This is a genomic window from Hydrogenophaga sp. (assembly GCF_031426985.1).
Lineage (GTDB): Bacteria > Pseudomonadota > Gammaproteobacteria > Burkholderiales > Burkholderiaceae_C > Hydrogenophaga.
The window spans coordinates 1-42,859 of the sequence record NZ_JASJOY010000010.1; the positions used below are offsets into that span (position 1 = coordinate 1).

The 42,859-nt window shown below is 69.3% G+C and carries 35 protein-coding genes and 1 pseudogene; 16 read left to right on the forward strand and 20 right to left on the reverse strand.

What is annotated here, in order from left to right:
* A partial coding sequence (locus RMP09_RS01550) for an SDR family oxidoreductase (RefSeq protein WP_310564253.1) occupies positions 1-1,068 on the reverse strand: 1,068 nt, incomplete at its 3' end.
* Between the two features lie 198 nt (positions 1,069-1,266).
* Between RMP09_RS01550 and RMP09_RS01555 the strand changes: the two genes are divergently transcribed.
* The 4 genes from RMP09_RS01555 (at position 1,267) to RMP09_RS01570 (ending at position 4,644) form a co-directional block, all read left to right on the forward strand.
* Complete coding sequence (locus tag RMP09_RS01555; protein ID WP_310564254.1) at positions 1,267-1,821, forward strand: phasin family protein; 555 nt, start codon at positions 1,267-1,269, stop codon at positions 1,819-1,821.
* A 124-nt stretch (positions 1,822-1,945) separates the two neighbouring features.
* Entirely contained in the window at positions 1,946-3,184 is a 1,239-nt protein-coding gene (locus tag RMP09_RS01560) for a patatin-like phospholipase family protein (RefSeq protein ID WP_310564255.1), read from the forward strand.
* Between the two features lie 15 nt (positions 3,185-3,199).
* Positions 3,200-3,859 carry a TetR/AcrR family transcriptional regulator gene (locus RMP09_RS01565; protein ID WP_310564256.1) on the forward strand — a complete coding sequence of 220 codons (660 nt, stop codon included), beginning with the start codon at positions 3,200-3,202 and terminating at the stop codon, positions 3,857-3,859.
* Between the two features lie 5 nt (positions 3,860-3,864).
* Entirely contained in the window at positions 3,865-4,644 is a 780-nt protein-coding gene (locus RMP09_RS01570; protein ID WP_310564257.1) for a hypothetical protein, read from the forward strand.
* Positions 4,645-4,672: 28 nt separating this feature from the next.
* Here the strand turns inward: RMP09_RS01570 and RMP09_RS01575 are convergent, their stop codons facing one another.
* The 3 genes from RMP09_RS01575 to RMP09_RS01585 all read right to left on the reverse strand — a co-directional run bounded on the left by RMP09_RS01575 (position 4,673) and on the right by RMP09_RS01585 (position 8,275).
* Positions 4,673-5,770 carry a M14 family metallopeptidase gene (locus RMP09_RS01575; RefSeq protein WP_310564258.1) on the reverse strand — a complete coding sequence of 366 codons (1,098 nt, stop codon included), beginning with the start codon at positions 5,768-5,770 and terminating at the stop codon, positions 4,673-4,675.
* Positions 5,767-6,999 (reverse strand): M20 aminoacylase family protein, encoded by a 1,233-nt coding sequence (locus tag RMP09_RS01580; RefSeq protein WP_310564259.1) that lies wholly within the window; start codon positions 6,997-6,999, stop codon positions 5,767-5,769. The genes RMP09_RS01575 and RMP09_RS01580 overlap by 4 nt, the downstream gene beginning before the upstream one ends.
* Positions 7,000-7,123: 124 nt before the next feature.
* Positions 7,124-8,275, reverse strand: a complete 1,152-nt coding sequence (locus RMP09_RS01585) for an ABC transporter substrate-binding protein (protein WP_310564260.1) — start codon at positions 8,273-8,275, stop codon at positions 7,124-7,126.
* A gap of 130 nt (positions 8,276-8,405) precedes the next feature.
* On the opposite strand from RMP09_RS01585, the gene RMP09_RS01590 reads away from it, so the two are divergent.
* From RMP09_RS01590 to RMP09_RS01600, 3 genes are all read left to right on the forward strand, one after another.
* On the forward strand, positions 8,406-10,469 hold the full coding sequence (locus tag RMP09_RS01590; RefSeq protein WP_310564261.1) for a molybdopterin oxidoreductase family protein: 2,064 nt from the start codon (positions 8,406-8,408) through the stop codon (positions 10,467-10,469).
* A gap of 77 nt (positions 10,470-10,546) precedes the next feature.
* Positions 10,547-11,629, forward strand: coding sequence for an aminopeptidase (locus RMP09_RS01595; protein ID WP_409559668.1), 1,083 nt, complete (start codon positions 10,547-10,549; stop codon positions 11,627-11,629).
* Positions 11,630-11,656: 27 nt separating this feature from the next.
* Positions 11,657-11,977 (forward strand): polyhydroxyalkanoic acid system family protein, encoded by a 321-nt coding sequence (locus RMP09_RS01600; protein WP_310564262.1) that lies wholly within the window; start codon positions 11,657-11,659, stop codon positions 11,975-11,977.
* Between the two features lie 137 nt (positions 11,978-12,114).
* Here the strand turns inward: RMP09_RS01600 and RMP09_RS01605 are convergent, their stop codons facing one another.
* Complete coding sequence (locus tag RMP09_RS01605) at positions 12,115-12,369, reverse strand: acyl-CoA-binding protein (RefSeq protein ID WP_310564263.1); 255 nt, start codon at positions 12,367-12,369, stop codon at positions 12,115-12,117.
* A gap of 144 nt (positions 12,370-12,513) precedes the next feature.
* Here RMP09_RS01605 and RMP09_RS01610 point away from each other — a divergent pair, with 144 nt between their 5' ends.
* Entirely contained in the window at positions 12,514-14,028 is a 1,515-nt protein-coding gene (locus RMP09_RS01610; protein ID WP_409559667.1) for a wax ester/triacylglycerol synthase family O-acyltransferase, read from the forward strand.
* A gap of 185 nt (positions 14,029-14,213) precedes the next feature.
* Here the strand turns inward: RMP09_RS01610 and RMP09_RS01615 are convergent, their stop codons facing one another.
* Both RMP09_RS01615 and RMP09_RS01620 read right to left on the reverse strand, forming a co-directional pair.
* A complete protein-coding gene (locus RMP09_RS01615) occupies positions 14,214-14,990 on the reverse strand; it encodes a type III pantothenate kinase (RefSeq protein WP_310564264.1) in 777 nt (258 codons plus the stop codon).
* 61 nt (positions 14,991-15,051) lie between these two features.
* The gene (locus RMP09_RS01620) at positions 15,052-15,723 is read right to left on the reverse strand and encodes a helix-turn-helix transcriptional regulator (RefSeq protein ID WP_310564265.1); all 672 of its coding nucleotides are present in this window, start codon (positions 15,721-15,723) and stop codon (positions 15,052-15,054) included.
* 183 nt (positions 15,724-15,906) lie between these two features.
* Between RMP09_RS01620 and RMP09_RS01625 the strand changes: the two genes are divergently transcribed.
* Positions 15,907-17,118: a HAMP domain-containing sensor histidine kinase gene (locus RMP09_RS01625; protein ID WP_310564266.1), complete on the forward strand. Its 1,212-nt coding sequence runs from the start codon at positions 15,907-15,909 to the stop codon at positions 17,116-17,118.
* Between the two features lie 30 nt (positions 17,119-17,148).
* Positions 17,149-18,129, forward strand: a complete 981-nt coding sequence (locus RMP09_RS01630) for a response regulator (RefSeq protein WP_310564267.1) — start codon at positions 17,149-17,151, stop codon at positions 18,127-18,129.
* 75 nt (positions 18,130-18,204) lie between these two features.
* Here RMP09_RS01630 and cqsA read toward each other — a convergent pair whose 3' ends face one another.
* From cqsA to RMP09_RS01650, 4 genes and pseudogenes are all read right to left on the reverse strand, one after another.
* The gene (gene cqsA / locus RMP09_RS01635) at positions 18,205-19,452 is read right to left on the reverse strand and encodes an alpha-hydroxyketone-type quorum-sensing autoinducer synthase (RefSeq protein WP_310564268.1); all 1,248 of its coding nucleotides are present in this window, start codon (positions 19,450-19,452) and stop codon (positions 18,205-18,207) included.
* Positions 19,453-19,658: 206 nt separating this feature from the next.
* The gene (locus RMP09_RS01640; protein WP_310564287.1) at positions 19,659-20,099 is read right to left on the reverse strand and encodes a rhodanese-like domain-containing protein; all 441 of its coding nucleotides are present in this window, start codon (positions 20,097-20,099) and stop codon (positions 19,659-19,661) included.
* Positions 20,100-20,273: 174 nt separating this feature from the next.
* Positions 20,274-20,774, reverse strand: a pseudogene (locus tag RMP09_RS01645) (MBL fold metallo-hydrolase); the annotation flags it as partial.
* 20 nt (positions 20,775-20,794) lie between these two features.
* A complete protein-coding gene (locus RMP09_RS01650; RefSeq protein WP_310564269.1) occupies positions 20,795-21,040 on the reverse strand; it encodes a metal-sensitive transcriptional regulator in 246 nt (81 codons plus the stop codon).
* Between the two features lie 251 nt (positions 21,041-21,291).
* On the opposite strand from RMP09_RS01650, the gene RMP09_RS01655 reads away from it, so the two are divergent.
* Positions 21,292-22,176, forward strand: a complete 885-nt coding sequence (locus RMP09_RS01655; protein WP_310564270.1) for a PPK2 family polyphosphate kinase — start codon at positions 21,292-21,294, stop codon at positions 22,174-22,176.
* Positions 22,177-22,192: 16 nt separating this feature from the next.
* Here RMP09_RS01655 and RMP09_RS01660 read toward each other — a convergent pair whose 3' ends face one another.
* The 6 genes from RMP09_RS01660 to RMP09_RS01685 form a co-directional block, all read right to left on the reverse strand.
* Entirely contained in the window at positions 22,193-23,377 is a 1,185-nt protein-coding gene (locus RMP09_RS01660; RefSeq protein WP_310564271.1) for a Gfo/Idh/MocA family oxidoreductase, read from the reverse strand.
* Positions 23,374-24,387 carry a sugar phosphate isomerase/epimerase gene (locus tag RMP09_RS01665; RefSeq protein ID WP_310564272.1) on the reverse strand — a complete coding sequence of 338 codons (1,014 nt, stop codon included), beginning with the start codon at positions 24,385-24,387 and terminating at the stop codon, positions 23,374-23,376. The genes RMP09_RS01660 and RMP09_RS01665 overlap by 4 nt, the downstream gene beginning before the upstream one ends.
* Positions 24,388-24,504: 117 nt before the next feature.
* The gene (locus tag RMP09_RS01670; RefSeq protein WP_310564273.1) at positions 24,505-25,467 is read right to left on the reverse strand and encodes a substrate-binding domain-containing protein; all 963 of its coding nucleotides are present in this window, start codon (positions 25,465-25,467) and stop codon (positions 24,505-24,507) included.
* Positions 25,468-25,551: 84 nt separating this feature from the next.
* Entirely contained in the window at positions 25,552-26,541 is a 990-nt protein-coding gene (locus RMP09_RS01675; RefSeq protein WP_310564274.1) for an ABC transporter permease, read from the reverse strand.
* Positions 26,522-28,051, reverse strand: coding sequence for a sugar ABC transporter ATP-binding protein (locus tag RMP09_RS01680; protein ID WP_310564275.1), 1,530 nt, complete (start codon positions 28,049-28,051; stop codon positions 26,522-26,524). Before RMP09_RS01680 ends, RMP09_RS01675 begins: the two co-directional genes overlap by 20 nt.
* Positions 28,048-29,250: an ROK family protein gene (locus RMP09_RS01685; protein ID WP_310564276.1), complete on the reverse strand. Its 1,203-nt coding sequence runs from the start codon at positions 29,248-29,250 to the stop codon at positions 28,048-28,050. Before RMP09_RS01685 ends, RMP09_RS01680 begins: the two co-directional genes overlap by 4 nt.
* Before the next feature lie 228 nt (positions 29,251-29,478).
* Here RMP09_RS01685 and icmF point away from each other — a divergent pair, with 228 nt between their 5' ends.
* Positions 29,479-32,772, forward strand: coding sequence for a fused isobutyryl-CoA mutase/GTPase IcmF (icmF, locus tag RMP09_RS01690; protein ID WP_310564277.1), 3,294 nt, complete (start codon positions 29,479-29,481; stop codon positions 32,770-32,772).
* Between the two features lie 148 nt (positions 32,773-32,920).
* Entirely contained in the window at positions 32,921-36,979 is a 4,059-nt protein-coding gene (locus tag RMP09_RS01695; protein WP_310564278.1) for a PAS domain S-box protein, read from the forward strand.
* Between the two features lie 18 nt (positions 36,980-36,997).
* Here RMP09_RS01695 and RMP09_RS01700 read toward each other — a convergent pair whose 3' ends face one another.
* The gene (locus RMP09_RS01700) at positions 36,998-38,308 is read right to left on the reverse strand and encodes a hypothetical protein (RefSeq protein ID WP_310564279.1); all 1,311 of its coding nucleotides are present in this window, start codon (positions 38,306-38,308) and stop codon (positions 36,998-37,000) included.
* A gap of 189 nt (positions 38,309-38,497) precedes the next feature.
* Here RMP09_RS01700 and rocF point away from each other — a divergent pair, with 189 nt between their 5' ends.
* On the forward strand, positions 38,498-39,427 hold the full coding sequence (gene rocF / locus RMP09_RS01705; RefSeq protein WP_310564280.1) for an arginase: 930 nt from the start codon (positions 38,498-38,500) through the stop codon (positions 39,425-39,427).
* A 4-nt stretch (positions 39,428-39,431) separates the two neighbouring features.
* Positions 39,432-40,061, forward strand: coding sequence for a LysE family translocator (locus RMP09_RS01710; protein WP_310564281.1), 630 nt, complete (start codon positions 39,432-39,434; stop codon positions 40,059-40,061).
* Positions 40,062-40,161: 100 nt separating this feature from the next.
* Here the strand turns inward: RMP09_RS01710 and RMP09_RS01715 are convergent, their stop codons facing one another.
* Both RMP09_RS01715 and RMP09_RS01720 read right to left on the reverse strand, forming a co-directional pair.
* A complete protein-coding gene (locus tag RMP09_RS01715) occupies positions 40,162-40,461 on the reverse strand; it encodes an antibiotic biosynthesis monooxygenase family protein (RefSeq protein ID WP_310564282.1) in 300 nt (99 codons plus the stop codon).
* Positions 40,462-40,610: 149 nt separating this feature from the next.
* Positions 40,611-42,251, reverse strand: a complete 1,641-nt coding sequence (locus tag RMP09_RS01720) for a choline dehydrogenase (RefSeq protein ID WP_310564283.1) — start codon at positions 42,249-42,251, stop codon at positions 40,611-40,613.
* A gap of 234 nt (positions 42,252-42,485) precedes the next feature.
* On the opposite strand from RMP09_RS01720, the gene RMP09_RS01725 reads away from it, so the two are divergent.
* A partial coding sequence (locus RMP09_RS01725) for a 3-hydroxyacyl-CoA dehydrogenase NAD-binding domain-containing protein (protein ID WP_310564284.1) occupies positions 42,486-42,859 on the forward strand: 374 nt, incomplete at its 3' end.

Sequence of the window (42,859 nt, forward strand, 5' to 3'; positions counted from 1 at the left end):
CCAGGCGTAGTCCTTGAGGTTGGGGCATTCGATGCCGCTGCCCTTGAGCGCGGCCTGGGTGTCGCGGCAGTCAAAACGCGTCGGGTAGTTGACGAAATTCATCATGTCCTCGGGCAGCCCGAGGTCCTGCATCACCGCGCGGTAGACCCGGCGCACCGGCGCCAGCGCCATCAGGCCCTTCTTCACGCTTTTGGGGATGAAGCCCATGAGCGCCGCGTTGATGAACAGGTTCATCTTGGGCGCATGCGCCGCCTTGCTCAGGATGTCGAGCACGTCACCAACGCGGTAGCCCATCGGGTCCACCAGGTGGAAGCACTGGCCGCTGGCGCGCTTCTGGTGGCTGATGTGGTCCAGCGAGGCCACCACAAAGTCCACCGGCACGATGTTGATGCGCCCGCCCTCCAGCCCCACGCTGGGCATCCACGGCGGCAGGATCTGGCGCATGCGCTGGATCAGCTTGAAGAAGTAGTAGGGGCCGTCGATCTTGTCCATCTCGCCGGTGCGGCTGTCGCCCACCACCAGCGCGGGCCGGTACACGCTCCACGGCAGCTTGCATTCGGTGCGCACGATCTTCTCGCTCTCGTGCTTGGTCATGAAGTACGGGTGGTCGATGTTCTCGGCCTCCTCGAACATGTCTTCGCGGAACACCCCTTCGTACAGGCCCGCAGCGGCGATGGACGAGACGTGGTGGAAGTGCCCCGCGCCGATGGCCTTGGCAAATTCCACGGTGTTGCGCGTGCCTTCGATGTTGACGGCGATCTGGCTGTCTTCGTCGGCCCCCAGGTCGTACACCGCGGCCAGGTGGTAGAAGTGGTCGATCTGCCCCTTCAGCGCCTTGGTGGCCTCGGCGCTCACGCCCAGTTTCTTGGCAGTGAGGTCGCCAAACACCGGCACCGCGCGCGCTTCGGCGGTGCGCCCGCTCAGTCCCCAGTACTCGCGCAGCGCCGCCACCTTGCCCTCACTTTCGGGGCGGATCAGGAAGTGCACCACCGCGCCCTTGCGCGTCAGCAGTTGTTGGACAAGCCGTTTGCCGATGAAGCCGGTGGCGCCGGTGACGAAGTAGTGCATTGCGTTTCTCCTGAGGTCGTTGTGGCGGTGTGCAGCCCGCCATTCTTGCGCAGCCGCCAGAGGCCCCGTTTCCGCACAAACCCGCGACCCGATTAGTCGCAGGCCCCTACACAGGGCCGCCTGCCGCGCCGTACAGTCTTCGCATGGCACGGTCACGGTCGTCGCCAACATCCCTGTCCCCATCAAAGGAGTCCGACCATGGTCAAGAAAGTTCAGAAATCCACCGCTTCCGCCGCAGCCGCCGGCGCGTCCCCACTGTCGGGCGCCATCAAGGATTCGGCCCAGCAAATCTGGCTGGCCGGCCTGGGCGCGTTCTCCAAGGCGCAGGCCGAAGGCGGCAAGGCGTTTGACACCCTGGTCAAGGAAGGCCTGTCCATCCAGCGCAAGACCCAGGCCGTGGCCGAAGAGCGCATCAACGAAGCCACCAGCCGCATGAGCAGCATGGCCAACGACATCGGCAGCAAAGCCGCCGGCCAGTGGGACAAGCTGGAAAACATCTTTGAAGATCGCGTGGCCAAGGCCCTGGGCAAGCTGGGCGTGCCTTCGGCGCGCGACATCGAAACGCTGATGGAGCGCATCGACGCCCTGACCCAGCAGGTGCACCAGCTGCACCCCGGCATGGCGGCCCCCAAGCCGGTCAAAACGGTCAAGGCGGCCACCAAGCCCGCGGCGCGCAAAGCCCCGGTCAAGGCGGCTCCCGCCGCCAAGAAACCGGCGGCCCGCAAGGCCACCAGCCGCAGCAAGGCGGCCTGACACCCGGCCGGCCTGAACGGCCCACCCACCAACACAACGGGGCGCACGACGCCCCGTTGTGCCGTCTGGCCCCCGTGCTGCGATGCAGCAGATTCGGCCCCACCCGAGGTCTACACTCAAAACCATGACGACCCGCCGCCACCGCCCTCCGTCACGATCGAAGCCGCGCACCGCGCTGGCACTGGCCGGCGGTGGTCCGCTGGGCGCCATCTACGAAATCGGGGCGCTGTGCGCGCTCGACGAAACGCTGCAAGGTCTGGACTTCAACGGTTTCGACCACTACGTGGGCGTCTCGGCGGGCGGCTTCATCGTCGCCGGCCTGGCCAACGGCCTGACCCCGCGCCAGCTGTGCGAGGCCTTCATCGAGGACCGCGCCACCGAACACCGGTTCGACCCCGCCTGGCTGATGACCCCGGCCTGGGCCGAGTTCGGCGCGCGCCTGCAGCGCCTGCCCGGCCTGCTGGGCGCCGCCTTGTGGGACTGGGGCGTGCAGGGCAAGTCGGCCACGCAAGCCTTTGAACGGCTGGGCGCGGCCCTGCCCACCGGCGTGCTCGACAACGAGGGCATCCACCGCCAGATCGAGGCCTTGTTCAGCGGACCCGGCCGCAGCAACGACTTCCGCCAGCTGCGCGCGCGCCTGACCCTGGTGGCCACCGAGCTGGACACCGGCGAGGCCGCGCCGTTTGGCCGTCCGGGCTGGGACCACGTGCCGATCTCGCGCGCCATCCAGGCCAGCGCAGCCCTGCCCGGCCTGTTCCCGCCCGTGGCCATCGACGGCAAGCACTACGTGGATGGGGCGCTGAAAAAAACCCTGCACGCCAGCGTGGCCCTGGACGAGGGCGTGGACCTGCTGCTGTGCCTGAACCCGCTGGTGCCCTTCCATGCCGAGCCTCCTGCGCAGCCGCATGCCGCGCCGGCCGACAGCGGCCCGCAACGCATCCCCTCGCTGGTCGAAGGCGGTCTGCCCGCGGTCATGAGCCAGACCTTCCGCTCCATGATCCATTCGCGGCTGGCGCTGGGCTTCAAGCAGTACGAGCGCAGCTACCCGGACACCGACATCGTGCTGATCGAACCCGACCAGCGCGACGCCGAGCTGTTCTTTGCCAACACCTTCAGCTACCGCCAGCGCCGCGAGCTGGCCGAACACGCCTACCAGCAGACGCGGCAGATGCTGCGCACACGTCGGGCGCAGCTGGCACCGAAGCTGGCACGGCACGGCGTGCGCATCGACACCGCCGCGCTGGACGACGCCGGGCGCCAGCTGTTGCGCCCCCTGCGCAGCGCCAACGCCGCCGCGCAACGCCTGCACACCACGCTGGACGAGCTGCAGGCCCGCCTGCAGGCCCTGCAGCCCACCGCCTGACCAGAACCGGAACCCATGGCCAAAAAAGCCCCGCGCCGCACCGCCGAACGCATCCTGGAAGTGACGCTGGACCTGTTCAACCGCTTCGGTGAACCCAACGTCTCGACCACGCTGATCTCGGCCGAGCTGGGCATCAGCCCCGGCAACCTGTACTACCACTACCCGGCCAAGGACGAGCTGATCAACTCGCTGTTCGAGCGATACGAAAAAGCGCTGAGCGATTTGCTGGGCGCGGCCGACGGTGTGCGCAACGTGGAGGACGCCTGGTTCTTCCTGCACTCGCTGTTCGAGATCATCTGGGAATACCGCTTCCTCTACCGCGACCTCAACGACCTGCTGTCCAAGAACCGCCTGCTGGAAACGCGCTTCCAGGCCGTGCTGAAAAACAAGACCCGCGCCATCCGCGCCCTGCTCTCGGGCATGAGCCGCAGCGGGGCACTGGACATCGACACCCGCGAGGTCGAGGCCACCGCCAACTGCATGGTGGTGGTGCTGACCTACTGGCTGAGCTACGAGTACGTGCGCGACCCGCGCCGCGCGCTGGAGCCCGACAACGCGCAGCAGGCCCTGCTGCGCGGCGCGCAACATGTGCTCAACCTGCTGGCCCCCTATCTGGAAGCGGGCCAGCGCCAGCACCTGCTGCGCCTGGCCGGCGTCTACCAGACCCCCACCTGAGCACCATGACCGGGACCCGCCCCTGGACACCCTGCCCCCACGCCGGCCCGCACCTGCAGGCCGACAGCCTGCGGGCGCACTGGAGCCGCCTGCACCGCGGCGACGCCGAACCCCTGCCCGACGACCCGCGCCTGCTCGACGGCTGGCTGCTGTTCCACAACGGTGACTTCCAGGCCGCAGCCGAACACGGCCTGCATCTGGGCGGCGACGGCCTGACCCTGGCCAACAAGGCCGCCTGCGTCCACGCCAGTTACGTCGAAGCCCACGAATCCGCGCGCCTGCAGCGCTGGCTGGCGGCGGCGGACCAGGCGCGCCAGCAGCAGGCCAGTGCCCCCGACAACCCCAACGCCTGGTACTGGCAGGCTTACGCGCTGGGGCGCTACAGCCAGGGCATCAGCGTCACCAAGGCGCTGGCGCAAGGGCTGGGCGGGCAGATCCGCCAGGCGCTGGACCGCGCGCTGGCGCTGGCGCCCGCGCACGCCGAAGCCCACCTGGCCGTGGGCAGCTTTCACGCCGAGATCATCGACAAGGTGGGCGAGCTGATCGGGGGCATGACCTACGGCGCCCGCAAGGACGTGGGGCTGGCCCACTACGCGCGCGCCCTGGCATTGAACCCGGATTCGGCCATCACCCAGGCCGAGGTCGCACAGGGCTGGTTGCTGCTCGAAGGCGACGCCGCCATGGACCGGTCCACCGCCCTGCTCGAACGCGCCGCGGCCTTTGAGCCGCTGGACGCGATGGAGCGCCTGTACGTGGACTCGGCGCGCATGGCCCTGCAGGGCTGAGCGGCCGGGTCCGCCGCGCGTCGGCCGCTCAGGCCGACAAACCGTCGACCGCCTGGAACAGCGCCTGCCGCGCCTGCACCACCACCTGGGCGCGCCAGGGGTCGGTGTCCACATAAAACGCGTCGCGCATCTGCTGGCGGATGGCCCGCGCCTGCGCCTCGGGCGCCTGCGGGTGCCGGTGCAGCCAGTGGTCGGCGCGCAGGGCCTTCAACACCTCGGGAAACGGCTTCGTGCCGTATTCCAGCGCAATGCCGGTGTACTCGGCCTGCGGGCACTCTTCGTAGGCGGCGTTCCACATCAGGCCCGTGAGCCGGGCCGATGTGGACGAGCCGTCGTAGATCGAGGTCACCGGGGTCTGCCCGCCGCTGTCCCACCAATCGCGCGCACGCCGCAGCGCGGCCGCATCGTCGCGGCAGGCGCAGATGCGTTCGCCCACGCCGCTGGGGCCCAGGCCGGTGTGCAGGTCGATCCAGCCCAGGCTCCGCGTGCGCTGCGCGTGCTGGCGCAGCACGGTGCGCAGGGTCTGCTGGCTCCAGGTGGGCGCCTGGCCGCCGTAGAACAGACCGTCGGCGTGCCGGTACTGGCCTTGCGAGACGACCGCCTGCAAGGCGGCCGCCCCATGCTGCGCCTCCCAGTGTTCGATGGCCGAGGCGACCGCGGCCGACGGCGGCCAGGTCTCGGGCAGCAGCCAGGGCTGCAGCTCGGTGTAGACCGGGTTGTCGGGCAGGGGCTGGCTGAAGTCTTGGAAGTTGCGGTTGAGGTCCACGTTCTCGTGCGTCACGCGCCGCTGATACGAGAACCCGTGCGGGTTGAGCGCGTGGATGTAGAGCACCGCCACGCCGGCCGCGCGCGCGTGGGCGCGCCAGGCTTCGTCGTGTGTGGCGAACACCTGCACACCCGAGCCGCAGAACCCCTCCACCCCGTGGCAGGCGCTGCTGACGACGAGCAGGCGCTCGGCGTCGGCCGGGCCGTCCAGCGCCACGTCCATGGCCAGGGTTTCCCCCACCAACCCCGGCAGGGGGTGGTTGTGGCTGCGGATGGCCATGCCGGCCGCCGCCGCCCCTTCGAGGAACAGCACCCGCGCGCGGGCGTAGCTGGGCGCAAACGCGGCGTTGGGCTCGATCATGCGGCGGCCCTGTCGGCACGCGGCTGGGCCAGCCACTGCTCGGCCAGGCGCACCCAGAAGGTGGCGCCCAGGGGGATGAGGTCGTCGTTGAAGTCGTAGTGCGGGTTGTGCAGCATGCAGGGGCCCGCGTCGTGACCGCCGCCCGCGTAGCCCGCGCGGTGGGCGCCGTCGCCGTTGCCGATGAACAGGTAACAGCCCGGCTTGGTCTGCAGCATGTAGGCGAAGTCTTCGGCCCCCATGGTGGGCTCCTGCGCCAGCACCCCCTCGGCCCCCACGATGTCGGCCAGCACGCGCTGGGCGAACGCCGTTTCGGCCGGGTGGTTCACGGTGGGCGGGTAGTTGCGTTTGAACTGGAACGACACCGTGGCACCGAAGGCGGCCGCCGTGTGTTCGGCGATCTCGCGCATGCGCCGCTCGATCAGGTCCAGCACCTCGAAGGTGAAGGTGCGCACCGTGCCCTGGATCTCGCAGCTGTCGGGCACCACGTTGGTGGCCTCGCCGGTGTGGATCATGGTGACGCTGATCACGCCGGCGTCCACCGGCTTCTTGTTGCGCGTGATGATGGTCTGGAAGGCCTGCACCATCTGGCAGGCGACCGGCACCGGGTCGATGCCGTTGTGCGGCATGGCCGCGTGCGCGCCCTTGCCCCGGATGGTGATGCGGAACTCGTTGCTCGACGCCATGACCGGACCGGTGCTGGCCGCGAAGCGGCCCACCGGGATGCCCGGCCAGTTGTGCATGCCGTACACCGCGTCCATGGGGAAGCGTTCGAACAGGCCGTCCTTGATCATCTCGCGGGCGCCGCCGCCGCCCTCTTCGGCGGGCTGGAAGATCAGGTAGACCGTGCCGTCGAAGTCCCGGTGCTGTGCCAGGTGCTGCCCGGCCGCCAGCAGCATGGCGGTGTGGCCGTCGTGGCCGCAGGCGTGCATCTTGCCGGCGTGCTGGCTGGTGTGTTCGAAGGTGTTGAGCTCGGTCATGGGCAGCGCGTCCATGTCGGCCCGCAGGCCGATGGCGCGCCCACAGGCCCCACCGTCACGCCCGTGCACGATGCCCACCACGCCGGTGGTGCCCAGGCCGCGGTGCACCGCAATGCCCCACTCGGTGAGCTTGGTGGCCACCAGTTCGGCGGTGCGCAGCTCCTGGAAGCACAGCTCGGGGTGGGCGTGGATGTCGCGCCGCAGCGTGGACAGGCTGGCCGCCTGGGTGAGGATGGAGTCGATCAGTTGCATGGGGGCCTCTCGCGCCGATGCCGCCGCACCGGCTGTCCAGACAAAAGCCCATGTTACCCAAGCACGGCACCGGCCGGCTGTCCCGCCCGCTCGCCCTTCACCTCGGCTGGGGTAAGCCCGTCGGTCAGCGGCGCACGCGCCCGTCTTCGGTCAGCAGGGTCAGCTCCACAAAGCGCGAGCCGGTGTGTTTCTTGGGGCCGAATTCCACCGGGAAGCCGCCCAGGTTCAGGCTTTGCAGCGCCTCCACCGCGTTGAGGAAGCCCTCGCGCGTGAGGTTGCGGCCGGCGCGCGTGAGCGCTTCGGTGAAGACCCGGGCCGCGACAAAGCCTTCCATGCCCGAATAGTTGGGCGCCACCCCGCGCTGGTCCTTGAGCGCGGCGAGGTAGTCGCCCGACAGCGGCATCACCGGCGCGTACGGGAACGGCATCACCTGGCTGACCACCACGCCCTTGGCCATGGCGCCCAGTTCGTCCGACAGCGCCTGCGTTCCCACCAGGGACACGTTGTAGAAATTGCCCAGATAACCCTGCTGGCGCGCCAGACGGATGAAGGTCGCGCAGGCCTTGTACGCGCCGATCTGCACGATCGCTTCGGGCCGGGCCGCCAGGATGTCCTTGAGCGCGGCCGCCACCTCGGTGCCGTTGCGCTCCACCGTGCCCACCGCCACCGGCGCCAGGTTCTGCGCCTGCAGCGCGCGCTGCACGCCCTCCAGACCGGCCTTGCCATGGGCGTCGTTCTGGTGGAACACCGCCACCTTGCGGATGCCCACCGAGGTGACCTGGCGCACGATGGCCGCGGTTTCGTCGAAGTTCGAGGCCCGCACATGGACGGCGTAGCGGTTGAAGGGTTCACGCAAGGCCTGGGCCCCGCTGCACGGCGCGAAGAACGGGATCTTTGCCTCGGTCGCCAGGGGCAACGCCTCCAGGCAGGTGGACGTGCCCACGTAGCCGAACAGGGCAAACACGTTCTGCCCCAGGAACTGCCGGGTGTTGGCCACGCAGCGCTCGGGCTCGTAGCCGTCGTCCAGGCGCTGCAGTTCGATGCGCCGACCCTGGATGCCGCCTTTGGCGTTGACCGCCTCGAAATGCAGCTGCGCCCCCAGGTTGAACTGCAGGCCCAGCTGGGCGGACGGTCCGCTGAAGGGTGCCGACTGCCCCAGCACGATGCGGTCGTCGGCCACGCCCGCACTCTGCGCGCGGGCCTGGGGCGCCCAGGCACCCAGCGCCGCAGCGCCCACAAAAGAACCCAGGGAAGAGATGGCCAGGCGACGTCGCATGTGGGAGGTCCTGCTATGCTGTTTTTTGAGTATCCGGCCACCTCGGAGGGCCGGACTGTTGCAGGGCTGGGAGCCTACCGCAGAACCCAACCCTTCGCCCCACCCGCCGACCTCTGGTCATGCCCCGCCGATGAACGCCAACCCCACCACAGCCCCCAGCCCCGATGCCCTGACCGTGCGCGGTGCCTGCCCGCACGACTGCCCCGACACCTGCGCCCTGCTCACCACGGTCGAGAACGGCGTGGCCGTGCGGGTGCACGGCAACCCCGAGCACCGCCACACCGACGGCGCGCTGTGCACCAAGGTCTCGCGCTACACCGAACGCACCTACCACCCCGAGCGCATCCTCACGCCGCTCAAGCGCGTGGGCCCCAAGGGCAGCGGACAGTTCGCCCCGATCGGCTGGGACGAAGCGCTCGACGAGATCGCCACCCGCCTGAAGGCCATCGCCGCACGCGACCCACAGGCCATCCTGCCCTACAGCTACGCCGGCACCATGGGCCAGGTGCAGAGCGAAGGCATGGCGGCGCGCTTCTTCCACCGGCTGGGCGCCTCGCACCTGGAACGCACCATCTGCGCCGCGGCGGGCGGCGAAGGCCTGGTGCACACGCTGGGCGGCAAGCTGGGCATGAAGCTGGAGTTTTTTGCCGAGGCGAAGCTCATCCTGATCTGGGGCAGCAACTCCATCGCCAGCAACCTGCATTTCTGGCGCCTGGCCCAGCAGGCCAAACGCAACGGCGCGCGCCTGGTCTGCATCGACCCGCGCCGCAGCGAAACCGCCGAGAAGTGCCACGAACACGTCCAGCTGCGCCCCGGCACCGACGCGGCCCTGGCGCTGGCCCTGATGCACGAACTCATCGTGCACGACTGGCTCGACCACGACTACATCGCCCAGCACACCCTGGGTTGGGACGCCCTGCGCGAGCGCGCCCTGCAATGGCCGCCCGAGCGCGCGGCCGAGGTGTGCGGCGTGCCGGTGCAGCAGATCCGGGACCTGGCGCGCGCCTACGGCACCACACAGCCCGCCGCCATCCGCCTGAACTACGGCATGCAGCGCGTGCGCGGCGGCGGCAACGCGGTGCGCGCCGTGGCCTGTCTGCCGGCCCTGGTGGGCGCCTGGCGCCACCGCGCGGGCGGCCTGCTGCTGTCGGCCTCGGGCCATTTCCCGGTCCAACGCGCGGCGCTGCACCGGCCCGACCTGCTGGCCGGCCGCAACCCGCGCACGATCAACATGGTCACCATCGGCGACGACCTGCTGCGCGAGGCCTCGCCCGACTTCGGGCCCAAGATCGAGGCGCTGATCGTCTACAACAGCAACCCGGTGGCGGTGGCGCCCGAGTCAGGCAAGGTGGTGCAGGGCTTCGCGCGCGAGGATCTGTTCACCGTGGTGCTGGAGCATTTCCAGACCGACACCGCCGACCACGCCGACCTCATCCTGCCCGCCACCACGCAGCTGGAGCACTGGGACATCCACACCAGCTACGGCCACACCGACGTGCTGCTCAACCGCCCGGCGGTGGCGCCGCTGGGCCAGGCGAGGCCCAACAGCGCGGTGTTCCGGGCGCTGGCACAGCGCATGGGTTTTGACGAGCCCTGCTTCGCCGACGACGATGAAACCCTGTGCCGCACCGCCTTTGGCGACACGGTGGATTTCCAGCTGCTGCTGGACCAGGGGTACGCCACCCTGCCGGTGCCCGAGGCGCCGTTCGCCGACGGCGGCTTTCCCACCCCATCGGGCCGGTGCGAGTTCTTCAGCGCCCGCCTGGTGGCCCAGGGGCTGGACGGCCTGCCCGACCACCTGCCCAACTTCGAGACCGCCGGCAGCGACCCGCGCCACCCGCTGGCCATGATCTCGCCGCCGGCGCGCAACTTCCTCAACTCCAGCTTCGTCAACGTGAAAAGCCTGCGCGACATCGAAGGCGAGCCGCTGCTGGAAATGCACACCGACGACGCCGCCGCGCGCGGCATCGGCAGCGGGCAGATGGTGCGGGTGTTCAACGACCGCGGCGAATACCGCTGCAAGGCCAAGGTGTCCCAACGCGCCCGCCCCGGCGTGGTCAACGGTCTGGGCATCTGGTGGCGCAAGCTGGGGCCCGACGGCACCAACGTCAACGAAGTCACCAGCCAGCGCCTGACCGATCTGGGCCGCGGGCCGGTGTTCTACGACTGCCTGGTGCAGGTCGAGAAAGCGTGACCCCCCTGCGCCGCGTCGCGTCTGCCCTCCTGGGGGGGGACCGTGCCAGAGGCCCGGCCAAGCCGGTTCCCCGGCGCGTGCTGGCGGTCGTCGCCACCGCACTGGCACTCGCCGGCTGCGCCAGCCCCCCCACCGGCGTGGGCTACTACTGGCAGTCGGTCACCGGGCACCTGGCGCTGATGCGGGCCGCGCGGCCGGTGGACGACTGGATCGCCGACGCCCGGACGTCCGAAGCCCTGCGGCAGCAGCTGACCACCGCGCGCCGCATCCGCGCCTTCGCCTCGGCCCAACTGGCCCTGCCCGACAACGCCAGCTACCACCGCTACGCCGACCTGAAGCGCCGCGCCGCGGTCTACAACGTGGTGGCCGCGCCCGAGTTCTCGCTCACGCTGCAGACCTGGTGCTTCCCGGTGGTCGGCTGCGTGGGCTACCGCGGCTACTACGACGAAACCCAGGCGCAGGCCTTTGCCGCCAGCCTGCCGGGTGATCTGGAAGTGGCCGTGTATCCGGTGCCCGCCTATTCCACCCTGGGCTGGATGAACTGGGCCGGCGGCGACCCGCTGCTCAACACCTTCATCGGCTACCCCGAGGGCGAACTGGCCCGCCTGGTGTTCCACGAACTTGCCCACCAGGTGCTCTACGTCCAGGACGACACCGCGTTCAACGAGTCCTTCGCCACCGCCGTGGAGCGACTGGGTGGACAGCGCTGGCTGGCGCAGGCGGGTGAGGCGGCGCGCGGCGACTACGAACGCTTCGATGGCCGGCGCCGCGCCTTGCGCGCGCTCACGCTCGGCACCCGCGAACGCTTGCAGGCGCTGTACGCCGACACCCAGCTGGACACCACCACGCGGCGCCAGCGCAAGGCCGAGGTGATGGCGGAATTTCGCCGCGCCTACGCCACCCTCCAGCAAACCTGGGGCGGCTACAACGGCTACGACGCCTGGGTGCGCCAGGCCAACAACGCCAGCTTCGGCGCCCAGGCCGCCTACGACCAGTGGGTACCGGCCTTCGAAGCCCTGTTCGAGGCGCAAGGCCGCGACTTCGCACGCTTTTATGATGCGGTGCGCGCGCTGGCCGAGCAGCCGAAAACCGAACGCAACGCCACCCTGCAGGCCCTGCTGCCCGCCCCCGGCCCCACGCTGGCAGCCAGCGGCCACTGATCACCCCAAGACCCGAGGAGACACCCCATGGCCCAGATCCACATCCAACGCCCCCACCAGCTGGGCCTGGCCGGCGCGCGCAAGGTCGCCTGGCAATGGGCCGAGCAGGTCGAGACCGATTTCGACATGGCCTGCACCTACGAAGAGGGCGACGACTGCGACGAAGTGCAGTTCACCCGCTCCGGCGTCAGCGGCACACTCAAAGTCTCGGGCGACCACTTCGAACTGGACGCCCAGCTCGGCTTCCTGCTCGGCGCGTTCAAGGACCGCATCGAAGGCGAGATCGTGAAGAACCTCGACGAACTGCTGGCCAGCAAAAAACCCGCCGCGAAAAAGAAAAAGGCCTGAACGCTTGCGCATTCAGGCCCGTGATTCCCACCCTGTTCCGGCGCGAGGGGTTTGCTCCAGAACCCAGTGGAACCGGGTCCGCCGGGCCACACGCGTTGCCCCTTTGATGGGCGCGCGCGCAGCGCGGCGGGGGTGGGTCAGCTCAACGATTCGATCAGGTCGATGTACTGCTGCTTGGCCTCGTCCGACGAGGTGCCCTTGCAGACACTCCAGGCGTCCCACTTGGCACGGCCCACCAAGTCGCTGAAGCCAGGTTTCTTCTCGGTGTTGTCGCCGGTGGTGGCCTGCTTGTACAGACCATAGATCTTCAGCAGCGTGGTGTTGTCGGGGCGTTCGGCCAGTTTCTTGGAGTTGGCCACAGCGGCTTCGAAACGGGCGTTGAGATCGGACATGCGGTTCTCCTGATGGGGGGTGCCCGCGCGCAACAGGCGCCGGCGGTCTAGGGACTGGCCCGGTATCTTACGGGCCGGCCCACCGGCAAAATAGACGTTCACCCCCAACACAGCCGCGTCCACCACGGGCGACCAGGAGACAACATGGTCCAGCGCATTTCCAAGACCGCCCAGACCGAAGCCACCGGCCGCACCCTGGCCAGCTCGCTGGGCCTGGAAGGCGAACGCATGAGCAAGGTCGACACGGCCTGGCTGCGCATGGACTCGCCCACCAACCACATGATGATCGTGGGCGTGTGGATCCTGCGGCCGGGCATCACACTGACCGCGCTGCAGCAACGCGTGCGCGAACGCCTGCTGCCCTACCGCCGCTTCGTGCAGCTGGCGCGCGAAGACGCCGCCGGCGCGCACTGGCTGGACGACCCCGACTTCCACCTGGAGCGCCATGTGAGCACACAAGCGCTGACCCGCCCGCGGGGGCAGAGCGAGCAGGCCGCCTTGCAGGAACGCGTCGCACACCTGGCCATGCAGGCCCTGAACCCCGCGCACCCGCTGTGGCACTTTGAACTGGTCGAGCATTACCAGGGCGGCTCGGCGCTGATCGCGCGCATCCACCACTGCATCGCCGACGGCATTGCACTGATCAGCGTGATGATGAGCCTGGTGGACGGCGGCGCCGAGCCGCCCCGCCGCACGCGCAAGAGCGGCCCCGATAAAGTGGGACTGGAAGCCGCCGAAGACTGGCTGGCCGACACGCTGATCCGCCCCTTCGGCGACCTCACAGCCCGCGCACTGGACCTGGCCGGCGGCGGCGCCGCCCGGTCGCTGGCCGCGCTGGCCGCGCCACAACAGAGCCTGAGCGACTCGCTGGGCCAGGCCATGGACATCGCCCGCATGGGCGGCCAGCTGGCCAGCGACCTGGCAGCCCTGGCGCTGATGCCCGACGACTCGCCCACGCCGCTCAAGGGCCAGCCGGTGGGCCGCAAGCGCGTGGCCTGGTGCGAGCCGATTCCGCTGGACGAGGTCAAGGCCATCGGCAAGGGGTTGAACTGCTCGGTCAACGACGTGCTGCTCAGCTGCGTGGCCGGCGCCCTGGGCCAGTACCTGCGCGCGCGCGGCGAAGACCCGGCCGGCAAAGAGATCCGCGCCATGGTCCCCATCAACCTGCGCCCCATGGAAGACGCCTGGAAGCTGGGCAACCGTTTCGGCCTGGTGCCGCTGGTGCTGCCCATCGGCCTGTCCAACCCGATCGAGCGCGTGTACGCGGTGCGCGCGCGCATGAACGAACTCAAGGGCAGCCTGCAGCCGCTGCTGACTTTCGGCCTGCTGTCGGTGGCGGGCCTGCTCATCAAACCGGCGCAGGACGCGATGCTGGCGCTGTTCGGGCGCAAGACCACCGCCGTCATGACCAATGTGCCCGGCCCGGCCACCAAGCTGCAGCTGTGCGGCGCCACGCTGGAGCAGACCATGTTCTGGGTGCCACAGACCGGCACCGTGGGCCTGGGCGTGTCCATCCTCAGCTACGGCGGTGGCGTGCAGTTCGGCGTGATCGCCGACGAAGCCCTGTGCCCGGACCCGCAGGCCATCATCGACGCCTTCGAACCGGAGTTCGCGCAGTTGCTGGCGGTGACGCTGATGCTGCCGTGGGGACTGGACTGATCCCCCCGCGCCGCCTGCGGCGTCACCCCCCAAGGGGGCGATGCGAGTGGCCCGGCAGAGCCGGTTCCACCGCATCCTGGAACAAGTCACGACGCGTCGGAAGGGTAGTTGGCTCCAGGGGCCCCGTGGAACGGGCTTGACCCGGCCACAGGGGCCGCCCCCCGCGCAGCAGGGGGGAAGCGCCGTCAGGCGCGCAGGGGGGCAAACCGTCCACTCGCGATTTCCAGCAACCCGTCGAAGATCAGGCTGTCCACCAGCTCGCACGGTGTGGACATGCTGGGCGCCATCTTCCAGCCCGCGCCACCGGTCATGTAGACCACCGGTGGTTCGCCGCAATGGCGCCGCAGGTTGTCCACCATGCGCTGCACCGCCCCCGCAATGGCGAAGGTGCCGCCGCTGGTGAGGGCGTCGCTGGTGTTGGTGGGAAAGTCGCGCACCTCGCCAGTGGGCACATGCAGACCGGCGGTGCCCGATTCCAGCGCACGCAGCATGATGCCGTGCCCCGGCAGGATGATGCCGCCCAGAAAACGGCCCTGCGAGTCGATGGCTTCCACCGTCACGGCCGTGCCCACCATCACCACCACACAAGGCCGCGCCGGCCCCTGGGCCAGCAGGCGCTGGCGGGCGCCGATCATGGCCACCCAGCGGTCCGAGCCGAGCCGGGCCGGGTGGTCATAGCCGTTGGTCAGGCCGGCCTCGCCGCTGCTGGAGACCACCCACTGGGGGCTGACGTCCCACAGCTCGAGTTGCTCCTGCACACGGCGCTTGACGGCGTCGCCGGCGACCACGCAGCCGATCACCCAGCGCGGCGCGGGCAGGACGCTCCAGTCGCCTTCGGCCAGCTTTTCGATGTTTTCCAGGAACTGCGCCCCGTGGGCCAGCAGCCGGGCACCGACTTGCGGTGCATCGTAGAGCGCCCATTTCAGGCGGGTGTTGCCAACGTCCAGGGCCAGAAAACTCATGCGGGCATTATGAACACGCCAGCGACGCGTTCCTGCGCGCGCGGCCTAGGGTTGATACGGATCAGATCAGGCCGATCCAGCAGGCGCGCTGCACCGCCGAGAGCTTGTTGTCTGTCTGCAGCTTGGCCATGGCGTTGGCCAGGTGGTAGTTGACCGTGCGCTCCGAACAGTCCATGCGCAGGGAGGTTTCGCGCGCGGTCAGGCCTTCAAAGGCCAGGTTCAGGCTCTCCTGCTCGCGCGGGCTCAGGCTCAGCCGCTGCTCGGCGATGGCACGCTTGAGCATGGGCCAGATGTTGAAGGCCGACCAGGCCAGCGTGGCGGCTTCGGACCGGTCGGCAAAGGCCCGTGGGCTGAACAGGAAACACTCGAAGGCGCGCCCGGCCGGCAGGGTGAATGCGACGCGCACCAGGGTCTGGTGCCCGTGGGCCAGCCACAGGCGGCGCCAACGACCGGCCTGGTCCGCGAAGGCCGACTTGGAGATGTCCTGCCAGGCGACCAGTGGCGCGTCGCTGTCGCGCCAGCTGGCACCAAAATCGTGGCTCTCGGCCAGGGCCTGTGCGGGGCCCAGCAGGCGCGGCGGGTGCACCGCCAGCACCTCGCGGTCATCGCGCCCCCCGGTGGGCGTGGGCCCCAGCACCACCACCGCCTCCACCCCTTGCTCGGTCAACGCGCTCACCCAGTCGGCGAGGATCGCATCCACGCTCACGCTGTCAAAGTTGACAGGCAGGGTCATGGTTGGCGATCGCCCGTTGCAGGGACAATACCCGCAGGTCGCACCCACCCGCCCAGGTGACCGGGTCGCCAAAGAAGGAAGGAGTACATGTTGCCGTTGGACCGAATAGGGCTGCGCAGTGCGCGAACCAGGTTGTGGCGATGGTTGGTGGACGAGACCATCCACGCTCCGCTGGAGCCTATTTTGCACCCATCGCGCGCGCGCCTTCAGTGGCTGGGCATCTTCACGGTTCTGGGGCACCTGACGTTCGCCTGGATCTGGGGCTACCTGATTCCGCAGCCGTTCGAGTACGTGGGCCTGCGCTTGCTCAACGCCAGCCTGGGCATTCCGTTGCTGCTGCCCGCCGTCCACCGGGACCTCAACTCCCGCCTGACTGTCTGGACCTTCAGCGCGGTCTGCTGGTTGCAGCTGCCGCTGTTCTTTTCCTGGATGTACTGGATGAACGGTGGCAACTCGGTCTGGTTTTCCAGCATGGCCTGCATGGTCGTCATCTATTACCACCTGACCGACTGGCGCCTGGCCACGCTGGGGGCGCTCACCGGCATCGGCCTGAGCTACCTGCTGGCCACCCCGCCGACCCAGCCCCTGCCGGACACGACCACCGGGCTGGACCAGCTGGTGGTGCTGGGCTTCGCCTGGGTCTCGTCCATCATGCTGGGCGCGTCCAGCGCCAACCTGCGCCGCACGCGGCTGATCAATGTCCTGAGCACCATGGGCGTGATGGCGCACGAGCTGCGCACGCCACTGGCCACCGTCAACCTCATGGGCGATGTGCTGCGCAACCTGGCCCAGCACGATGTGCCCGAGAACAAACGCAAGAAGATCGAGGAGCTGTCCACCCGGCTGCAGAACCTGGTGCGCAGCATGAACCGGCAGATCGACACCCAGATATCGAACGCCCAGCTGCTGCGCCTGCCCAGGGAGCGTTCGGCCATCCAGGCCGCCGAACTGGTGCACGAGGTGGTGGGCAGCTATCCCTACCGCTCCTCGCGCGAGCGCGACTGCGTGCAGGTCCACGTGCAGAACGACTTCTGCTTCGTCGGTTCGCGCCCGCTGTTCGCCCAGGTGCTGTCCAACTTGATCAAGAACGCGCTGCACTCGCTGGCCTCGGCCGGTACGGCGCCGCAGCCCGGGGACCTGCGCATCCAGGTGGGGCTGCACCGCGGCAAAGGACGCATCAGCATCGCCGACCAGGGCGTGGGCATTCCCCACGAGCAGCAGACCCGCATCTTTGAACCCTTTTATTCCACCCAGAGCGGGGCGGGCAGCGGTCTGGGCCTGACGTTCTGCAAGAACGTGGTCGAGACCGTCAACGGCCAGATCAGCGTGCATTCCGAACCCACCGAAGGTGCGACCTTCTGGGTCGACCTGCCGCTGGACACCACTCCCCACTGAACCGTCACACCGCTTCGCGTTTCCATGGCCTTGCAACTCCCGCTTTTTCACCGCTCCGGCAGCATCGTGTTCCTCGACGATGACCTGGACTACCTCGACATGCTGGGCATGGTGCTGCCCACCCACCTGCAGGTGGAGCTGTACATGCGACCCACCACCTTTCTGGAGCGCATGCGCGAAGAGCCCGCGCGCTGGGAGGCCGACGCCGCCTTGCACCTGCAGATGATCGAGCGCTGGCGCAACGGCCACCACCTGCTGCCGCAGTTGCTGCGCTACTGGGCCAACAACCCGGCGCGCTACCAGCTGGTGCAGACCTGCGTGGTGGACTACGCCATGCCCGGCACCGACGGTCTGAAGGTGCTCAACACCCTGCTGGACTGGCCCGGCTCTCGCATGCTGCTGACCGGCCAGGCCGACGAGCAGATCGCCATCCAGGCCTTCAACGGCGGCCTGATCGACCAGTTCATCCCCAAGCAGGCGACCGACATCGCGGGGCGGCTGCTGGGCGCGCTGGCCAAGCGCTCGAACACACCCCACCCGCGGCTGAACACGCTGTGGCGCGCGGTGCTGCAGCCGGCCCAGCAGTCGATGCTGCAGGTGCCGTCGGTCACCCGCGCCTTGCGGCGGCTGACCCAGACGCGGTGGGTCGAGTACGTGGTGCTGGGCGAGCCCTTTGGCCTGCTGGGGCTGGACACCGACGGCCGCTGCCAGTGGCTGCAACTCGAACCCACGGGCTCGCTGAACGAACCAGCCGAGCTCGCGGGCACCGCCGGCCTGGGGCTGGACGTGGTGCACGCGGTGCAGGCCGGCCGGCTGCTGCCGGCGGTGGAGCTGCACCAGCAGCTGGGGCTGCGCGGCCCGATCCGCACCGCGCCAGCGTTCGTGGTGGACGATGAAGGCCTGCTGACCGGCGCGCTGTTCGATCTGAGCGCCAGCGACCTGCCCCAGCCGCTGTACGCCTACCGCAACTTCCTCGAAATGCAGGGCTCGCGCAGCGTTCAGGACGCCTGAACCGGCGCGAACGGATCGCGCAGGCCGGTCGTGGACCGGCCTGCGCAATGCGCCGGGCGCGCCCAATGCATTCGTTCACACCGTCTGCGCTTCGGCCACCCGGGCACGGCGCGCCAGCGGCCAGTCCCAGGGCTTGACCAGTGGCGCGATCTCGCGTGCCGCGCCGATCACGTGGTCCAGCTCGGCATCGGTCAACGCGGCGCTGAGCGTCAATCGCACCATGGTGCGGTTGCGGCTGGTGGCCGGCGCGCAAAAGACGGCACCGAACACATTGCGTTCTTCCAGCAGGTCGCGCAGCACCATGGTGGCCGGCTCGGTGCCCGACTCCAGCGCGATGATCTGCTCGGTGCCCTGGTGGATGGGATAGCCCAGCTCCGTCAGGTCCGCACGCAGGCGCCGCGTGATGGCGTGCAGGCGCTGGCGCTCGGCGTCGCTGCGGCGGATCACCTCCAGCGTCGCGCCCAGTGCCGCCACCTCGTGCGGCAGCAGACAGGAGCTGAACATGTTGGGGTAGCTGGTGCTGAGCACGTAATTGCGCATGGCCGACGGCACGCTGAGGAAGCCGGCCCGCCCGGCAAACGCCTTCGCCAGGCTGGCGGTGATGAAGTGCACCCGCTCGCTCAGCCCCAGCGCCACGCACAGGCCGGCGCCCTGCGGGCCGTGCGTGCCCAGCGAGTGCGACTCGTCCACCAGGATCATGCAGCCGCGCCGCTCGCAGGTCTGCACCATCGCCTCCAGCGGGCAGACCGCACCGGTGGTGCTGTAGACCGAGTCCACCACCACGATGCCCGGGCCGTGGCGCTCGATCATGCGGTCCAGGTGCTGCGGGTCGTTGTGGCGGAACGGGTGGGCGGTGGCCCCGGCGCGGCGCGCGCCCTCCCACAGCGAGGTGTGGGCCAGGCTGTCCATGTAGATCACGGTGTGCTCGTCGGCGATCGATTGCAGCAGGCCGAGGTTGGCCGAGTAGCCGGACTGGCAGATCAGCCCGTCTTCCTTGCCCAGCAGATGCGCCAGCCGGCGTTCGAGCTGACGGGCCGGATGCTCGTCCAGCAGGAACACGCTGGACTGGATCACGAATTCGGCGTCGCTCTTGATGGCCTCGGTCTGCGCCCGCACGATGTCGGGGTGACCGGTCAGGCTCAGGTAGTCGTTGCCGTTCAGGCGCACCGCGTCGGCGCCCGCGTCGCGGCCGTGCAGCAGCGATCGACCGCCCCAGAGCGTGTCCCAGCGGGTGGTGAACTCGCGCTGGATGCGGGCGGCCAGGTGGGCCGAGATGGCGGGTTGTGCGGGGGCCTTGTCAAGGATGCGGTCGAGGGTTTCCATGGAGATCTCCTTTGAGAAAAGAAAACCCCATTGAAAAAAGAAATGTGTGACCTACCCCACACACCCTGTCAGGCCTGACAGGGCTTGTTACGCTTTTTTCTCAAGTTTTGTGTGCACCCGCCGATCAGCGGCGTCCGCACGCCACAGACCATCCCCGAAAGCCCGCCTCCCGGCACCCAGCAGGGCGCCAGCATCCGGCGAGGCCCTCAGTTCTGGCGCCAGGGCAGGCCGTGGAAGCGCCAGCCACCGCGCCGCCCCCGGTGCGCCTGCGGGTCCGGGTCGCCCTCGAAACCTTCGAGGATGTTGTAGGCCTGCAGCCCCAGCTCGGTCGCCCGTTTGGCCGCGGCGACGGAGCGCACCCCGCTGCGGCACAGCAGCACCAGCTTCTGCCCGCCCGCGGCCGCCTGGCGGACGCCGTCGTCGAAGGCGGCGTTCATCGCCATGCCCGGCCACTGCTTCCAGGCCAGGCCGATGGCACCGGGCACAAAGCCCACCCACTCGCGCTCGGCGTCGGTGCGCACGTCCACCAGCACGGCCTCGCCCGCCTGCACCCACTGCCAGGCCAGCAGGGGCGACACATCGCCCGCGTAGCCGCCCTGCCCGGGCCTGGGCTGCAGCAGCAGCGCACCGTCCACGTCGTGGCGCATGCCCGAGCTGAGGTTGGCCGGCACCGCCTCGTCGATGCGGCGCGGCCTGGGCAGGTGCAGGCCGTCCATGAGCGCGATGAACTCGGCCTCGGACTTGCCGGCCACACGGGCGTTGGACGCCTTCTCCTGCCCGATGGTCGAGTGCGCGCGGCCGTTGTAGTCGTGCCCGGGCCAGACCGTGGTGGCATCGGGCAGCGCGAACAGCACCTCGGTCAGGCTGCGGTACAGGTCCGCCGCGCTGCCGGACTGGAAGTCCGTGCGACCGCAGCCGTTGATGAGCAGGGTGTCGCCGGTGAACACATGATCGCGCCAGACGAAGCTCATGCTGCCGGCGGTGTGGCCGGGTGTGTGCAGGGCCCGGAGGCTTTCGGCGCCAAACGCCAGCGTGTCGCCGTGCGCCAGTTGCACCGCCGCGGTACCGATGCCGCAACCCGCCGGGGCGGCGGTGCGGGCACCCGCCAGCTCGGCCAGTTTGCCGGCGCTGGTGATGTGGTCGGCGTGCGCGTGGGTCTCCACCGTCCAGACCAGCTTGAGGCCGTACTCGCGCAGCGTGGCCAGGTCGCGTTCGATCTGTTCGTCCACCGGATCGATGATCAGGGCCTCGCGCGAATGCAGGTCGAACAGCACGTAGGTGAAGGTGCTGGAGGCGGCGTCGAACAGCTGGATCGGCTTCATGGCGGGCGGTCCGTGGGCGATCAGGAGAAACGCGCGAGCATGTCGGCCACGTCGTCCGCGGGCACGTCGCCCTGGGCGATCACGCAGCCCACCATGGTGAAAAAGGTCTTGTCCAGCGCCTTGCGCGCGGCGGCCAGCTGCTGGGCGACTTTTTCGCAGTCCGCATCGGTTTCGATCAGCTTCTGGATGCCCCGCAACTGCCCCTCCACGCGCTTGAGGCGCAGCACCAGGGCGCGTTTGCGTTCGGGATCGTGGACGGTGGTCATCAGGGCTCCAGGGACGGGACGAAAAGGCAAATTGTAGGAGGGCGGCACCGATTTCCAGCCATCGGCCTACGCGTCCCTAGCGCTCGGCACGACAGCGCCGGAAAAGGCCCGCGATCACCCCGGCCCCGCCCGCACGGGGCGCGCTCGGGCGGCCCATGGCGGGCGGCATCGGGACAATATTGACGTTGACGTCAACACTCTTTCAACGCCTTGGGGCAGGATGGGCGCCCACACCGTCCGGAGACCGCCCCATGCCCCGCTCGACCGACGTCCACCTGCCCTTCCCGGCGGCCGCGCTGCAGGCCACCCCAGGCGCGCACGACTGGCGCATCGGGCCCGCCCGCGATGGACAGAAGGCGCAGCGCGGCATGCTGGCGCAACGGGGCCCCGGCGCCAAGCCCTTCTCTCAAGGCAGCAAGGCCGAAGACCAGGCGCAGGTGCTGGCCCTGGCGCGCGAGATCGACGAGCTGCAAAACCTCTTCTACGCCGATGGCCGCTACAAGCTGCTGGTGATCCTGCAGGGCACCGACACCTCGGGCAAGGACGGCACCATCCGCGGCGTGTTCGGCCTGACCAGCCCCCTGGGCGTGCAGACCGTGGGCTGGAAGGCGCCGACCGAACCCGAGCGCGCACACGACTACCTCTGGCGCATCCACCAGCAGGTGCCTGCGGCTGGCCACATCACCGTCTTCAATCGCAGCCACTACGAAGATGTGCTGGTGCCGGTGGTCAACGGCTGGATCACGCCCGCGCAGACGAAACAGCGTTACGCCCACATCAACCACTTCGAGCGCCTGCTGGCCGAGACCGGCACCGTGGTCCTGAAGTTCATGCTGCACATCAGCGCAGACGAACAGCGCGAACGCCTGCAGGAGCGCGTGGACGACGTGACCAAGCACTGGAAGTTCAGCCTGGGCGACCTGAACGTGCGCAAGCAGTGGGCCGACTACCAGAAGGCCTACGAAGACCTGCTCGAAGCCACCAGTTCCGAGTGGGCGCCCTGGACCGTGGTGCCGGCCAACAGCAAGACACACCGCAACCTGATGATCGCCACCGTCGTGCGCGACACGCTCCAGGCGCTTGACCTGCGATTCCCGCCCGAAGACCCGGCCCTCAAGGGCCTGCGCGTCGAATGACGCGCGGCGGGCCGCCTCAGGACGGCTCGCCGTCGTGCATGGGGGTCCACTTGCGGTCGCTGACCGAAGACGCCAGCACCCGCTCGATGAAGTGCACCCCACGCGCGCCAGCGTCGATGCGCGGGTAGTCCGCCACCAGCGGATCGGCCGGCCGGCCCTGCAGCTGGGCGCGGATGTCGGCGGCCACGCCCAGGTACACGTTGGCAAACGCCTCGATGAAGCCTTCGGGATGGCCCGCCGGCAGGCGAGAGGCGCGCGCCGCGGACTCGCACAGGCCCTCAGACGCGCGCGTGAGCGTGCGGGGCGGACCTTCGAGCGGCGCGTGCACCAGCAGGTTGGGGTTCTCCTGCGACCACAGGAGGCTGCCCTCGGTGCCATGCACCCGCAGGCGCAGGTCGTTTTCGCTGCCGACGCAGATCTGCGAGGCCATGAGCACGCCGCGCGCGCCCCCCCGAAAGCGCAGCAGCATGTGGCCGTCGTCGTCCAGCGTGCGCCCCGGCCCCATCGCGCTGAGGTCCACGCAGAGCGATTCGATCTCCAGGCCGGTCACGGTGCTCAGCAGGTTCTCGGCGTGCGAACCGATGTCACCCATCGCTCCGGCCGCGCCGCTGCGGCTGGGGTCCACGCGCCAGGCCGCCTGCTTGCTGCCGCGGGTTTCCACTGCCGTGGCCAGCCAGCCCTGGTGGTACTCCACCACCACCTTGCGCACCGTGCCGATGGCGCCGCCCTGCACCATGTGGCGCATCTGGCGCACCAGCGGGTAGCCGGTGTAGTTGTAGGTCACGCCGAACACCGTACCCTGCCGCGCCACCGCCGCCACCAGTTCGCGCGCCTGGGCGCTGGTGTGCACCAGCGGTTTGTCGCAGACCACGTGAAAGCCGGCCTCGACAAAGGCCAGCGCGACCGGGTGGTGCAGGTGGTTGGGGGTGACGATGGACACGAAGTCGATGCGCTCGCCCGGCGGGCGGCGCAGCTCGTCGGCCAGCAGCGCCTGCCAGCTGCCGTGGTTGCGGTCATCGGCCAGAAACAGGTCGCGGCCGGACGCGCGGGCCTTGTCCGGGCTGCTGGAGAGCGCGCCGGCGACCAGTTCGATCTGGCCGTCCAGCGCGGCGGCCTTGCGGTGCACGCCGCCGATGAAGGCGTCGCGGCCGCCGCCCACCATGGCGTAACGCAGACGGCGTGTGTCGGTCGAGAGGGTCATGGGGCGCTGCGGTCCTGAGCGAACACCGCGTCGAAGGCGCCAGCCGCCGGTTTGAAATCCAGGCGCCTGCAGAAGGCCGCGCTCTCGCTGGCACCGTGCACCCGGTCCATGCGGCTGTCCTCCCATTCCACGCTCAGCGGGCCGGCGTAGCCGATGTCGTTGAGTGCGACGATGATGGATTCGAAGTCGATCATGCCCCGGCCCACGCTGCGGAAGTCCCAGCTGCGCCGGGCGTCGCCAAAGCTGGTGTGGCCGCCGAAGGTACCGACCGTGCCGTCGCCCCTGCCCCACCAGGCGTCCTTCATGTGGACGTTGAAGATGCGCGGGCCGAAGCTGCGGACGAATCGGATGTAGTCCACGCCCTGGTAAGCCAGGTGACTGGGGTCGAAGTTGAAGCCGAAGCGGCGGTGCTGCGCCACCGCTGCCAGCGCACGTTCGCTGGTGGCGATGTCGAAGGCGATTTCCGTGGGATGCACCTCGAGCGCGAAGTTCACGTCGACCAACTCGAACACATCGAGGATGGGCGTGAAGCGCGCGCCGAAGTCGGCAAAGCCCTGGTCCCAGTAAGTCTGGCTGGTGGGCGGGAAGGCGTAGATCGAATGCCAGATGGACGAGCCGGTGAAGCCGGTCACGGTCTTCACGCCGAACGCCGCGGCGGCGCGTGCGGTGTCCTGCAGCTCGGTGGCCGCTCGGCGGCGCACGCCCTCCGGGTCACCGTCGCCCCACACGTGGGTCGGCAGGATGGACCGGTGGCGCTCGTCGATGCGGTCGCACACGGCCTGGCCGACCAGGTGGTTGCCGATCGCCAGGCACTGCAGGCCATGGCGGTCCAGCAGCTCAAGCCGGTCCTGCACGTAACCGGGCGAGGCCAGCGCCTCCTGCACATTGAAGTGGTCGCCCCAGCAGGCGAGCTCCAGGCCGTCGTAGCCCATGCGCTTGGCCAGCGGGGCCAGCTCGGCCAGGGGCAGGTCGGCCCACTGGCCGGTGAACAGGGTGACGGGTCTTGCCATGGACAGCCTCCAAAAGTGATCAAGTACCCCGTTCGGGCTGAGCCTGTCGAAGCCCTGCGCAAGGGCAGCGTGTCGACAGGCTCAACGCGAACGGCGTGGTTCAACGTCAACGCGAACTCAGAACGGCGAGTCCGGGAAGTAGAAGTTCTTGGCCGTGTCCTTGGTGATCAGCACCGACGGGATGATGGTGTTGGCGGGCAGCTTTTCACCCTTTAGGCGGGCCTGCGCCGTCAGCTTCACCGCGTCGTAGATGAACTTGGGCGAGTAGGAAACGTTGGCCTGGATGCGGGGATCGCTGCCGTCCATCAGGGTCTTGATCGAGCCCTTGGCGCCGGCACCGCCGAACACCAGCTTGATGTCGCTGCGCTTGGCCTGGTCGATGGCCTTGAGCACCCCCACCGACATGTCGTCGTCGGCGGCCCACACGGCATCGATCTTCGGGAACCTCGTGAGGTAGTCCTGCATGACCTTGAAGGCGTCGTCGCGGTTCCAGTTGCCGAACTTGGCGTCCAGCACCTTGATGCCCGGGAACGCCTTGAGGCCGGCGTTGAAGGCGTCGTTGCGCTCGTTGTCCACGTTGGAGGCGATGCCGCGCAGCACCACGATGTTGCCCTTGCCGCCCAGCGCCTTGCCGATGTAGGCGGCCGGCACCTCGCCGAAGGTGGTGTTGTTCGGTGCCACGTAGGCGTCCTGCGCGCTGGTGTCGGTCAGGCCGCGGTCGACCACGGTCACGTACACACCCCTGCCCTTGACCTGGGCCACCGGCTTGGTCAGCGCGGCCGACTCGAAGGGCAGCACCACCAGGGCGTTGATCTTGTTCACGGTCAGCAGGTCCTGCAGCTGGTTGGCCTGCTCGGGCGAGCCGCTGGCGGTCTTCACGATCACCTGCAGGCCGGGGTGGGCCTTTTCAAGTTCGGCCTTGGCCTGGTTGGCCCAGAACACCACGCCGGCCATGAAGCTGTGTGTGGCGGCCGGGATGGCCACGCCCAGCACCACCTTGTTCTGAGCGAAAACGGGGGCGCTGCCCAGCGCGGCAACCGCCACGGCGGTCAGGGCGAGTCTGCGGGTCATTGTTTTCATGTGGCTTGTCTCCAGAGGTGAGGTTGAGGAATGCAGCGGACGCTGCGGGGGAAACACGATGAGATCAGCGCAGCACGCCTGTACTCAGCGGCGGCTGCGCTGCATGAAGGCCACGGCGATGATCACGAAGCCTTGCACCGCCGCGTTGAGGTAGACGCTGATGATGCTGGTGAGGTTGAGGATGTTGCTGATGACCGAGAGCAGCACGGCCCCCACCACCGTGCCGGTGACGGTGCCCGCCCCGCCCTTGAGCGCGGTGCCACCGACGATGACGGCGGCAATGGCTTCGAGCTCCCACAGCAGGCCGGTGGTGGGCGAGGCCGAACCCAGGCGCGGCACGTACAGCAGCGTGGCGATGCCCACGCACACGCCCAGCAGCACGTAGGTCAGCACCTTCACGCGGTCCACGTCCACCGCCGCGTAACGCGCCACCTGCTCATTGGACCCGATGGCCTGCACGTAGCGGCCATAGGTGGTGCGGTTGAGGATCAGGCCGCCCGCCAGCGCCACCAGCAGGAACACCCACACGGGGATCGGCACCCCCAGCAGGCTGCCGTAGTACACCGGGCTGTAGGTGTCCGAGAGCTCGTTGTCCAGCGTGATCGCGCCGCCATTGGAGATGTAGGTCAGGTAGGCGCGAAAAATGCCCAGCGTGCCCAGCGTCACGATAAAGGGTTCGATGCGCCCCCTGGTGATCAGCAGCCCGTGCGCCAACCCGAACAGCGCCCCCAGCAGCAGCGCCAGCACGATGCCCATCACCACAGTGACCTCCGGCGAGGCCAGCACCGGTGCGAGCCGGTTCATGCACAGGATCACCGCGCCGGCGATCAGCGCCGCCATCGAGCCGACCGACAGGTCGATGCCGCCAGAGACGATGACAAAACACATGCCCACGGCAATGATGCCGATGAAGGCGGTGCGGGTGAGCACGTTCATCGCGTTGTCCAGCGTCGCGAAGTTGCTGTTGAGCAGCGTGCCCGCCACACACAGCAGCACCAGCCCGATCACCGGGCCCATGCCCTGCAGCCGCGCCAGCCCCCGGCCGGCCGGGGTTTCAGTGGGTTCCTGTGGCATGGGCGATCAGCTCCTCTTCGGTCAGGTGGTCGGAATCCAGCACCGTCTGCAGGCGGCCGGCGCGCATCACCGCCACGCGGTGGCACATGCCGATCAGCTCCATGAGCTCGCTGGAAATGATGACGACGGCCAGCCCCTGGCTGGCCAGTTGCTGGATCAGCAGGTAAATGTCCCGTTTGGCGCCCACGTCCACGCCACGGGTGGGTTCGTCCAGCACCACCACCCGGGGGGCCGGGTGCAGCACCTTGGCCAGCGCCAGCTTCTGCTGGTTGCCGCCGGACAGGCTGGAGACCTTGACCTGCAGGTGGCCGGTGCGGATGCCGAACGCCTGCACGGCGTGGGTCAGCGCCTGCTGCTCCTGCGCGGGCTGCAGCAGCGGCCTGGCGTAGCGCTCCAGCGCCATCAGCGTGAGGTTCTCGCGCAGGCCGAGGTGCACATGTAGCCCCTTGCCCTTGCGGTCTTCGCTCAGGTAGGTCAGCCCCAGGCGCACGGCGTCGCGCGGGCCGCGGATGGTGCGGGGCTGCCCGGCCAGTTCCACCGTGCCGGCGCTGCGCTCGCGCAGGCCGAGGAGGCCTTCGAACAGCTCGGTGCGGCCCGCGCCCACCAGGCCGGCGAAACCCAGGATCTCCCCGGGCGCCACCTCGAAGCCCACGTCCTGCGCCCAGCCGGGCACACACAGGCCCGTCACGCGCAGCGCCGGTGCGGCCGACGCGGGCGGCGAGGTCTTGGGCGGGTAGAGGTCGGCCAGCTCGCGGCCCACCATCAGGTTGGCCATCTGTTGGCGGCTCAGGCTGGCCGTGGGCTGCTGGGCCACGCAGCGGCCGTCGCGCATCACCACCACCTCGTCCGTGATGCGCTCGACCTCGTCCAGCTTGTGCGAGATGTAGACCAGCGTCACGCCCTCGCTCTTGAGCTGGCGCATCAGGCCGAACAGGCGCTCGGCCTCGGTGGGTGTGAGCGTGGCCGTGGGCTCGTCCATGATCAGCAGCCGGGCCTGGCGCATCAGCGCGCGGGCGATCTCCACCAGCTGCTTCTCGGCCACGATCAGGTCCTTCACGCGGGTGTCCACGTCCAGCGTGAGGCCGACCTGGGCAACGGCCTGCTGCGCCTGGGCGCGCATGCGTTCGTCGTCGAGCAGCAGCCCGCCCCAGCCGCGCCTGATTTCGTGGCCCAGAAACAGGTTCTGCGCCACGCTCAGGTCCTCGGCCAGGCTGAACTCCTGGTGGATCAGCACGATGCCCAGGGCCTCGGCGTCGCGGGCATGGGCCAGGGTCTGGACCCGGCCGTTGACCCACAGCTCGCCACCGCCGGCCTGCTCGAAGCCGGCCAGGATCTTCATCAGCGTGGATTTGCCGGCCCCGTTCTCGCCCAGCAGCCCCAGCACCTGGCCCGGCGGCAGGTCGAAGTCCACCCCGTGCAGCACCTGCACCGGGCCAAAGGATTTGGTGATGCCCTTGAACGACACGCGCAGTGGCGCGGGCCGTTCGGTGGTGGGACGGGTCGCGTTCATGCGGCCAGCTTCCGGTGCCGCAGGGCTTCCTGCATCGCCAGCACGCCGGCGCCCACCATGCCGGCGCGTTCGGCCAGCGGCGTGTACTGGATCTCCAGGTGCCGCGTCGAGAGGGCCAGCGAGCGCTGGTAGACGCTCTGGCGCACGGCGGCGAGCAGCAGCGGCCCGGTGCGCGTGAGCCCGCCGCCGATGAACACATGCGAGGGGTTGAAGAAGTTCACCACCGAGGCCAGCATCCGGCCGATCAGCCCGCCCGCCTCCTGGAGGATGCGGTTGGCGGCGGCGTCGCCGTGGCGGCTGGCCTGGCCCACGTCCTCGGGGGTGATCACGCCCTGTTCGCGCAGGCGGTCCGCCAGCCAGGGGCTCTCGCCGCGGTCGACCGCCTGCGTGGCCTGGCGCACGATCGCCGGTGCGGCGGCCATGGCCTCCACGCAGCCGGCATTGCCGCAATGGCAGCGCGGGCCGTCCAGGTCCACGCAGATGTGGCCCACGTCCCCGGCCGAGCCATTGGCGCCCCGGTAGACCTCGCCGTGGCAGACGATGCCGCAACCGATGCCGGTGCCGACCTTGATCACCAGGAAGTTCTGCAACCCACCCTGCAGTCGCCACAGCTCGCCCAGGGCCATCAGGTTGACGTCGTTGTCCACGAACACCGGCGCATGGAATTCCTCGCTCAGGTAGTCGCGGATCGAGAAACTGTCCCAGCCGGGCATCAGCGGCGGGTTGACCAGCTGGGCGCTGTCGAAATCCACCGGGCCGGGCACGCCCAGGCCAACCGCGATCACATCCCGGGCGGTCTTGCCGCACTGGGCCAGCAGCTGCCGCAGCAGCCCCCTGAGCCGGGCCAGCACCACGGTCGGGCCGGCGCGCACGTCGGCCGCCTCGGAGTGGCGGGCCAGCACGCCCAGGTCCGGCGTCAGCACCGCCACATCCAGGCTGGTCGCCCCCAGGTCCACGCCCACCAGCACCCCCAGCCCGGGACTGAGCCGAAGGGTTTCGGGCCGGCGACCGCCGGTGGAACTGCGCAGGCCGGATTCTTCGAGCAGGCCCACGTCCAGCAGGCCAGCGATCAGGCTGTTGGTCTTGCTCTTGGAAAACGCCAGGCGGTCGGACAGGGCCAGCCGCGAGCTGCCCTCGGACCAGAAGATGGCCTGCAGCAACGCGGTCTCGTCCAAAGACAAATCGTCCCAGGGTGCCAAAGTCTGTCTCCTGTTGTGGTCCGTCCGCCCTCCGTCTGGCTCGGGGGCGGATCGGATCGTAGGCGGGGGTCTTCAGCCAGACAAGGTCGAACTTAGACCAAATTCAGGCCAAAGTGGCGAACAGGCCAACCGGGTAAATGCGTAAGCACAGCGTGGCCAGATGGTTTAGAGTTGACGTTTACGTAAACGTAAGCAGACACCCTTCCGCCCGCACCGAAGAAGCCCACCATGACCGACCTGTCCGCCGACTTCAAGGCCCTGGCCAATTACCGCCCCACCAACAAGGTGCGTTTTGTCACCGCCGCCAGCCTGTTCGACGGGCACGATGCGGCCATCAACATCATGCGGCGCATCCTGCAGGGCATGGGCGCCGAGGTGATCCACCTGGGCCACAACCGCTCGGTGGACGACGTGGTGACGGCGGCGCTGCAGGAAGACGTGCAGGGCATCGCCATCAGCTCCTACCAGGGTGGCCACGTCGAATACTTCAAGTACATGGTCGACCTGCTGCGCGAGCGCGGCGGCGAACACATCCAGGTCTTCGGTGGCGGCGGCGGCGTGATCGTGCCGGCCGAGATCCGCGAGCTGCACAGCTACGGCGTGGGCCGCATCTACAGCCCGGAAGACGGCCAGCGCATGGGCCTGCAAGGGATGATCGGCGAGATGGTGATGCGCTGCGACCGCGACATCAGCGCCCACGCACCGAAGGCGCTGGAAGCGATCCAGGGCCATGGCGAAATGCACTGGCGCGCGCTGGCGCAGCTGATCACGGCATTGGAAAACGGCCAGGCGGACGCCGCGATGGTCGAGGCCGTGCGCCAGGCCGCCGCCGGCACCACGGTGCCCGTGCTCGGCATCACCGGCACCGGCGGCGCCGGCAAGTCCAGTCTGACCGACGAACTGATCCGCCGCATCCGGCTGGACCAGGACGACACCCTGCGCGTGGCGGTCATCTCCATCGACCCCTCGCGCCGCAAGAGCGGTGGCGCCCTACTGGGCGACCGCATCCGCATGAACGCGATCACGCCCTGGCAGAAGGGTTCACGTGTCTACATGCGGTCGCTGGCCACGCGCGACACCAGCAGCGAAATCAGCGCCGCCCTGCCCGACGTGGTCGCGGCCTGCAAGGTCGCGGGCTTTGATCTGATCATCGTGGAGACCTCGGGCATTGGCCAGGGCGACGCCGCCATCGTGCCGCACGTGGACATCCCGATGTACGTGATGACGCCCGAGTTCGGCGCCGCCAGCCAGCTGGAAAAGATCGACATGCTCGACTTCGCCGAGTTCGTGGCGATCAACAAGTTCGACCGCAAGGGCGCGGCCGACGCGCTGCGCGACGTGGCCAAGCAGGTGCAACGCAACCGCGAGGCCTTCACCGTCATGCCCGACCAGATGCCGGTGTTCGGCACCATGGCCGCGCGCTTCAACGACGACGGCGTGACCGCGCTGTACCAGGCGTTGAAAGTGCGGCTGGCCGAGAAGGGCCTGAAGCTGGCCGACGGCCGGCTGCCGCTGGTGAACGTGCGCCACAGCACCAACCAGACGCCCATCGTGCCGCCGGCGCGCACGCGCTACCTGGCCGAGATTTGTGACACCGTGCGCGGCTACAAGAAGAAGGCGCGCGAGCAGGCCAAGCTGGCGCGCGAGATCCAGCAGCTGCGCGCCGCCGCCGCCATGCTGGCGGTGGACAAGCCCAACCGGCCCAAGGCCTCCGAGGCCGCGATCGACCTGGCCCAGACGCGTGAACTGGCGCAGGACGCGGGCGCCCGCAAGCTGCTGGCCCAGTGGCCCGACATGCAGAAGGCCTACGCGGGCGACGAGTACGTGGTCAAGATCCGCGACAAGGAAATCCGCACCGCGCTCACCACCAAGTCGCTCAGCGGCACCACCATCCGCAAGGTCGCGCTGCCGCAGTATGAGGACCACGGCGAGATCCTCAAGTGGCTGATGCTGGACAACGTGCCCGGCAGCTTCCCCTACACCTCGGGCACCTTCGCCTTCAAGCGCGAGGGCGAAGACCCGACCCGCATGTTCGCCGGCGAGGGCGACCCCTTCCGCACCAACCGCCGCTTCAAGCTGGTGAGCGAGGGCCTGCCGGCCAAGCGCCTGTCGACCGCCTTCGACTCGGTCACGCTCTACGGCAACGACCCCGACCTGCGCCCCGACATCTACGGCAAGGTCGGCAACAGCGGCGTGAACGTGGCGACGCTGGACGACATGAAGGTGCTGTATGGCGGCTTCGACCTGTGCAACCCCACCACCTCGGTGTCGATGACCATCAACGGCCCGGCGCCGTCGATCCTGGCGATGTTCATGAACACCGCCATCGACCAGAACCTGGACAAGTTCAAGGCCGAAAACGGCCGCGACCCCACCGACACCGAAGCCGCCAAGATCCGCGAGTGGGTGCTGGCCAATGTGCGCGGCACGGTGCAGGCCGACATCCTGAAAGAAGACCAGGGCCAGAACACCTGCATCTTCTCGACCGAGTTTTCATTGAAGGTGATGGGCGACATCGCCGAGTACTTCGTGCACCACGACGTGCGCAACTTCTACTCGGTCTCGATCAGCGGGTACCACATCGCCGAGGCCGGCGCGAACCCGATCAGCCAGCTCGCCTTCACGCTGAGCAACGGCTTCACCTTTGTGGAGGCCTACCTGGCGCGCGGCATGCACATCGACGACTTCGCGCCCAACCTGAGCTTCTTCTTCTCCAACGGCATGGACCCGGAATACACCGTGATGGGGCGCGTGGCGCGCCGCATCTGGGCCGTGGCGATGAAGGAGAAGTACGGCGCCAACGAACGCTCGCAAAAGCTGAAATACCACATCCAGACCAGCGGCCGCAGCCTGCACGCGCAGGAGATCCAGTTCAACGACATCCGCACCACGCTGCAGGCGCTGATCGCGATCTACGACAACTGCAACTCGCTGCACACCAACGCCTTCGACGAGGCGATCACCACGCCGACCGAAGACTCGGTGCGCCGCGCGATGGCGATCCAGCTCATCATCAACCGCGAGTGGGGCCTGGCCAAGAACGAGAACCCGAACCAGGGCGCCTTCATCATCGACGAGCTGACCGAGCTGGTCGAAGAAGCGGTGCTGGCCGAGTTTGAAAAGATCGCCGAACGCGGCGGCGTGCTCGGTGCGATGGAGACCGGTTACCAGCGCAGCAAGATCCAGGAAGAGAGCATGCACTACGAGATGCTCAAGCACACCGGCGAGTACCCCATCATCGGCGTCAACACCTTCCGCAACCCGCACGGCGACACCACGCCCGAGACCATCGAGCTGGCGCGTTCGACCGAGGAAGAAAAGCAGAGCCAGCTGCGCCGCCTGGCCGACTTCCACGCCGCCCACGAGGCCGAGGCCCCGGTGCAGCTGGCGCGGCTGAAGCAGGCGGTGATCGAAAACAAAAACGTGTTCGAGGTGCTGATGGACGCGGTGCGCTGCTGTTCGCTGGGCCAGATCACGCGCGCGCTGTTCGAGGTGGGCGGGCAGTACCGGCGCAACATGTGAGGCCTGCCGGGCGCGGCCGCGCCGCCCGCCAACGCCCCGGCCTTGGCGGGCATTTCAGCCCGTCCTCCAGCGCTTGAAAACGGGAGTGCCCTGCTAGACTGAAACGGGATCCATCCCGGGTCCGTGTTTTCTCAGCAGCCCCGCCGCCATGCCTCCCCAGACCGAACGCCACGGCGCCTCTGAGCCAGCGCCCGCACCGGCCCCCCTGCCGCCACCGCCCATGCCCATGGGCATGCTCAGTGCACGCTGGTTGCGCGCCTTCGCGGCCGCGGTCGTGGTGCTGCTGCTGGCGCTGTCCACGGCCTTGCTGCTGGTGCAGCGCGAAGCCGCCCTGGAACGCGCGCGGACGCAGGCGCTGCACGCCGCCCAGCGCCAGGCCGCCGAGCTGGAACAGACCCTGCGCCTGGCCCAGGCCCGCATCCGCATGGCCCCGCCGCCGCCCGGACAGGGCGTCGAGGCCCACCCCGACCCCGAGCAGCCCTTCGCGCTGCGGCGGCTGGACCCGGCCGCCACCGGCCACAGCCCGCTGCAAGAAGCGCAGTGGGTGCCGGGCCAGGCCCCCCCGGCGGACGGCCCGTGGGGCTTGTCGCTGCGCTGGCGCCAGCCCGCCGCCGAGGGCGGGCAGGTCTACGAGATGACCCTGGCGCGTGCCGCGCTGCTGGCCCGCTCCGCCGCCGAAGGGCTGCCCCCCGGCGGCCGCCTGGGCCTGCTGCGACTCGAAGACGACGGCACCGCCACCGTGCTGCTGCGCCACCCGGCGGTGCCCGGCGAGCAGGGGCGCACGCTGCGCGGCCCGGTGGTCGATGCCCTGCGGCAGGCGCCCGCCGGCGTGTTCGACGACGCGGCACCGGTCGACGGCGAGCCAAGCATCGTGGGCTTCCAGGCCCTCGGCCCCGGCGCCGACCGCCTGGTGTTCGTCTACGCGCTGCCGCTGCAGAGTGCGCTGGCGGGGTGGACGGCCGGGCTGCCCGTGGCCGTGGCCGTGGCACTGATGCTGCTGGTGGCCGCGGCCATCGCTTATGGCGTCTGGCGCCTGGAGCGCAGCCTGCGCGCGCTGGCCCGCAGCGAGCGGCACTTCCAGACCCTGAGCGAGCACCTGCCCGACGTGGTCGTGCGCTACGACCCGGCCGGCCGTGTGGTGTACGCCAACCCCGCGCTGGAGGCGGCCACGGGCATCCCGGCCCAGGCCCTGATCGGCAGCACGCTGGAGCAACACGGCACACCCGGTATCGCCGCGCAATGGCGGGCCTGCCTGCAGCGCGTCTTTGACACCGGCCGACCGGAAACCCTGTATTTCTCCCACACCACCCCGTCGGGCGAGCGCCACTGGGAAGCCCAGGCCAGCCTGGAGCCGGTGGCCGCGGGCGAAACGCCCACCGCGCTGGTGATCACCCGCGACATCACCGAGCGGCACGCGGCCGAAGCCCGCCAGCACTCGGCCCAGCAGCTGTTCGAAACCGTGTTCCAGGCCGCACCGGAAGGCATGTCGCTGAGCGAATGGGGCACTGGCCGCCTGCTGCTGATCAACGACGCTTTTTGCGCGCTCTTTGGCCGGACCCGCGAGCAGCTGATCGGCCAATCCACCCTCGACCTGGACCTCTGGGCGCCCGAGGAGCGGCGCCAGCTCATCGAACGCCTGGAACGCGGCGAGCAGGTGCGCGATGCCACCGCGCGCAGCCTGCGCCCGGACGGACAACCCATCCACGTGCGCTACAGCGCCGAACGCGTGCAGCAGGACGGCGAGCAGCGCCTGCTGATGATGTTTCGCGACGTCAGCCAGCTCGAGAGCGAGCAGCGCGCCCTGGCGCGCAGCGAAACACGCTTTCGCCTGGCCGCCGCGCACGGCCAGGTATGGGAGTGGGATTTCGGCCGCGGCTTCATCCAGCACAGCGACGAATTTTTCGTCACCCTCGGCCACCCCTCGCCCCCCGTCGAACAGATGGGGCCCCGTTTCCTGGACCTGATCCACCCCGACGACCTGCCCCGGCTGCACCGGACGCTGCAACGTTTCCTGAAGAACCAGGGCGACTACCGGCTGGAGTTCCGCGCCCGCGACGCGCAGGGCGGCTACCGCTGGTTCGACACCCAGGGCAGCGGGCTGCGCGACGCCAGCGGCCGCGTCACCTACATGGCGGGCACCACCTTCGAGATCACCGACCGCAAGGCCCTGGAAGAGGCCCAGCGGCAAACCCTCAAGCACCTGGAAACGGTGACCAACGCGTCGGCCGCTCTGGCCTGGACGGTGGACGCCCAGCAACGCCCCGACTGGTTCAACCAGGCCTGGCTGGACTTCACCGGCCGCGACCTGATCAGCGAATGCGCAGCGCCCTGGCTGGACGACGTGTACCCGCAGGAACGGGACCGCCGCGAGAAGACCTTCAACGAGGCCTTTGCGGCGCGCCGGGCCTACAGCCTGGAGTTCCGGCTGCGGCGCCACGATGGCGTCTACCGCTGGCTGCACGAGCAGGGCCGGCCCCGCCACGACGCCGACCACCGGTTCATCGGCTACATCGGCTCCTGCCTGGACGTGACCGAACTGCGGCGGGCCGAGGCGGTGGCGCTGGAACGGGGCGCCTTCCTGGAGCAGGTCTTCGACGTCATCAAGGACATGCTGTTCCTGGTGGACGACCAGGAACGCTTCGTGTTCTTCAAGGCCGCGTCCGAAGACCGGCTGCTGCGCCGCCCCGACGATTTCCTGGGCCAGACCATTGACAGCGTCATGCCGCCCCACCTGGTGACCGAACTGCGGCCGCTGATGGCCCGCGCCCAGCACAGCGGCCCGCAGGAACTGAATTACAGCCTGGACCTGCCGGCGGGCACCCACCACTTCAACGCCCGCCTGGCCTGGCTGCCGGGCAACCAGCAGTGCATGTTCCTGGTGCGCGACACCACCGAACAGCAGAAAACCCACGCCGAACGCGAACGCCTGAACGGCTTCGTGCTGCTGCTGTTCCGCCTGGCCAGCCGCTTCATCAACCTGCCGCTGCACCGGATGGACGAGGCCATCGACACGGCGCTGGGCGACATGGGGGTGTTCGTCGGCGCCGACCGCGCCTACCTGTTTGCCTACGACCCGCAGGCCGGCACCGCCACCAACACCCACGAATGGTGCGCCGCCGGCGTCGCACCGCAAAAATCGCTGTGGCAGGACGTCCCGCTGCACAAGCTGTCGGACTGGCACCGGCGACACCTGCGCGGTGAAAAGATCGTGGTCGCCGACGTGCAGACCCTGCCCGACAACGCGCTGCGCCGCGTGCTGGAGGCCATGGGCATCCGCGGCCTGCTGACCCTGCCGCTGATGGACGGGGACGACTGCCTGGGCTTCGTGGGCCTGGACTCGGTGCACCACGCGCGGGTCTACGGCGTGGAGGAAATCACCCTGCTGGAGCTGTTTGCCCAGATGCTGGTGAACCTGCGGCTGCGCGCCCAGGCGGCCGCGCAGGTGCGCGAGATGACCGAACAGCTGGAGCACAAGGTCGAAGAGCGCACGCAGCAGCTGCACGAGAGCGTGCAACGCCTGCAGACCGTCAACCGCGAGCTCGAATCTTTCACCTACTCGGCCTCGCACGACCTGCGCACGCCGCTGCGCGGCATCGAAGGCTTCAGCACGCTGTTGCTGGACGAGCACGCCAGCCAGCTGGACGCGCAGGGCCGCGAGTACCTGCAGCGCATCCAGCGCGCGACGCTGCACATGTCGCAACTGGTCAACGATCTGCTGGCCTATTCGCGCCTGCAGCAGCTGACCGAACACAGCGAATCGGTGGTGCTGTCGGCCTGCGTGCAGGCCGTGGCGGCGCCGTTCCGCGACGAGCTGGAGGCCCGCCAGGGCCAGCTGAGCGCGCTGATGCCGGACGATCTGTGCGTGCAGGCCAACCCCCAGGGCCTGGCCATCGTGCTGCGCAACCTGATCGACAACGCCCTGAAGTTCACGCCCGCCAGCGACGCACCGCGTGTGCGCATCGAAGCCCGGGCCGTGGGCGACCGGGTGCTGCTGAGCGTGAGCGACCAGGGCATCGGCTTCGACATGCGCTACCACGACCGGATCTTCGGCATGTTCCAGCGCCTGCACCGGCAGGACCAGATTCCCGGCACCGGCATCGGGCTGGCCCTGGTGCAGAAGGCGGTGGTACGCATGGGCGGCCAGATCCGTGCCCAGAGCGCCCCCGGCCAGGGCGCCCGCTTCGAGATGGACCTGCCGCGGGCCTGAACCGGCGCCCGCTCCCGCTCAGGGGGCGGACTGCAGCGCGCCGGCCAGCCGCGTGGCGCCGGTGATGGCGCGCCGCGCGTACGGCCGCGGGCTGTCGTGCGTGTAGGCCGCGTCCGGCACACCGACCAGCGCCAGCGCGGGCAGCGCCGCGGCCGTGGGCCAGAACACCGGCGACGCCAGGACGCTGGCGCCCGGGAACTGGGTGGCCTGCAAGGACACGTTGCCGGTCTGCACCGCGTTGCCCAGCGCATACCCGCCGGTGAGCAGCGCCGGGCTGCCGGTGCCGGCCCAGGCGTTGGCGGTCAGCCGCAGGGACTGGGTGGCCGCCGGCGCCCGCAGGAAATAGCCCCCGGACCGCGTCATCACGACCGTGTTGTGGCTCAGCTCCAGCGTGTTGGCGGGCCAGACGCTCATGCTTTCGGCGCCAAAGGCCACGGCGGTCGGGTTCTCGGCCAGCGGCCCTTTGTGCAGCAGGTTGCCGCGCAGCGTCACCTGGCCGCCGTCGGGAAAGTCGGTCAGGTAACTGGAACGGCCAGCGGGACCGTCCATGAAGTAGCTGTTTTCCACCACGCTGACCTGGGCCCGGCTCTTGAGGTTGTGGCCCCGCACCGCCTCGTGGAAGAAGCTGTTGCGCACCGTCAGCCGTTGGATGCGGCCGATGTACAGGTTGTGGCCCAGCGCAGCGGTGGTGCCGGTGTCGCTGCGCGCGAACTCGCTGCCTTCGATGGTGATCGTGATCGGCCCCGCCACCGACAGGATGCCGTTCTGGTTGTCGTAGAAGCCGCTGTTGACCACCCGCAGGTCGCCGCTGGTGTGCTGGGCGCGGATGCCGGCGCCGTTGTGGTCGGACACCTTGGCGTTGAAAAAGTCGATGCTGTCGATGGTGGTGTTGGCCCCGCTGACCACCCAGATCGCCTTGCCCCCCGCGCTCTGACCGTCGGCGTACAGCCGCGCCCGCCCACCGCGGCCGCAGATCGTCAGGCCGGCGGCGGTCCAGGTCGCCACATCGCCCCGGTAGTCGCCGGCGGCGATGCGCACCACGTCGCCGGCCCGGGCCACCCGGGCCGCGGCGCTAGGTGTGGCCAGCGCCTGGCCCGGCCCCACGTCCAGCACGCGGCCGGGGGCGCTGTCGCACGCTGTCGCGGTCGCGGTGCCACCGGGCGCCGGGGTCACCGCACCGGGCAGCTTCGCCACCGGGTCCTGCCCGGTCGGTTCCAGCGCGTCGCCACCGCCACCGCCACCGCCACCGCCGCAGGCCGTCATCACGGCCACGGCCAGCGCCGCCCAGAGGCTCTGGCGCCAGGGCGGCACCAGCGAAAAGCCGTTCATGAACCGGGGGGAACCGGGCCAGGCGCCAGCGGTCGTAGAGCACAAGGTCATCATGCGCACCAGTATCGTGCCGCGCCTCGGCGGCCGGTAACCCGATGTGGGCCAGGGCGGCGCAGCGCCGTCCTCTGTAACATCGTTCACCCATTCACACCCTTTCACCCCTTTTCAGCCCCCCGGCAGAGGCCCCGCATGACCCCACCCATCAGCCTGATCGGCGTTCCCACCGACATCGGCGCCGGCGCACGCGGCGCCTCCATGGGCCCCGAAGCCCTGCGCGTGGCCGGCATCCAGCCCGTGCTCGAAAGCCACGGCCTGCAGGTGGCCGACCGTGGCAACCTCAGCGGCCCGTCCAACCCCTGGTTGCCGCCGGTCAACGGCTACCGCCACCTGGCCGAGGTGGTGGCCTGGAACACCACGCTGCACGATGCGGTGCACGCCGAACTGGCGCAGGGCCGCATGCCCATCGTGCTCGGTGGCGACCACTGCCTGGGCCTGGGCTCCATCAGCGCGGTGGCGCGCCACTGCCGCGAAACCGGCAAGACCCTGCGCGTGCTCTGGCTCGACGCGCACGCCGACTTCAACACCGCCGCCCTCACGCCCAGCGGCAACATCCACGGCATGCCAGTGGCCTGCCTGTGCGGCCACGGCCCGGCCGAGCTCACCGGCATCGGGGGCCACACGCCGGCCATCACCGCCGACGCGGTGCGGCAGATCGGCATCCGCAGCGTGGACCCGGGCGAAAAGCGTTTGGTGCACGAAGCCGGGCTGGAGGTGTTCGACATGCGCTACATCGACGAGATGGGCATGCGCCACACCGTGGAACAGGCGCTCATGGGCCTGGACGACAAGACCCACCTGCACGTGAGCTTCGACGTCGACTTCCTCGACCCCGAGATCGCGCCCGGCGTGGGCACCACCGTGCCCGGCGGCCCCACCTACCGCGAAGCGCAGCTGTGCATGGAAATGATCGCCGACACCGGGCGGCTGGCCTCGCTGGACGTGATGGAACTCAACCCGGCGCTGGATGTGCGCAACCGCACCGCGGAGCTGGCGGTCGATCTGATCGAGAGCCTGTTCGGCAAGTCCACACTGATGCGCCAGACAGCACCACGGGATTGAGGCCGTGAGCCTGCACATGCTGCTGGCCTACAGCCTGATCACCTGGCTCACGGCCGCCACGCCCGGCCCGGCGGTGCTGCTGGCGTTGCGCAACGGCGCCACCCGCGGTTTCCGCGCCGGCCTGTTTTCCACGCTGGGCAACCAGCTGGGCCTGGTGCTGCTGGCGGGCGCGTCCATCCTCGGTCTGGGCGTGATCCTGCACACCTCGGCCTGGCTGTTCACGCTGGTGAAGTGGGTGGGTGCGGCCTACTTGGTGTACCTGGGCACGCGCATGCTGCTGGCGCGCGGCGGGATGGCGCTGGACAGCACCGACGGCGTCGACACGCCGTCCGCCAGCGACGCACAGATGCTGCGCCTGGGCCTGTGGGTCTCGCTCACCAACCCGAAAGCCATCCTGTTTTTCGGTGCGCTGTTCCCGCAGTTCGTGCAGACCGACCAGGCGCTGCTGCCCCAGTTCGCCACGCTGGTCTCGCTCAGCATCTGCGCCTCGGTGTCGTGCCTGCTGACCTATGTGTGGCTCGCCAGCCGGGCGCGGCACTGGCTGCAGCGGCCGCGCGCCACGCTGTGGATCAACCGCGTGGCGGGCAGCGTGTTCATCGGTTTCGGCCTGGTGCTGGCCGGATGGCGAAGGTAGGCTCGCCCCGCGCCGCCTGCCGCCTGCGGCCTGCGGCCTGGCAAAGCCCGTTCCGCAGCATCCTGGCCGTCGGACACGTGCTCCGGCCGCAGCGCAGTTCTCAGCTTTTTCCGACCAGCTCCAGGTGTTCCACCACCGGCGGCTGCAGGAAAAACGGCCCGACGATGCCGCGCCATTCGGTGAAGGCCGGCGACTGGCGGAAACCCACGGTGTGGTCTTCCAGCGTGTCCCAGTAAATCATCAGGATGTAGCGGCCCGGGCTCTCGATGCTGCGGTTGACCTTGAAGCCCTTGAAGCCCTGGGCGGTGGCGATGACGGTGCTGGCGCCGCGCAGGATGGCGGCTTCAAAGTCGGCCGCCTTGGCGGGGTCGATGCGGATGTCGGCGTGTTCAAGAATCATGGGAATGAGCTCCCCCCGCGCCGCTTCGCGTCACCCCCCTTGGGGCGATGCCTGCGGCCTGTCCTGAGTTGATCGAAGGGCAGTTCCGCGGCATCCTGGTTCGGCAGACACAGCGCGCCGGAGCGTGGGTGTTGAAGGTAGGCGCGAGGTTACCGCAGTCCCGCTGCGGCACGATCGCCGCGCACCATATCGACCGCTTTCTCCGCCATCATGATCACCGGGGCATTCGTGTTGCCCCCCACCACGCTGGGCATGACCGAGGCGTCCACCACGCGCAGACCGTCCACCCCGTGCACGCGCAGGCGCGCATCCACCACCGCGCCGCTCGCGGCCTCGGGCCCCATGCGGCAGGTGCCCACCGGGTGGTAGATGGTGTCGGCATGGCCGCGCACGAACTGCTCGATCTGCGCGTCGCTGACCGCATCGCGTGACGCGGCGGATTCCACCCCGCCGTGCTGCGCCAGGGCCGGCTGCTGCAACAGCGCGCGCATGGCCTTGAAGCCCCGCACCAGCCGCGCCACGTCGTCGGCGTCCTGCAGGAAGGCCGGGTCGATCAGCGGCATGACCTGCGGGTCGCTGCTGGCCAGGCGCAGCGTGCCACGGCTGCGGGGCCGCAGCAGGCACACATGGCACGAATAGCCGTGGCCCAGCACCGTCTTGCGGCCGTGGTCCACCAGCTTGCCCACCACAAAGTGCAGCTGCAGATCGGGGATGGCTTCGCTCGGCGCGCTCCTGATGAAGCCGCCCGCCTCGGCAAAGTTGGTGGTCAGCGGGCCGCTGCGCTGGCGCCGCCATTCGAAGAGGCCGCGGGCCATGTTCAACACGCCCTTGAAGGACACGCCGAACAGCTCGGTGCGCTTCGGTGCGTTCACCACCATCACCACGTCCGGGTGGTCGTGCAGGTTCTGGCCCACGCCGGGCAGATCGTGCACCACGGCAATGCCGTGCTCGCGCAGGTGCGCCGCCGGCCCGATGCCCGAGAGCATCAGCAGTTGCGGCGAGCCGAAAGCGCCCGCGCTGAGCAGCACCTCTCCGCCGGGGCGCAGCCGCAGGGTCTGCTCCTCGCCGCGGCCGCCCCCCGCCCGGTAGGCCACGCCCACCGCGCAGGGCCGGCCCTCCCGCGCTTCGGTCAGCACGCGCGTGGTCAGCGCGTTCGTGATCACCTGCAGGTTGGGCCGCCCCAGGTGGGGCGTGAGGTAGGCCTTGGCGGCGCTGAAGCGTTCGCCGTTCTTGTGGGTGACCTGGTAGACGCCCACGCCCTCCTGCTCCGGGCCGTTGAAGTCGGGGTTGTGGCGGTACCCGGCCTGCTGCCCGGCCTGCACGAAGGACGGCAGGAACGGGTTGGGCGAGCGCAGGTCCATCACGTTCAGCGGCCCGCCCTGGCCGTGCAGGGCGTCGGCACCACGCTCGTTGTGCTCGGCCCGCTTGAAGTAGGGCAGCACGTCGGCATACGACCAGCCCGGGTTGCCTTCGGCCGCCCAGGCGTCGTAGTCCTGCGCGTGGCCGCGGGCGTAGATCATGGCGTTGATGGAGCTGGAGCCGCCCAGCACCTTGCCGCGCGGCTGGTAGCCGCGCCGGCCGTTCAGGCCCGGCTGCGGCACGGTCGAGTAGTCCCAGCCATTGAGCTGGTACTTGGCCATCACGGCCAGCCCCGCCGGGCAGTGGATCAGCACGCTGTGGTCCACCGGGCCGGCTTCGAGCAGGGCCACGCGCACGGCCGGGTCTTCGCTCAGGCGGCCCGCGAGCACGCTGCCCGCCGATCCGCCGCCGACGATGATGAAATCGAACATGGGGTCTCCGTCTGGTGGTGGTGGCACGGGCATCGCCGCTCCGCGCCGGTGTCACGCGCCGTCATGCCGGTGCAAGACGGTCCGCGACAATGCTGGTCAAGTTAGCACCCCGCCCGCGCCCCGGGTAGGGGCGCCAGCCTAGGCCAGACGCCTGCGGGACGCCCCGTCACGGCCTGGGTCTCGGCAGGCGGGACAATCGTTTTTTCAGCACCCCATCACAGGAGCAAGACACTCATGAGCAGCATCCAGACCGTCGGCATCATCGGCGCCGGCACCATGGGCAACGGCATCGCGCAGGCCTGCGCGGTCAGCGGCATCCGCGTCGTCATGGTCGACGTGGCCCAGGCCGCGGTGGACAAGGGCCTGGCCACCGTGGCCGGCAGCCTGGACCGCCTGATCAAGAAAGAGAAGCTGACCGCCGAAGGCAAGGCCGCGGCGCTGGCGCTGATCAAAGGCTCGACCAGCTACGACGACCTCAAGGGCGCGCAACTGGTGATCGAGGCCGCGACCGAGAACGAAGGCCTGAAGGTCAAGATCCTGCAGCAGCTCGACGGCATCCTCGCGCCCGAGGTGATCGTGGCCACCAACACCAGCTCGATCAGCATCAC

Bases quoted from the DNA above. Each gene is read 5' to 3' on its own strand.
- RMP09_RS01555 (WP_310564254.1), top strand. From the start codon at position 1,267: ATGGTCAAGAAAGTTCAGAAATCCACCGCTTCCGCCGCAGCCGCCGGC.
- RMP09_RS01560 (WP_310564255.1), top strand. From the start codon at position 1,946: ATGACGACCCGCCGCCACCGCCCTCCGTCACGATCGAAGCCGCGCACC.
- RMP09_RS01565 (WP_310564256.1), top strand. From the start codon at position 3,200: ATGGCCAAAAAAGCCCCGCGCCGCACCGCCGAACGCATCCTGGAAGTG.
- RMP09_RS01570 (WP_310564257.1), top strand. From the start codon at position 3,865: ATGACCGGGACCCGCCCCTGGACACCCTGCCCCCACGCCGGCCCGCAC.
- RMP09_RS01575 (WP_310564258.1), bottom strand. From the start codon at position 5,770: ATGATCGAGCCCAACGCCGCGTTTGCGCCCAGCTACGCCCGCGCGCGG.
- RMP09_RS01580 (WP_310564259.1), bottom strand. From the start codon at position 6,999: ATGCAACTGATCGACTCCATCCTCACCCAGGCGGCCAGCCTGTCCACG.
- RMP09_RS01585 (WP_310564260.1), bottom strand. From the start codon at position 8,275: ATGCGACGTCGCCTGGCCATCTCTTCCCTGGGTTCTTTTGTGGGCGCT.
- RMP09_RS01590 (WP_310564261.1), top strand. From the start codon at position 8,406: ATGAACGCCAACCCCACCACAGCCCCCAGCCCCGATGCCCTGACCGTG.
- RMP09_RS01600 (WP_310564262.1), top strand. From the start codon at position 11,657: ATGGCCCAGATCCACATCCAACGCCCCCACCAGCTGGGCCTGGCCGGC.
- RMP09_RS01605 (WP_310564263.1), bottom strand. From the start codon at position 12,369: ATGTCCGATCTCAACGCCCGTTTCGAAGCCGCTGTGGCCAACTCCAAG.
- RMP09_RS01610 (WP_409559667.1), top strand. From the start codon at position 12,514: ATGGTCCAGCGCATTTCCAAGACCGCCCAGACCGAAGCCACCGGCCGC.
- RMP09_RS01615 (WP_310564264.1), bottom strand. From the start codon at position 14,990: ATGAGTTTTCTGGCCCTGGACGTTGGCAACACCCGCCTGAAATGGGCG.
- RMP09_RS01620 (WP_310564265.1), bottom strand. From the start codon at position 15,723: ATGACCCTGCCTGTCAACTTTGACAGCGTGAGCGTGGATGCGATCCTC.
- cqsA (WP_310564268.1), bottom strand. From the start codon at position 19,452: ATGGAAACCCTCGACCGCATCCTTGACAAGGCCCCCGCACAACCCGCC.
- RMP09_RS01640 (WP_310564287.1), bottom strand. From the start codon at position 20,099: ATGCGCCACGACGTGGACGGTGCGCTGCTGCTGCAGCCCAGGCCCGGG.
- RMP09_RS01650 (WP_310564269.1), bottom strand. From the start codon at position 21,040: ATGACCACCGTCCACGATCCCGAACGCAAACGCGCCCTGGTGCTGCGC.
- RMP09_RS01655 (WP_310564270.1), top strand. From the start codon at position 21,292: ATGCCCCGCTCGACCGACGTCCACCTGCCCTTCCCGGCGGCCGCGCTG.
- RMP09_RS01660 (WP_310564271.1), bottom strand. From the start codon at position 23,377: ATGACCCTCTCGACCGACACACGCCGTCTGCGTTACGCCATGGTGGGC.
- RMP09_RS01665 (WP_310564272.1), bottom strand. From the start codon at position 24,387: ATGGCAAGACCCGTCACCCTGTTCACCGGCCAGTGGGCCGACCTGCCC.
- RMP09_RS01670 (WP_310564273.1), bottom strand. From the start codon at position 25,467: ATGAAAACAATGACCCGCAGACTCGCCCTGACCGCCGTGGCGGTTGCC.
- RMP09_RS01675 (WP_310564274.1), bottom strand. From the start codon at position 26,541: ATGCCACAGGAACCCACTGAAACCCCGGCCGGCCGGGGGCTGGCGCGG.
- RMP09_RS01680 (WP_310564275.1), bottom strand. From the start codon at position 28,051: ATGAACGCGACCCGTCCCACCACCGAACGGCCCGCGCCACTGCGCGTG.
- icmF (WP_310564277.1), top strand. From the start codon at position 29,479: ATGACCGACCTGTCCGCCGACTTCAAGGCCCTGGCCAATTACCGCCCC.
- RMP09_RS01695 (WP_310564278.1), top strand. From the start codon at position 32,921: ATGCCTCCCCAGACCGAACGCCACGGCGCCTCTGAGCCAGCGCCCGCA.
- RMP09_RS01700 (WP_310564279.1), bottom strand. From the start codon at position 38,308: ATGAACGGCTTTTCGCTGGTGCCGCCCTGGCGCCAGAGCCTCTGGGCG.
- rocF (WP_310564280.1), top strand. From the start codon at position 38,498: ATGACCCCACCCATCAGCCTGATCGGCGTTCCCACCGACATCGGCGCC.
- RMP09_RS01715 (WP_310564282.1), bottom strand. From the start codon at position 40,461: ATGATTCTTGAACACGCCGACATCCGCATCGACCCCGCCAAGGCGGCC.
- RMP09_RS01720 (WP_310564283.1), bottom strand. From the start codon at position 42,251: ATGTTCGATTTCATCATCGTCGGCGGCGGATCGGCGGGCAGCGTGCTC.